This is a genomic window from Nostoc sp. UHCC 0252, assembly GCF_034931145.1.
GTDB lineage: Bacteria > Cyanobacteriota > Cyanobacteriia > Cyanobacteriales > Nostocaceae > Nostoc.
Genome location: NZ_JAYGHE010000051.1, coordinates 1 through 43227, shown reverse-complemented (window position 1 = coordinate 43227; position 43227 = coordinate 1). Strand labels below are relative to the sequence as shown.

31 protein-coding genes are annotated in these 43227 nt (G+C 41.6%); 16 read left to right on the top strand and 15 right to left on the bottom strand.

Annotation, left to right across the window (positions count from 1 at the left end; genetic code table 11):
* Positions 1 to 343 precede the first annotated feature (343 nt).
* Complete coding sequence (locus tag VB732_RS24160) at positions 344 to 607, top strand: hypothetical protein (RefSeq protein WP_323233434.1); 264 nt, start codon at positions 344 to 346, stop codon at positions 605 to 607.
* 53 nt (positions 608 to 660) lie between these two features.
* Here the strand turns inward: VB732_RS24160 and ggt are convergent, their stop codons facing one another.
* From ggt to VB732_RS24135, 5 genes are all read right to left on the bottom strand, one after another.
* Positions 661 to 2493: a gamma-glutamyltransferase gene (ggt, locus tag VB732_RS24155; RefSeq protein WP_323233433.1), complete on the bottom strand. Its 1833-nt coding sequence runs from the start codon at positions 2491 to 2493 to the stop codon at positions 661 to 663.
* Between the two features lie 59 nt (positions 2494 to 2552).
* A complete protein-coding gene (locus VB732_RS24150; RefSeq protein ID WP_323233432.1) occupies positions 2553 to 2921 on the bottom strand; it encodes a pentapeptide repeat-containing protein in 369 nt (122 codons plus the stop codon).
* Positions 2922 to 3116: 195 nt separating this feature from the next.
* On the bottom strand, positions 3117 to 3647 hold the full coding sequence (locus VB732_RS24145; RefSeq protein WP_323233431.1) for a hypothetical protein: 531 nt from the start codon (positions 3645 to 3647) through the stop codon (positions 3117 to 3119).
* Positions 3648 to 3848: 201 nt separating this feature from the next.
* Positions 3849 to 4445 (bottom strand): hypothetical protein, encoded by a 597-nt coding sequence (locus tag VB732_RS24140; protein WP_323233430.1) that lies wholly within the window; start codon positions 4443 to 4445, stop codon positions 3849 to 3851.
* Positions 4446 to 4647: 202 nt separating this feature from the next.
* Complete coding sequence (locus tag VB732_RS24135) at positions 4648 to 6000, bottom strand: OB-fold nucleic acid binding domain-containing protein (protein WP_323233429.1); 1353 nt, start codon at positions 5998 to 6000, stop codon at positions 4648 to 4650.
* Between the two features lie 419 nt (positions 6001 to 6419).
* Between VB732_RS24135 and VB732_RS24130 the strand changes: the two genes are divergently transcribed.
* On the top strand, positions 6420 to 7388 hold the full coding sequence (locus VB732_RS24130; RefSeq protein WP_323233428.1) for an SGNH/GDSL hydrolase family protein: 969 nt from the start codon (positions 6420 to 6422) through the stop codon (positions 7386 to 7388).
* A 143-nt stretch (positions 7389 to 7531) separates the two neighbouring features.
* Here the strand turns inward: VB732_RS24130 and hemJ are convergent, their stop codons facing one another.
* From hemJ to pheS, 3 genes are all read right to left on the bottom strand, one after another.
* The gene (gene hemJ / locus VB732_RS24125) at positions 7532 to 8116 is read right to left on the bottom strand and encodes a protoporphyrinogen oxidase HemJ (protein WP_323233427.1); all 585 of its coding nucleotides are present in this window, start codon (positions 8114 to 8116) and stop codon (positions 7532 to 7534) included.
* A 269-nt stretch (positions 8117 to 8385) separates the two neighbouring features.
* Positions 8386 to 9237 (bottom strand): alpha/beta fold hydrolase, encoded by an 852-nt coding sequence (locus tag VB732_RS24120; RefSeq protein WP_323233426.1) that lies wholly within the window; start codon positions 9235 to 9237, stop codon positions 8386 to 8388.
* A 466-nt stretch (positions 9238 to 9703) separates the two neighbouring features.
* Positions 9704 to 10696 (bottom strand): phenylalanine--tRNA ligase subunit alpha, encoded by a 993-nt coding sequence (gene pheS, locus VB732_RS24115; RefSeq protein WP_323233425.1) that lies wholly within the window; start codon positions 10694 to 10696, stop codon positions 9704 to 9706.
* 198 nt (positions 10697 to 10894) lie between these two features.
* On the opposite strand from pheS, the gene surE reads away from it, so the two are divergent.
* The 12 genes from surE (at position 10895) to VB732_RS24055 (ending at position 26488) form a co-directional block, all read left to right on the top strand.
* Positions 10895 to 11692: a 5'/3'-nucleotidase SurE gene (gene surE / locus VB732_RS24110; protein ID WP_323233446.1), complete on the top strand. Its 798-nt coding sequence runs from the start codon at positions 10895 to 10897 to the stop codon at positions 11690 to 11692.
* Positions 11693 to 11978: 286 nt separating this feature from the next.
* On the top strand, positions 11979 to 12875 hold the full coding sequence (locus VB732_RS24105) for an MBL fold metallo-hydrolase (protein WP_323233424.1): 897 nt from the start codon (positions 11979 to 11981) through the stop codon (positions 12873 to 12875).
* A gap of 317 nt (positions 12876 to 13192) precedes the next feature.
* Entirely contained in the window at positions 13193 to 14266 is a 1074-nt protein-coding gene (locus tag VB732_RS24100; RefSeq protein ID WP_323233423.1) for a bifunctional riboflavin kinase/FAD synthetase, read from the top strand.
* Positions 14267 to 14402: 136 nt separating this feature from the next.
* A complete protein-coding gene (locus tag VB732_RS24095; protein ID WP_323233422.1) occupies positions 14403 to 15311 on the top strand; it encodes a MoxR family ATPase in 909 nt (302 codons plus the stop codon).
* Between the two features lie 309 nt (positions 15312 to 15620).
* Positions 15621 to 15878, top strand: coding sequence for a hypothetical protein (locus tag VB732_RS24090; protein ID WP_229490188.1), 258 nt, complete (start codon positions 15621 to 15623; stop codon positions 15876 to 15878).
* Positions 15868 to 16254 carry a type II toxin-antitoxin system RelE/ParE family toxin gene (locus tag VB732_RS24085; protein ID WP_323233421.1) on the top strand — a complete coding sequence of 129 codons (387 nt, stop codon included), beginning with the start codon at positions 15868 to 15870 and terminating at the stop codon, positions 16252 to 16254. Before VB732_RS24090 ends, VB732_RS24085 begins: the two co-directional genes overlap by 11 nt.
* Positions 16255 to 16566: 312 nt before the next feature.
* Entirely contained in the window at positions 16567 to 17139 is a 573-nt protein-coding gene (locus VB732_RS24080) for a cytochrome C (protein ID WP_323233420.1), read from the top strand.
* Between the two features lie 251 nt (positions 17140 to 17390).
* Positions 17391 to 20183, top strand: coding sequence for a preprotein translocase subunit SecA (secA, locus tag VB732_RS24075; RefSeq protein WP_323233419.1), 2793 nt, complete (start codon positions 17391 to 17393; stop codon positions 20181 to 20183).
* Positions 20184 to 20414: 231 nt separating this feature from the next.
* Positions 20415 to 21410, top strand: a complete 996-nt coding sequence (locus VB732_RS24070; RefSeq protein WP_323233418.1) for an alpha/beta hydrolase — start codon at positions 20415 to 20417, stop codon at positions 21408 to 21410.
* Positions 21411 to 21457: 47 nt separating this feature from the next.
* The gene (locus VB732_RS24065) at positions 21458 to 21583 is read left to right on the top strand and encodes a hypothetical protein (protein WP_323233417.1); all 126 of its coding nucleotides are present in this window, start codon (positions 21458 to 21460) and stop codon (positions 21581 to 21583) included.
* A 320-nt stretch (positions 21584 to 21903) separates the two neighbouring features.
* Positions 21904 to 22323: a hypothetical protein gene (locus VB732_RS24060; protein ID WP_323233416.1), complete on the top strand. Its 420-nt coding sequence runs from the start codon at positions 21904 to 21906 to the stop codon at positions 22321 to 22323.
* A gap of 598 nt (positions 22324 to 22921) precedes the next feature.
* On the top strand, positions 22922 to 26488 hold the full coding sequence (locus VB732_RS24055) for a filamentous hemagglutinin N-terminal domain-containing protein (RefSeq protein ID WP_323233415.1): 3567 nt from the start codon (positions 22922 to 22924) through the stop codon (positions 26486 to 26488).
* A gap of 424 nt (positions 26489 to 26912) precedes the next feature.
* Here VB732_RS24055 and VB732_RS24050 read toward each other — a convergent pair whose 3' ends face one another.
* Both VB732_RS24050 and VB732_RS24045 read right to left on the bottom strand, forming a co-directional pair.
* Positions 26913 to 32903 (bottom strand): AAA family ATPase, encoded by a 5991-nt coding sequence (locus VB732_RS24050; protein ID WP_323233414.1) that lies wholly within the window; start codon positions 32901 to 32903, stop codon positions 26913 to 26915.
* Positions 32904 to 33388: 485 nt separating this feature from the next.
* Complete coding sequence (locus VB732_RS24045) at positions 33389 to 33805, bottom strand: anti-sigma regulatory factor (protein ID WP_323233413.1); 417 nt, start codon at positions 33803 to 33805, stop codon at positions 33389 to 33391.
* 149 nt (positions 33806 to 33954) lie between these two features.
* Here VB732_RS24045 and VB732_RS24040 point away from each other — a divergent pair, with 149 nt between their 5' ends.
* Positions 33955 to 35145, top strand: a complete 1191-nt coding sequence (locus VB732_RS24040) for a SpoIIE family protein phosphatase (protein WP_323233412.1) — start codon at positions 33955 to 33957, stop codon at positions 35143 to 35145.
* 42 nt (positions 35146 to 35187) lie between these two features.
* Here VB732_RS24040 and VB732_RS24035 read toward each other — a convergent pair whose 3' ends face one another.
* The 5 genes from VB732_RS24035 to VB732_RS36030 form a co-directional block, all read right to left on the bottom strand.
* On the bottom strand, positions 35188 to 35514 hold the full coding sequence (locus VB732_RS24035) for an STAS domain-containing protein (RefSeq protein WP_323233411.1): 327 nt from the start codon (positions 35512 to 35514) through the stop codon (positions 35188 to 35190).
* A 107-nt stretch (positions 35515 to 35621) separates the two neighbouring features.
* Positions 35622 to 36329: a PIG-L deacetylase family protein gene (locus VB732_RS24030; protein WP_323233410.1), complete on the bottom strand. Its 708-nt coding sequence runs from the start codon at positions 36327 to 36329 to the stop codon at positions 35622 to 35624.
* A gap of 343 nt (positions 36330 to 36672) precedes the next feature.
* Complete coding sequence (locus tag VB732_RS24025; protein WP_323233409.1) at positions 36673 to 38679, bottom strand: glycosyltransferase; 2007 nt, start codon at positions 38677 to 38679, stop codon at positions 36673 to 36675.
* 571 nt (positions 38680 to 39250) lie between these two features.
* Positions 39251 to 42091 (bottom strand): DUF3131 domain-containing protein, encoded by a 2841-nt coding sequence (locus VB732_RS24020; RefSeq protein ID WP_323233408.1) that lies wholly within the window; start codon positions 42089 to 42091, stop codon positions 39251 to 39253.
* Positions 42088 to 42312, bottom strand: a complete 225-nt coding sequence (locus tag VB732_RS36030; RefSeq protein WP_416235772.1) for a phage integrase N-terminal SAM-like domain-containing protein — start codon at positions 42310 to 42312, stop codon at positions 42088 to 42090. The genes VB732_RS24020 and VB732_RS36030 overlap by 4 nt, the downstream gene beginning before the upstream one ends.
* Before the next feature lie 469 nt (positions 42313 to 42781).
* Between VB732_RS36030 and VB732_RS24015 the strand changes: the two genes are divergently transcribed.
* Positions 42782 to 43105, top strand: a complete 324-nt coding sequence (locus tag VB732_RS24015) for a hypothetical protein (RefSeq protein WP_323233407.1) — start codon at positions 42782 to 42784, stop codon at positions 43103 to 43105.
* The last annotated feature ends 122 nt before the right edge of the window (positions 43106 to 43227 follow it).

The following is a 43227-nucleotide window of genomic DNA, read 5'->3' as shown; positions in this document are numbered from 1 at the left end:
GTTAAGTTGACACTAATGAGCATTGCTGTGTCCTTAAGATCATCTGTACCTCACAAAGTTTCAATCTGCGGTATCACAAGTAATTTGCCGGACATGAGACGAATTCTGTTTGTTAAAAATAAATAGTCCGATCGCAAATTGCAAACCCACGCTGAAAACAGTAGTTATTGTTACACACGATCGCAAAAAACGCGGATAACATTAGAAAAATCTCACCCGAATAGACAAGGTGAGGCAAAGCTGTTTATCTTCATGTCCAAAAATAGGCCACAAGGGTGAGAAATAGCTTGACAAAAGTCTGATATTATGCGTTAGTGGTTAGCTAAAAGCAAAGGAGTCTGCAATGCATCGACAAATGTGCTGGTTATCTAAGTCTGGTGGCGACGGAGAGAAAATTTTGTATTTGCAAACCGAACCCAATCAGCCTTGGCGGCCCTACACGGCTTTTGGACATTTCAAAGTCCCAGATTATCAAATACCAGGTGGTTCTAAAGGTTGGGCAACTTACCAAAAACTTCTCAAAGCAGGTTGGACACTAGTACCTAGCGCTCGCGCAAACGAGTTTGGGACTAGTAGCTACGCAGAGTCAACAATCCAAAATCAATAGTTATTGGTCATTTGTCATTGGTCATTGGTCATTTCATTCAGTCCCTCACTCGCTTACAAACCTCTGGGGGAACCTTCACCGCGAGGATCTGCCGCGCCTTCTAGAGTTCCATCGGATGTAACAGCGATCGCGTTACCATTACCCCAAGGAGTAGTTTCCTTAATTTTATGCCCCCGACGGCGTAATTCTTGCACAGTCAGAGCATCCAAACCCCAGGATTCCACGCGCAACTGATCTGGAAGCCATTGATGATGTATGCGTGGAACAGAAAGAGCTGCGCCAACATCCATGTTATATTCCAGCACATTTAGGATGACTTGCAAAATTTGGGTGATGATGGTGCTACCACCGGGCGTACCGGCTGCCATCCGAAAACGGCCGCTTTCTGTGACAATTGTGGGAGTCATGCTGGATAGGGGAGTTTTGCCGGGCGCAATGCTGTTGGCATCGTTACCAACTAAACCAAAGGCATTAGGCACTCCTGGCGCAGCAGCAAAATCATCCATCTCATTGTTGAGGACAATTCCAGTTCCTGGTGTCACGACACCAGCACCAAAACTCAGGTTAATTGTGAAAGTCAGGCTTACGGCGTTGCGTTCTCCATCCACAACAGTAAGATGGCTGGTTTGGGGAGATTCATACCGCGTCGCGTGCATTTTTTGAGACTGATGAGATAACGGAATAGTACTTTCTCGTAAACTTTGATTGTTAGTTTGGCTAAAACGTTGTAGTGTCTTTCTATCTACTGGCTTGACCTCGGTCGAAGGTCTAGCCATTTGCATATTAATTTCTTGACGGCGTTGTTTGGCGTAAGCTGGACTAAGCAGTTCTTGTACAGGAACTTTGACAAAATCAGGATCGCCTAAATATTCTGAGCGATCGCTATAAGCAATCTTCATTGCCTCTATCATTAAGTGGATAGCGTCTGGATGATGCCATCCCAAAGATTTTAAATCAGTGTCACCGATAATATTTAAAATCTGCAATAGGTGAATCCCTCCCGATGATGGTGGTGGCATTGAGCAGATTTTAGCTTTACGGAAATTCCCACAAACGGGAGTCCGCCAGATTGGTTTATAGCTTTTTAGGTCTTCTAGAGTAATTAAACCACCATTTTTTACCATATCAGAAGCGATCGCGCGAGCAATATTTCCGGTGTAAAAACTTCGGGGATTTTCGACAATTGCTGTTAAGGTGCGTGCCAAATCACTTTGTACCAGCTTTTCCCCTGGTTTATAAAATTCACCGTTGCGAGTGAAAATTTCCCGCAGTGCTGGATTCTTGAGAAGTGCTTGTTTATAGGATTGGTTTGTTTGCAGAGAACGCCAGGTTGCGACATCGCCCAGAATAAAGCCATCTTTAGCAAGTGCGATCGCAGGTTTCATCACCTCTTGCCAAGAAAGCTTACCATAGCGACGATGCACTTCATAAAGTCCTGCCACCGTTCCTGGTGTCCCTACTGCCAAATAACCACTGATACTTGCATTTGAACGCACCTTTCCTTCTGCGTCTAAATACATATTTCTTGTAGCCTTCAGGGGTGCGCGTTCGCGGAAATCTAGCGCTTTGATATCGCCAGTTTTCTCAGAGTGCATCAGCAAAAATCCGCCGCCGCCGATTCCTGCTGAAAAAGGCTCAACTACAGAAATTGCAAAAGTTGTAGCTACGGCTGCATCTACTGCATTACCACCTTTGCGTAACATCAAAACTCCCGCCTCACTTGCTAAAGGATGGGCTGAAACCACCATTCCCTTTTTGCTGCGTAGGGGTAAAGTTATGGCGGCTGATGCTACTTGAGTGTAAAGTAAGAGACTGAAAGAAAAGATTGCGATAGCTACGCCCGCTATGGGCATCGCAACCTGCTTTGATTTAGCAACAGTAAGCATTTTTATGCCATTTTGTTTGATATCTATTAGCCTACCGTTAAGGTGTGCATTTAATACCCTTACACCTTCCGCATATTTCTACTGATGGGGTCAAAACCTCTAGAAAACCGCGTGCTTTCATCGTAATAAGCGCCAGTCAAATTCGCTCCATATAACTTAGCATGGTTGAGTTTGGCTCCCCGGAGATTTGCTTCATTCAGTTTGACACCGCTCAAATTTGCTCTGGTTAAGTTTGCTTTAGCTAAGTTAGTTTTACTCAAATCTGCTCCCCAAAGTTTAGCTTTAGCTAGATTAGCTCCACTCAAGTCAGAACCCCATAGATTGATTCCAGGCAAATGAACTCCAATTAGCCTGTTTCTACTCAAGTTGACGGCTGGAAAATATCTTTCCCCTGCGGCAAACCGCCTTTTTAATTCCTCTGTATTCACAATCGCTACCCAACAATAATCAAACTTCTATCACTAATATCGATTTTATATGAGGGTACATAAAACTGTAGAATTAGCAACAGGAAAAATTATTTTTCAAATAACCTCTGATATTCCAATACCCTGAGATTAAGGCTTGATCCTACCTAACCCTTGTAAAAAAGCAGGGATGAGATCAAGCCTCTCATATCACATTTACTTGACTGGAATAACTTCAAACTCGAAATTACCGATTAAACGGTCATCAATATAGACCTCTATTCTATACTTACCAACCGGATCGCCAGGAGCGATCGTCCAAAAATTTTCAATCACACCATCTAGAGCCGATTGTGTGCGCCGTGTTATGGATGTAGTACCGTCTTTTGATATTGAGAAATCTTCACCGTTATCTGTACCCCAAGTTTCTGGAGGTTTTGGTAAATACAAGACTTCGCGCCATTTCACTTCACCTTGATAGTCTTTAAGTTTAATCCGCCATCCGTAGATGTTTCCTTCTTGAAGCGGCACTCTTGTTGTGCGGAAAATGGTAACGTTACCTTTGGAGTCAACTCTCTTCAGACCGAACTCGGTGTTACTAACAGTAATCTGTTTTGTATTCCTTGGCGCAAAAGTCGATATGTTACTTTCTCTCAAAACAGAAGTAGCGTTGATTGGCTCAGAATATATAACCTCAAATATGAGCCAAGAGGAAGCTAGCACAGCAATAGTAGCCCAAATTCTCATTAGTATGATTTTCCTGTCAGACTTTTGGTACTTATTCAAATAATCTGACACGTTTTCCGGGCCAAGGTTGCCTATGCTCAGGGCAAAGACGAATCAATATAGCCAAATAAATGCTTTTGACTCAGACTTGCGTGAGCGTAGCCCGCATGTCCAAGGTTACGGGCAAGGGACACACCGTAAAAAGTATAATTGAGCTTTGATTCAACCTTTTAGATTAACCTTCCCCTCAAACTTGACCACATCTTGATGTGATAAAAATTTTTCACTAGTGTGATAACTTCTTCGCCATTTTTCGAGATGCTCTATAGATATTGATTTAGATGTGACGTTTACACTACTCCCTCGCCAAGCAACTTCTGCATCTGTCGTGAAAACCCCACACTCTAATTGATCTAGCCTCATATTCCAATATTCGCTAAATCGACCTTTTAAAGTTATAACTTGCTCAAATACCTTGTTCCTGTGTTTATTTCTTCTTTTCCTTTCTGTCGCTCCTGTTGCTTCTGTATCAATAAATTTAGTTTCAATTAAAAATAGGCTACCTTTAAAAGTCTGGTAAACAAAATCACACTTTCCTAAATCTGTATAATCTGAAATTGGAGATTTTTCAAATAGTAGCAATTCAGCGCACGAAGGAAACAAGTCTTTAATATTCAAAAATAAATAAGCTTGCAATAGAAGTTCCTTGTCATAAGGAAATAAGATCACACCTTCAAAGAACTTTTGAATGTCATCATGAGTTTGGGGCTGAATTTTTTTACAGTATGAAACAAATTTATGTAGTTCGTTAACAATCATCAAGTTCTAACTCCTTCCCCCGGTCGCAGCCTTAAGGCTATTAGCATAAAAAGATACCATTTTCTCAATAAAATCATCATCCGCGTAAGTAACTAAAAAAACGTTTCAAATCCTAAACACTTAAGCCATTCTACTGATGACAGTTCCGTAAAACTAATTTTGAAGCTGCTTTTCAGTATTGTCGGATTTTTCACTTTTGATGTCAGTTACCAGTCAGCGATTTGATATGAGCAGGAAAACTGGCATTTTGCAAAGCTTGAACAGTTATTCTTGAATCTTGTACGCAAAATTGCCAACCTAAGCGAACAAGTTTCCGAGAATTTTCAGTTTGGATAATTCCAATTACTGGCATTTTGGCTTTTTCTTTATCTACTGAGTGGTCTTGCAAAATTGTTTTTAAGCGATGTAAGTAATCCATATCACCTGCTTGCTGGGGATTTAACTCCACCATTACCATTTGTACTGTTTCCACTGGTTCTGCATCTTCAACAATAAATTGAGTTTGCTCGTCGCGCCGGTCTACTTTTCCCCAAATAATCAATCTGGTGTCAACTTGAAGTAGGGAACTAATGCGTTCATAAGTTTTGGGGAAAACTACAGCTTCCGATTGTGTAGTTAGGTCTTCTATTTGCAAAATTGCCATCTGATCGCCTTTTTTTGTAACCACTTTTTTGACGTTATTCAACATCACAACTGCACAAAGTCTGGTTTCTTCTCTTTGCTCTCCCAGTTGTGAAAGGTTGATCGGTGTCAAAAGTGGTGCTATTTGCCGTAAGGATTTCAATGGATGATCTGATACATAAAAGCCTAATAATTCTTTCTCCATCTGTAACTTTTTCTGTGGGGGTAAATCTGTCACAGGTTTAGATTTAGGAGCAGTTTCAAAGGCATTATTTGCTCTTTTATTTTGAGTAGAAGAAAATCCATTGCCTAATAAATCAAAGAGATTTCCTTGACCGCTAGCTCTATCTTTAGCGCGAGATTGTGCCCAATCGTATACTAATTCTGAGTCATTAATTAACTGCTGGCGGTTGGATTCAATTTTGTCAAAGGCTCCACAGTAAATCAGTGATTCTAGAGTCCGGCGGTTAACAGCACGTAAATCCACGCGATCGCAAAAATCAGCAAGGGATTTAAACTCTCCTGTTTCATTTCTCGCCTCTAAAATACAGGCGATCGCGTTCTGTCCCACGTTACGTACCGCCGAAAATCCAAACAGAATCTTTCCTGCTGTTGGTGTAAAATCAACTCCAGAACGATTAATATCTGGTGGATCTATGGAAATACCCATGTTTGTACAGTTAGTAATATATCTCTGTACCTTATCGGTATCGCCACTGTTAGCTGTTAACAGTGCCGCCATGTATTCCAATGGGTAATTAGCTTTTAGATAGGCTGTCTGATAAGTTACATAACCATAAGCAGTCGAATGAGATTTGTTGAAACAATTAGAAGCTATTAAGCCATTTTTGATACCAAAATTATGGTCACGCTCAACTCCAATATCATAGACATTTTGCGTGCCTAAATATTTACGTGTGGCTATTTTTATCATCCTACCTTACCCCCAAAAAAATCTTTGTGAAATTAATTAATTGATAAAAATTGTAGCGATAGATAGTAATACCTGTAATATACGATTATATCACTAGAAAACACTGCTATACTCCTATACAAAAGCAGCATAAGCAACCAAAATATATTAAAATTATAGTCAACCATTAAATAAACGGTTAATAGCAATATAATTGCTGTTTTTAAAGCTTAGAAACACATTCCAATACATCTTAATCTGCTTAGTTAGGGTGTTTGGAGAGTCGGGAGCAGAGGGAGAAAAGGGGACAAGGGGACAAGGGGTGAGAACTTGAAACAAGTCTTTCCCCTTGTACCCGATTCCCAATTCTCAATTCCCAATTCCCAATGCGTCAGTTACTATCGTTGAAAAGTAACTCCGTATAATGAGGATTTGGGTAGGTGAAAGAGGCGCTAATCGTAATTTTGGCGGTGGTTATAGGATTGTTTGTGGTAGCCGAGATCGGGCTGCGATCGCTCTTTGGCTTTGGTAATCCTCTAATTTACATGGGCGATGAGCAGATTGGTTATTTATTGGCTCCTAACCAGCGTACCCGCCGTTTTGGTAATCGCATTGAAATTAATGATTATTCTATGCGAGGTAGCCCGATCGATAAGATACTTGCACCTTCTGGGTTGCGAGTTTTGCTGTTAGGGGATTCTATTGCTAATGGAGGCTGGTGGACAGATCAGACTAATACAATATCCGCGCTGATGATGCGTTCTTTGACATCATCAAGTCATAGTAATTATCAGGAAGTAGAAGTATTAAATGCTTCAGCTAACTCTTGGGGGCCACGGAACGAGTTAGCTTATTTAGAGAAGTTTGGTACTTTCAACGCGCAAGCAGTAGTGTTATTAATTAATACCGATGACTTATTTGCTACCTCTCCCACTTCTTTACCAGTAGGACGCGATCGCAACTATCCCGATAGTAAACCTCCTCTAGCCTTAGTGGAAGTGTGGCAACGTTATATCGCCAAGCAGAAGCCAATTCCCGACATGAAAGCAGTGCAGAATGAAGCAGGCGATCGCGTGGGGATTAATTTAGAGGCGATCGGCAAGATTCAAGCCTTGACTCGCCACAACAGTCAATTTTTACTAGTTATGACTCCTTTACTACGAGAAATTGGTGAACCAGGCCCCCGCGATTACGAAATTAAAGCCCGCCAGCGCTTGAATGACTTTACGAAGACTCAGCAAATTGACTATATAGACTTTTTACCGATATTTAATTCAACTACCAACCCCCAAGCTTTGTACCACGATCATATCCACCTCAATTTGCAAGGTAATAAATTTGTCAGTGAAGTTATAGAGCGATCGCTTTTGCAAAGACTAGGGAACATATCACTTACTCAGAGCTACTAAAGTTGTTAATTCTCACCTATAAAAGGTTGAGAAGTCGCTGATAAAAAGTTAAATCCCCAACTTTTCAAATAAGTCGGGGATACTGCAAATCGTAAATCACTAATTTTGCACCCATGCATAGCTTATGTAGACAGCAATTTTGTCTAACTTTGTTCTTGTGGAACTTGCCCTATCTGTGCAGTCAGCTTCTCTTTATCTTGCCTGCGTTTTTTGGCATAAAGTTGAATAGTGACTGCCATCAAAATAATCATGGCAAAAATAGCCCAGGCAGCGATATCTGTAGGTAAATTATTCTTAAATACAGCCAGCAATACGATCGCTACTAACATAACTGTAGGCGCTTCATTTAAAGCACGTAATTGCTGACTATTCCAGCCACATTCATCTACTGCCAACTTCTTCATAAGTCGAGCGCAGTAATGATGATAGCCAATTAAAATGGCAACAAACAGTAGTTTAATATGTAACCAACCCTCTTTTAAAACGTCCGGCTCAGTGGTTAATAAACCGATAGCCATTGCGATCGTCACAAACATGCCTGGGTTAGTGATGATGCTGTAGAGGCGCTTTTCCATAATTTGATACTGATTTTTCAGTATCGTTTTCGCTGGTTCCGGTTCTTCATTAGCTTCAACGTGATAGATGAAAAGGCGTACTAGGTAGAACAAACCAGCGAACCAAACTACAAATCCAATAATATGAAATGCTTTAAACCATGAATAAGCCATGAATCATAATCTCCTTTACTTGTGGTTGCTATCCATTTGTAATGGTAATAAAAAGTAGTCAGGAGCCAGAATTCTGAATCCAGAATATTCCACCCGTTAAAGGATGAGTTTTAACAAGAAAAACATTTTAATTCTGCCACTCAATCTTCCATTTAGTGGACTACAGTGATGATTTTGCACCCTCTACTAATTAATTCTGATTCCTGAATTCTGACTCCTGAATTTTGACATTCATTTTTATAATATCGACTTTTGCCAAAAGTATATTGTCAATGAGTATCTTTACAACGCACAAAGGGTAAAAGGTCTTCTAAAATTGCTTCGTGGTAGTGTTCTTGAGGATAATGTCCGACGTTATTAAGTTTGATTAATTCAGAATTTGGTGTAGAATTAGTAAAATTTTGGGCGATGTCTACAGATAACCAAGGGTCAATCACTCCCCATTGAATCAGAATTGGCTGTTGCCATTCTTTAAAGCCAGATTCGATTTCTGTCATTGCTGAATCAAGCTGTAAATTGCGAATACTTGATAAAAGGCTCCGTCCAGATGACGAAGTTTGCAAAAATGGTTTTCGATAAATATCTAAATCCTTGTCTCCTATGCGATAACGGCTACCAGCTTCCAGCGTCCGGTCAACTAATAGGGGGTCTTGGGTCATTACTTCACCTGCCAAAGGTAAACCCATTTGTTTAATTTTCCAGGGTAATTTGGCAGCAGTTGATATTGGTGTATTTAGGATAGCTAAATTGGCAATCTGTTCTGGATGACGCAAGGCATATTGTAAACCTACAGAACCTAAAAAGCCTTGGACAACTAAAGAAAAATGTTCAATTTCTAGTGCTTTGATAAATCCTTCTAAAGCTGTGATAAAGGCATCAGGTGTGTAAGCAAAATCTCGTTTTTCTGGTTTTGCAGAAAAGCCGTAACCAATCCAATCTGGAGCGATCGCTCTTGTCCCTTGATTTGCTAAAGCAGGTATAATATTACGCCAACTATAACTTTGTGAAACTAAGCCGTGTAGCAACAACACAGGTGCTAAATCAGTTCTGCCGATTGGTAAAGATTCTCGATAAAACCATTCCAGTGAATCTACACTGATTTTATGTTCTGTTATTGACACGCTATATTCCTATGGATTCGGGCATGGGGCATTGGGCATTGGTTATTGAGAGTCAAGACTTATGCAAAAAATAGCCCAAATCTAGATTTTCCGGTAGGGGCAATTCATGAATTGCCCCTACCGCGTATAGTTCTGCGTAAGTCCTAAAAGTAAAACTATTTTCAAACTTTTTTGATCTAGCAAAGATTAAGTTTTAATAATCTTACTGAATTCTGGCTTCTGTTTTGAGCAAATTGATTTTTGCAAGAGATTTGATTAACGAACAGAATAGAGGCGTCAGTCGCCAGAATGGGCTAAACCTTAGCTATCCGCTAACAGAATTGAATTCTGTGCGAGTGGCGGATGAATAAACGGCGTTTTTGCTCCCCCACTAAATCGGAGATTTAGTGGTGCAAGAATCGAGTGGTGGGTCTGAATCCCCCACTCATTCATTCTGACTCCTGAATTCTGACTTCTGAATTCTTCTTCAAAATTGCTGCAAAAACCGCAAATCACTAGCATACAACCGACGAATATCATCGATTTGATGTAACACCATTGCAAAGCGTTCTACACCAAAACCGGCAGCAAACCCAGTATAAATTTCTGGGTCATAACCCACAGACTTAAGTACATTCGGATCGACCATACCGCAGCCCATCACCTCTAGCCAGCGCCCATTCCACTGCAAATCCACCTCAGCCGATGGTTCGGTAAAGGGGAAATAACTGGCGCGGAAGCGAATAGGTAAATCGCCAAATACTGCTTGCAAAAATACTTTAATTGTGCCCTTGAGGTCTGTAAAAGTTAGTCCTTCATCAATGGCTAAAAGTTCTATTTGATGGAAAACAGCCGAGTGAGTGGCATCTACGTTATCTCGCCGATAAACTCGCCCTGGAGAGACAATCCGAATAGGTGGTTCTTCTCTTTCCATGTAACGAATTTGCACTGATGAGGTTTGAGTGCGGAGAAGATTACCATCTGGCAGGTAGAAGGTATCCTGCATATCACGGGCGGGGTGGTCGGGCGGAGTATTGAGAGCTTCAAAATTATAATAATCTGTTTCCATCTCTGGCCCTTGAGCCACGGTATAGCCCATACCAACAAAGATATCCAGCGCCCGGTCAATAATTCCGTTGAGAGGATGAATACGACCTTGGGGGCTATAAATTCCTGGCATAGTTACATCTAGAGTTTCCGCCTCTAGCTGTAGTTGAATTTGCGCGGCTTCCAGGGCGGTGCGTTGCTGGTCTAGACTAGTTTGCAGAGATTCTTTGACTGTATTAGCGATCGCTCCAATTTTCGGCCGTTCCTCTGCACTCATTTGCCCCATACTTCGCAACAGTGCCCCCAGTTCCCCTTTTTTACCCAGATAATTAACTCTGAGTTCTTCCAGACGTTCTAGGGTGTCGGCGGCTGCGATCGCTTTTTCTCCTTCCTGCCGCAGTGCTAAAAGTTGAGCTTCTAAATTGCTAGTCATTAGTTATTAGTCATTGGTCATTAGTCATTAGTTTATAGTCAAAAGCTGTGAACTGCTCGATAAAGCAACTTACAGATAAGGGGCATTCCGCCGCACTGTACTAGTGAGTATAAATGTTTTTTTGCTATTTGTGATTTCAGACATTGACAAATCGCTAATAACAAATAACTAATAACTAATGACCAATGACCAATGACTATGAAATTACTAATTAGTAACGACGACGGCGTTTCTGCCTTGGGGATTCGTACCTTAGCCAACTACTTGGCAGAGGCAGGTCATGATGTTAGTGTAGTTTGCCCAGATCGAGAGCGATCGGCAACTGGACACGGGTTAACCTTACACCAACCCATTCGCGCCGAAATTGTTGAAGGGATTTTTCATCCTGCTATCAAAGCTTGGGCTTGCGATGGTACGCCTTCAGATTGCGTAAAATTAGCGCTGTGGGCTTTATTAGATACTCCTCCTGATTTGGTTCTCTCTGGCATTAATCAAGGTGCAAATTTAGGAACTGAAATTTTGTATTCCGGCACTGTTTCGGCAGCAATGGAAGGTCTAATTGAAGGTATTCCTAGCGTAGCCCTAAGTCTGATGAGTCACACATCTAAAGACTTTCAACCTGCTGCTAAGTTTGCCAAAATTCTCGTAGACCAGTTAGCTCAAAAACCACTGCCAGATTTAATGTTGCTCAACGTCAATATTCCTGCTGTGAAATGGGAAGAAATTGCGGGAGTTACTCTTACCCGTCAAGGTCTACGGCATTACATTGATGTGTTTGATAAACGAGTTGATCCTCGTGGAAAAACGTACTACTGGTTAACCGGAGAGGTAGTTGAGGATGTGGAACCCCCAACCGGATCAAATCTGCCTCAAAATGTACCGTTAGATGTGCATATTGTACGTAAAAACCACATCAGTATTACGCCGTTACAATACAATCTCACTTACGCAACTGGATTAGATAAATTATCTGAGTGGGAATTTAATTTTCAGTGAATCATTTGATTTATCAGGACAAAATTGGGGTTATGCAAATGCATCAGAGAAAAATGTAGGCTATAACGTAGGGGCACTCTTGAAATAACCGATACACATCCAGCCCAAAACCTAGAAAATTCTACCCGATCGTATTTCATTCACAATTACACAATCAGCCAGAAACAGGGTATGCTGTTTTACCAAGAAATCCTTCCTCTACCAATATCGGTGAGACAGCATAAACTTAACCAAAATAAGTAACATTTTTCCAATTATCGCCCGCTCAGTCCAGCAAGCAACACCTATGTCTAGGATAGAGAACCAATTTACCGTACAATTTTGGGGCGTTCGTGGCAGCATCCCCAGTCCAGGGCCACACACTGTTCGTTACGGCGGTAATACCCCTTGCATATCAATGCAAGCGGGCGATAAACGCTTAATTTTCGATGCTGGCACGGGACTGCATGTTTTGGGGCAATCTTTGTTGCGTCAAATGCCGTTGGAAGCTCATATATTTTTTACCCACTCTCACTGGGATCACATGCAGGGTTTTCCCTTCTTTACCCCAGGGTTTGTGAAGGGGAATGACTTTCATATCTACGGCGCGATCGCACCTGATGGTTCTACCATAGAACAGCGCCTCAACGATCAAATGTTGCACCCGAATTTTCCGGTTCCCTTGCAGATTATGCAAGCTAATTTAAATTTCTACGACATTCGACCGGGGCAACCAATCCACATCGATGAAGTGACTGTAGAAACAGCACCTTTAAACCATCCAGGTGAAGCCATAGGATACCGCGTCAACTGGCGTGGTGGCGCTGCTGCTTATATAACCGATACCGAACATTTTCCCGACCGACTTGATGACAACGTGCTGTGGCTAGCTCGTAACGCCGATATCTTAATTTACGATTCTACCTACACAGACGAAGAATATCATTCGCCAAAATCCCCAAGAATTGGCTGGGGACATTCTACATGGCAAGAAGCTGTGAAATTGGCACAAGCCGCTAATGTCAAAACTCTGGTAATTTACCACCACGACCCCGCACATGACGACGACTTTTTGGATCTTGTCGGGAAACAAGCATCTGCAAAATTTCCTGGTGCGATCATGGCACGAGAAGGATTGATACTTCAGATTCCTACCTCAGTAGCCTTATCAGAATCTTTTCCTGTTAGTAAGTTTTCTACCTAAAGATTGCGATCGCAGGAATTGGAGATTTTAGATTAGATTGGTGATCAGAAGCTTTCAGCAGTCATTGGTCATTGGTCATTGGTCACTTGTACTGAGCGAACGCGAGTGCGTCTCCAAGAGTTGCCGTAAAGCCTGCGGCACAGCTACGCTTAGGGCGGAGCCTCTCCAAGAGTTGTATTGGTCATTAGTCATAATCATTGGTTATTTACAAATGACAAAGGACAAATGACAGATGACAAGCTGTCCTCCTTAAGGCGGTTTACCATAAAGTAGCTTCCTGCTGATAGCTAAAATAAACCTAAAATCTCAGAATCCACGTGCTAAATTTGTCTCAAAATGGGTGTTCTGTGTGGGTTGCTTCTTCGAGCAAAGGGCTACTAACGCCGACTGCTGTCGCCCTTGGCAAGTTTGATGGTGTTCATCTTGGTCATCAAAGAGTAATTCAACCAGTCTTGCACCCTGGCGATCGCTTGTCAGTAGCCAGTAGCCCCCAGTCAAAGGAAAGTCAACAACTGACGAATCAAGAATATGCCTATTCAACAGTTGTCACCTTTGACCCCCATCCACAGGAGTTTTTCACGGGGCAACCCCGGACTTTGTTAACGCCACTGGATGAAAAAGTCCAACAATTGCGATCGCTTGGGGTAGAACAATTAGTATTACTACCCTTTGACAAAGAATTATCTGCTTTAACCCCCGAAGAATTCGTTCAAAAAATTCTCGTGCAGCAACTGCAATGCCAGCGAATTAGCATCGGGCAGGATTTTTGTTTTGGCGAAAAGCGCAGTGGCACTGCTAAAGATTTGCAATTAATCGCCGCCAAACATAATATCCCTGTTACCATCGTTCCTTTACAAACTTATACAGGTGACTCGCCCACAGAAAGTAGTTGCGTCAATAATACTTCTGCTCAAGATGCCCGCATTAGCACTTCATTGATCCGCCAAACCCTTGAGCAAGGCGACATCGAAAACGCAAATCTACTGCTAGGTCGCCCTTACACTCTCTTTGGTGTTGTCGTTCAAGGTCAACAATTAGGCAGAACGATTGGCTTTCCCACCGCCAACCTTCAAGTACCAAAAGAAAAGTTTTTACCCCGCCAGGGAGTTTACGCCGTCCGCGTTTTTACCTTCAATGAAACATCAGATGCGGCTTCTAGTGAAAGCTTAGGCGTAATGAACATCGGCAATCGCCCAACTGTAAATGGTACTTATTCATCTGCGGAAGTACATTTATTTGATTGGTCTGGTGATTTGTATGGCAAAAAACTGGCTGTAGAATTAGTTAAATTTTTGCGCCCTGAACAAAAATTCTCTTCTCTAGAAGCCTTAAAAACACAAATTCACCTTGACTGCATTGTTGCTAAAGAAGTTTTGAGTGTTGAGTGCTGAGTGCTGAGTGGGAACAATGTATTTAGGGAAATTGGGCATTGGGCATTGGGCATTGGGAATTGGCTATTTCCCCCTGCTCCCTGCTCCCTGCTCCTCTGCTTCTTCCCCATTCCCCATTCCCCACTCCCCGCGCTGCATGAGAGAAAAAATTGACGCTTTAACACAAAATCTGGCTCTTACCATCGTTGGCAAAGCTGAGGCAATACGCTTAGTGCTAGTAGCCTTACTAGGTGGTGGTCATGCCCTTCTAGAAGATGTCCCTGGTGTTGGTAAAACCCTGCTCGCTAAATCTTTAGCTCGTTCACTGGATGGCAAGTTTCAACGGTTACAATGTACCCCCGATTTACTTCCAACTGACATCACTGGCACTAATATCTGGAATCCAAAAAGCGGCGAATTTACTTTTCTTCCTGGCCCAGTCTTTGCCAATATCCTCCTAGCTGACGAAATTAACCGCGCTACACCCCGCACTCAATCAGCTTTGTTGGAAGTTATGGAAGAACATCAGGTAACAGTTGATGGTGTCTCTCGTCCAGTTCCTCAGCCCTTTTTTGTCATTGCTACTCAAAACCCGATCGAATATCAAGGTACTTTTCCCCTGCCGGAAGCGCAAATGGATCGGTTCATGTTGTCGCTGAGTTTGGGCTATCCTTCGGAGTCAGAAGAACTCCTGATGCTGCAAAATCTCCAAAATGGTGTGAAAGTTGCCGATTTACAGCCTTGTATCACCTTGGCAGAAGTACAGGAATTGCGTTACATCTGCTCTCAAGTAAAAGTGGCAACTTCGTTGCAACAGTACATCCTCGAATTGGTGCGGGTAACACGCCAAGATGAGGAAATCGCCCTTGGTGTCAGTCCGCGTGGCACATTAGCATTACAACGGGCTGCCCAAGCGCTAGCTTTTCTATTAGGGCGTGATTATGTCATTCCCGATGACGTAAAGTTTCTCGTTCCTCACGTTCTTTGCCATCGCCTTATTCCTAGAGGAGGACGCAACGCTAGAACTGTTGTTGAGCGGTTATTGCGATCGGTTTCTATTCCTTAAATTCAAAAAGATAGATAACGGTCGTTTCTATTTTGGTCTAATTGCTTTCTCTAGAAATGCTACTAATATCGTGTTCGACTTAATACTTATGTCATTGCAAGCGTTGCGCGGCAATCCCAAACCTTTGCGATTGCTTCATTCCACTTCGTTGCATTCGCAATGACATACTATAAGTGATTTGCCGAACATGATATAACAAAATCTGAAATCCAATGCAATCCTGTATTAAAGTCAGGGATAAACTTAAATTCCCTGATCTTGCTTGGATTTCAAATGTTAGGATCTCCTACAAAATCAGGTAGACAACAAATGAAAGCGATCGAAGTTACCGGCAGGATTGACTCTCAGGGAAACCTAGTTTTAGATGAGCCGATTCAGGGAACTACTTATCCTCATCAGGTTCGGGTAATTGTGTTGGTTCCAGAACAGGCTGAAGCAGAAGAGGTTGATCCTGATGATACACCCGTTGAGGAGATTAAAGCGAGCTTGAGGAGAGCCTTGCAGCAAGCAAAAGCGGGGCAACGCCTGCCATTATCTGAAATGTGGGAGGGAATCGATGCCGAATGAACAGCCATCGGTATTAATCGATTTAACTCCTGAATATAAACAAAACTTGCGCTACCTATCTAAGAGATTTCGCAATATTCGCTCTGACGTTCAACCGATTATTGAGCAATTACAACAGGGGAACATTGTAGGCGATGCCTACGGCGGGCTACGCCTACGCATTGCGGGTATCGGTGAGGAGTATATTGTTTACAAGGTGAGAGTTCGCAACAGTAGTATCCAAAAAGGTAAGAGTGCTGGATACCGATTGATTTATCAAGTTGAGTCAACTACAAGTATTTTGCTATTAACGATTTATTCCAAGTCTGACCGAGAAGATATTGGTGCAAATGAAATCCGAGATATTGTGGCTGATTTTTCTGATGAGTCAGGTTAAAAATACCAAGAGATTTTTTTTGGCACAGTCAATGATATGCCATTGTTATTAATGCTTAGAGATGCTTAGACACAGAGCGGCTTGCTATTAGAGTGTTCCAAAAAATAAATGATCCAAAACCCGTCATTGCGAGCGAAGCGAAGCAATCCCAGCCCTTGCGATTGCTTTGCTTCGCTCGCAATGACAATTGAGCATTTTTTACTTGGAGTACTCTTACTAAAACTACTTATACAAAATCTGAAACACTGCTAATACTGCGTAAGTCCTATGATTAGCACAAGCGCCACTTCTAAATATCTGGGAATGTGAGGAATGTCAATTTTTGTTAAACGCAAAATTCGTGATAGCGATCGCCAAGTATTAAAGCAAAGTGCCGAACGCGAGTTCAAACGCCAATTTTTTGGTTTACTTCTGGTAATTGTAACGTGGAGCCTAGCTATGGGTTGGCTTCTAGCTTTAGCAACTAATGCTCAAAGTGCTACTCCTTCCAGCGAAATTGGTACTATTGATGCAGTACCTACACAGTATCAACTAGGGCAAGAACTGTACTTAGAAAACTGTTCCACCTGCCACATAGCCTTACCACCAGGCGTTTTACCCACCCAAACTTGGAAAAATCTTCTGCAAGACTCGCAGCACTACGGCGCACAAATAAAGCCTTTAGTCGATCCGCAGCGCATCTTGGTGTGGAGATATCTTTCGACTTTCTCCCGTGTCCAACGAGACGATGAAGAAACACCATATCGCCTCAGTAACTCACGCTATTTCAAAGCTTTGCACCCAGGAGTCAACTTACCACGTCCCGTCCAGCTTGGCAGCTGTGTCAGTTGTCATCCCAGTGCTAGCGATTACAATTTCCGTCGTCTGACACCAGAATGGAAGTGATCCTAACTCATAACTCTATTCCTTCTCTGCCCCCATCTTAGGGCAAAATGATACTATGAAGAAAGAGTAAATATAAGATAAGAGTTAAAACCAATTAGTTTACTAAATAATTGGCTAGTTTTTCTCCTGTTTTTGAGGTAATTCTCATTTGACACCCATCCACAACCAAGACGGTTGGGTTGGGTTAAATGTTTATAATCAATGCCGACCCTTTAATTCCCATCCCCCTTGATTCAGTTCTATAATCTGCCATGCTAAAACTTTTGTTGGGCGACCCCAACGCTCGTAAGCTTAAAAAATACCAGCCTTCTGTTACTGAAATTAACCTTTTAGAGGAAGAAATTAAGGTTCTTTCCGACGAAGAGTTAAAAGCTAAAACTGTCGAATTTAAACAACGGCTTGCCAAAGGCGAAGCCTTGGATGACCTTTTGCCAGAAGCTTACGCGGTTGTTCGGGAAGCAGGACGGCGCGTGTTAGGCTTACGGCACTTTGATGTTCAACTGCTTGGTGGTATCATTTTACACGTAGGGCAAATTGCCGAAATGAAAACCGGTGAGGGTAAAACCCTTGTAGCCACCTTACCGAGTTATTTGAATGCCCTGACTGGTAAAGGTGTACACGTCATCACCGTGAACGATTATCTGGCTCGTCGGGATGCTGAATGGATGGGACAGGTGCATCGGTTCTTGGGGCTGAGTGTGGGGCTAATCCAATCAAGCATGACTCCCAGTGAACGCCAGAAAAACTACGATTGCGATATTACTTATGTCACCAACAGCGAAGTAGGGTTTGACTACCTGCGGGATAACATGGCGACATCAATGGCAGATGTAGTGCAACGCCCGTTCAATTATTGCGTAATTGACGAGGTAGACTCGATTTTAGTTGATGAAGCGCGGACACCACTGATTATTTCCGGGCAGGTGGAAAGACCTACAGAAAAGTATGTACAAGCGGCTGAAATAGCATTCACACTCAAAAAAGACGAGCATTATGATGTGGATGAAAAAGCTCGTAACGTGCTATTGACAGATGAAGGCTTTGCAGAAGCCGAAAATCTTTTAGGAGTCACAGATTTATTTGACCCAGAAGATCCTTGGGCGCACTTCGTTTTCAATGCCATTAAAGCCAAAGAACTTTTCCTTAAAGATGTAAATTACATCGTCCGCAATGGGGAAGTGGTAATTGTAGATGAATTTACCGGTCGGGTGCTACCTGGACGGCGTTGGAGTGATGGACTACACCAAGCTATTGAAGCCAAAGAACACGAAGAGATTCAGCCAGAAACTCAAACTCTAGCGACAATTACCTATCAAAATATGTTCTTGCTGTATCCAAAATTGGGCGGAATGACGGGAACAGCAAAAACGGAAGAACCAGAATTTGAAAAAATTTACAAACTCGAAGTTGCGGTAATTCCTACCAACCGCGATCGCAGACGCGAAGACTTGTCTGATATGGTCTTTAAGACAGAAGCAGGTAAGTGGGGGGCGATCGCTAGAGAATGTGCCGAAATGCACGAACTCGGCAGACCTGTGTTAGTAGGAACCACTAGTGTAGAAAAGTCTGAACTTCTCAGTCGATTGCTGAAGCAGTTAGAGATTCCCCACGAATTACTTAATGCCCGTCCCGAAAACGTCGAGCGGGAAGCGGAAATTGTCGCCCAAGCTGGACGGAAAGGCGCTGTCACCATTGCTACTAACATGGCTGGTAGAGGTACAGACATTATCTTGGGTGGTAACTCCGAATACATGGCACGTCTGAAGCTGCGGGAATACTTCATGCCCCGCATCGTCATGCCAGAAGATGAAGATAGCTTTGGCGTTCAAAGACCAGCCGGATTGCCCACAGGACATGGTGGTGGTCAAGGCTTTGTCCCTGGCAAAAAAGTCAAAACTTGGCGGGCTTCACCAGAAATCTTCCCTACCCAGTTGACAAAAGAGACAGAGAAACTGCTCAAAGATGCAGTAGAAATTGCAGTCCGTGAGTATGGCGATCGCAGCTTACCGGAATTGGAAGCTGAAGACAAGGTGGCTGTGGCTGCCGAAAAAGCTCCCATTGATGACCCTGTGATTCTGAAATTGCGGGAAGCCTACAACCGCGTTAAGCAAGAATACGAACAATTTACGACCCGCGAACATGATGAAGTAGTAGGAATCGGTGGTTTGCACGTAATTGGCACAGAACGCCACGAATCGCGGCGGATTGACAACCAGTTGCGCGGACGTGCAGGAAGACAAGGCGACCCTGGAACCACGAGATTCTTCCTCAGTTTAGAGGATAACTTATTGCGGATTTTTGGTGGCGATCGCGTTGCTGGGTTAATGCAAGCCTTCAATGTAGAAGAAGATATGCCCATCGAATCTGGGATGCTTACCCGCAGTTTGGAAGGCGCACAGAAAAAAGTCGAAACCTACTACTACGACATTCGGAAGCAGGTATTTGAGTATGACGAAGTGATGAACAATCAACGTCGTGCTATTTACGCTGAACGCCGCCGGGTTTTAGAAGGTCAAGACTTGAAAGAACAGGTAATCAAGTACGCTGAAAAAACGATGGATGACATCGTTGATTACTACATCAACATAGACTTACCCTCAGAAGAGTGGGAGTTAGAAAAGTTGGTTGAGAAAGTCAAAGAATTCGTCTATCTGCTAGCAGACTTGCAACCAAATCAATTAGAAGATATGACAGTTGGTGAGATTAAAGCTTTCCTCCATGAACAGGTGCGAATTGCTTACGATCTCAAAGAAGCGCAAATTGACCAAGTTCAACCCGGACTGATGCGCCAAGCTGAACGTTTCTTTATTTTGCAACGCATTGATACCTTGTGGCGGGAACACCTGCAACAAATGGATGCCTTACGCGAATCAGTAGGATTGCGTGGTTACGGTCAAAAAGACCCATTAATTGAGTATAAGAGCGAGGGTTACGAACTCTTCTTGGATATGATGGTGAATATCCGCCGAGATGTGGTCTATTCGTTGTTTATGTTCCAGCCGCAACCACAACAGATGATGCAAGCATCATCAGAGATGGTGTAGAAGTTAGAGAAAATATTTCATCCAAAGGCGCTAAGAGACAAAGCTTTCTTAGCGCTTTCGCTTTTTAATTCATTGTTGGAAAAAACAGTGTGGGGTGACGTATACCCAACTCTGTTTATCAATCAAAATCGCTACAATGATGCCTGGGAAGTTGAGCTACTAACCACAGCAATTCAAAACCGGGATTCCAAATAGAGCAGTTTTTACCATCTACCAACCGAAGGAGAATATATGGTTGCTCCAGTCAATCCGCAAGCCGTGAACGTTTTAGAAGTTGCAGATGATCCGCGTCTTTCTAGAGAAACGAAGGCATTTTTGAACCTACTGAATTCAGGTGGTGTACCGCTAGAAACATTACCTCCCCTCGAAGCACGTCAAGTCCTTGTAGATGCCCAGGCTTCTGTTCAAGTTGATCTTTCAGGCATTGAAGAATCTGAAAAGACGATTACCTCTGACGGATATTCAATCATACTCAACATCGTGCGACCGGAGGGTGTTAAAGGTGTATTGCCTGTTTTCATCTTTATTCACGGTGGCGGTTGGGTGCTGGGCGACTACCCAACCCACCAGCGTATGGTGCGCGATCTCGTCGTGCTTTCCGGTTTTGCGGCGGTCTTTGTCAACTACACCCGCACACCCGATGCTCAGTATCCCCAGGCGATTAATGAGATATATGCCGCGACGAAATGGGTTGCCGAGCATGGCCAGGAGATTGGAGTAGATGGCAAAAACCTGGCGATTGTCGGCAACAGCGTCGGCGGTAATATGACGGCTGTCACTACGTTAAAGGCAAAAGCGAACGGGGGGCCTCACATTAAGTTACAAATTCTGTTGTGGCCGATTGTCGATGCTGATTTTGAAACAAATTCTTATCAGCAATTTGGTGAGAAACGCTTCCTGACCACTTCTTTAATGAAGTGGATGTACGGCATGTACATCCCTGACCCAGAGAAACGCAAAGATATCTATGCCTCCCCCCTCCAGGCTACCGTTGAGCAACTGCAAGGTTTGCCGCCAGCTTTAATTCAAATTGCAGAAAGCGATATTTTGCACGATGAAGGCGCAGCCTACGGACGCAAGCTCGATGAAGCTGGGGTCAGCGTAACCACTGTGCAGTACAACGGTATGATCCATGATTTTGGATTGTTGAATGGTTTAGCCGAGCTTCCATCCGTTCGTTCTCTGTTTGTCCATGCGGCGGCTGAATTGAAGAAATATCTGCAATAAATGGCGATCGCTTCTTTGCTCACTTGTTGTGATCAAGCATCGTTCTTATGAAGGTTTGGCGATCGCGCTTTGCAAACGGTGCTGAGTGGAATGGCACACGCGATCGCTCCTACCAAATTATCAAACATTTCTTTACGCCAAAGTTCACGGTGAATGGCTCAGAATGGTTTTGATTCCGGGAATGGAACTTCTGGCAGATTGATTCAAGATTTATCTTGAGGATAATACTAGAGCCATCTGATTGTCCGTCAACATTGCTGGTACGTTGATGCTCTAAAAAATTCTGTTGATGTGTCAGTTTCATTATTGTCCACTCAGTAAATACAACAAGCTTTGGGCTAAAATTACGTTGTTAGTGGGTACAATTATCACAAATATCCTTATTCCTTATTTTAGATAATATTGCTGTTGTCTAAAATCAGGAATACGAGAATTAGCGATCGCACTGAAATTTGGTTGTTCACCAATCGTAAGATTTTTAGAGGGTACTACTATGCAAAACATGCTAAAACGCGCATTTCTACCTGGCTTGATGGCTGCCACTTTAGCTGGTACCAGCTTAATTCCGGTTCAACCTGCTTCTGCTGATGACCGAGTTCTTAATAATGCAGCCATTGGAGCCGGGGCAGGTGTATTAAGTGGGGTTGTAACAAATTGTGGTTCGGTATTAGACAATGCTTTTAAAGGTGCTGCTGCTGGTGCTGCTGTTAATGCTGCCAATGGTGCAAGACGCACCAGAGCCAGAAGAAGAAACGGACGTTTACCTGTTCAAGATATCGGTGTAGGTGCTGGTGCTGGTGTACTGGCAGGCGCAATTTCTGGCGGTTGTAGAACTACCTGGAAAAATGGTGTCAATGGTGCTGCTGCTGGTGCTGCGGTTAATTTATTAGATAGAAGACCCAGAAGAAGATAATCTGTCATTGATAGTGCCCCTATGATTATCAGAAAAATGGGTTTAAAACCCCGTGTTTCCAGCACGGCTTTAAAGTAATGAGTAATGAGTAATGAGTAATGAGTTATGAGTTATGAATATTTACTTCTTCCTTCTTGCTTCTTACTCATTACTTTTTACTTCTTACTCATTACTTATTAATGAGTGGATGAAAAATGGGTATTTACTTATTACTTATTACTTATTACTCCTTCTTAAGAGTGCGTTCACGGCGGTGAGGATGTCAACTGTACCTCACCAAGTTGCAATCTGCTCTAGTTAGGCGCACCTTTATACAGAATTGGTGTACCTGATGTTGTGTCGTAATGGATACACTTATTTAATTCACATTTCATAATTATTCGTTTGGTATCCGGGAAATATCTTTGTGGGCGATGGCTAGGTTTTTTTTCGATCGCTGAGGACTGGCTGTTGCTATATATTTTTTCAGCTTACTTGCAAACAACACCAATTAGATAGCTAGGGTCTGTGCGGTTGCTCCCAAGAATTAGTAGTAATAAGTTAAAACTACTACCTTGTTGGGAACCCTAGTACTATATGTCAAGAGATTCTTAATCTTATGAGAGCGATCGCCAAACTGGGAGCATTAACAATTGGATTATTCGGTTCTACCCTGATACTGCCTGCAATGGCTCAGGTAACATCGGATGGCACAACCAACACTGTTGTTAACTCAATTAATCATAATTTTACGATTCTCAACGGTATAGAAAAAGGTAATAATTTATTTCATAGCTTCAGTAATTTTTCTGTGCCCACAGGTGGTTCTGCTAGTTTTAATTTAGTAAATACGCCTAATATTACAACTATATTTAGTCGGGTTACGGGGGGGAATGTTTCTCATATTGATGGATTAATTCAAACTCTCAACAGTAATAATCCCGTGAGTTTGTTTTTAATGAATCCCAATGGAATTGTATTTGGGCAAAATGCCAGTTTGAATATTAGTGGTTCCTTTGTGGGGACGACAGCGAATAGTATTAAATTTGCCGACGGAACAGGATTTAGTGCGGTAAATCCCACAGAAGCACCGTTGTTAACCATGAGTGTACCTGTGGGTTTGCAGATGGGAAGTAATGCTGGTGCGATCACAGTCCAAGGTACGCCTGCCAACAATTTCTTCTTTCGGATGCCAACATTGTCTATGGCACCGAATCAAACCCTGGCGCTGATTGGAGGGCAAGTGGATATCAATAGTGCCAACATTTTTGCGCCGGATGGTCATGTAGAGTTGTGGGCAATGCAAAATGGCACAGTAAATATACCGACCTCTGGGAACTGGCAATTGGCGAGTTCATCCCTATCACCCACCTGGGGCAACATTACCCTGAGTCAGTCTTCCAATATCAACACTAGTGGAGCGATTGGGGGCGCAATTAATATTCGGGGTCGTGGTTTAACCTTACAAGATGGCTCAAATATAGAATCCTCTACTGGGGCGAATCAGCAAGGGCAGGGTATCAATGTCCAAACCACAGAATTTGTCGATTTGTTGGGTGTGTCTCATCCCGATAATTATAGTCCTCCAGGCTTGTTGACTAGTGTGACTGGAAGTGGAGCGACTGCCGGAGATATCACGATTGATACTCAACGGCTGCGCGTTGTCAATGGGGCATGGATCAACTCCCTTAACTTTGGCGCTGACTTTTTCACCTTCGCACCGATCAATAATGCCAAAACAGGTAACATCACAATTAATGCTACTGATGTAGATGTTAGCGGTTACAATCCATTTCCCAATCCATTTACAGGGGCTAATGTCGCAAGTGCCATTACAACGCTAGTTGCGGGAGGGCAACAGAATACCAGTGGCACGATTAAGGTGGTAGCTGAACGAGTCCGTCTGCTAGATGGGGCACGCATAAGCTCTGATTTGTTGGGCAATCCCTTCTTGTCTACAAATACAACGGGTAAGGCTGGAGATATCTCCGTTACAGCGACTCAGAGCCTTGAGGTTCGCGGCACAGGTATGGACAATTTTAACAGTGGGATCGTTAGTTCAATTCTCAACATGGTGGATGGTCAGGGGGGCAATATTACAATTCAGGCAGGTCAACTCAACCTTGCTGCTGGCGGGACTATCTCCAGTGCGATCGCAGGAAATGAGAATCCGGCGATCGCAGGTAGAGGTAAAGCGGGCAATATAACTATTCAAGCCACCGATATACAAGTCAGCGATCCCGTGATTGATATTTATACCCAGGCTCCTGGCGGTATCACTGTAGCGATCGGGCAGAATTCTACGGCTCAAGGGGGCAACATTAAATTGACAGCCGATAGTTTGCGCGTCTTCAATGGGGGACAAATTACCTCATCCACAGATGGCAATGGTGCGGCGGGGAATATTAACTTGCAAGTCAAAAATATTACCGTAGAGGGTATTTCTCAACCCTTAGCTGATGGTCGCATTCTCCCAAGTACAATTACTGCGGCTTCTACTACCGCCTCTGATGCAGGTTCAGTCAATATTAAATCAGATACTGTTCGCGTCCAAGATGGGGCCACGATTTCGGTATGGAATGATGGTACGGGGGGAAATGCAGGTAACTTAGAGATTAATGCCAATTCTGTTGTCCTTGATCGCCAAGGTAGCTTAATTGCCATTGCTAGGGATGGTCAAGGAGGCGATACGGTATTGAATGCCCAGACTTTAAGTATCAGCAATGGTGGGCAAATTAACGCTTCTACCCAAACCGGTCAAGGAGGCAACATTCAACTGAAAATTGGCGATACCTTGAAACTGAACAACCAAGGACAAATCCTTGCCAATGCCCAAGCAGCCGGACAGGGAGGAAATATTACCATCGCCGCAGGAACAACGCTTCTGGAGCAAAATAGCACAATTTCGACTAATGCCCAAGGCACAGCTACAGGAGGGGCATTGAATTTAACCAGCGATCGCCTGTCTTTGTTTAGTGCTTCTAATCTATCGGTAATTACAGGAGGTTCGGGTAAAGCCGGCGACTTATTTGTACAAGCAGGAGATATTGAAATTACTGGAGTCGCGTATGCTGAAGTTCCTGGCTTCGGGCTGATTCCCAACCCTAGTTATATTGGCGCAGGTGCTTTTCCTGGTAGTAGCGGGGAAGGTGGTAGTATCACAGTCATGGGCGATCGCATCCGTATTCTTGATGGAGGATTTATTAGTGCAGGGACATCTTCTGGTATAGGTAAAGCAGGTGATGTAACAGTTATTGCCAGTGAATTGCTAGAAGTTAGAGGCATCGGTGACTTTCCTGCTCCCCTCTTTAGTTACTTGACCAATCATCCCAGCCGCATTTCAGCTACGTCTCTCTCTGATGCAGCAGCAGGTTTCGTGAAAATTCAAGCCCCGTCGATTGTGGTTGCTGATGGCGGTGTTATAGAGGTAAATGGAACTGGTGCTGGCGGTGCAGGAAACCTGTCTTTAACGGGCGATCGCATTTCTCTGATTAATGGCGCTAGTCTACAGGCACAGGTTGCAGGGGGCGATCAAGGGAACATTACCATAGATAGTAACTTACTGCTATTGCGTAACGGTAGCACCATCACCACCAATGCCACTGGAACTGCCAGTGGTGGTAACATCTCTATCAATTCCCCCGTCATCATCGGGTTAGAAAACAGCGACATCATCGCCAATGCAGTCCAAGGGAAAGGCGGTAACATCAACATCACCACTCAAGGTCTATTTGGGCTAAAATTCCGCGACCGACTCACCCCCAAAAGTGATATTACGGCTAGTTCCGAATTTGGAGTTAGTGGCACAGTCCAAATTAATCATTTTGGTGTTGACCCCAATTCTGGCTTAGTTGAATTACCCACAAATCTAACAGACTCATCCCAACAAATTACCGCAGGTTGTGCAGACACCAGTAATAGTAGTTTTATTGCCACAGGAAGAGGTGGGATACCGCAAAATCCCAATCAGCAAGTAATGAGCGATCGCACTTGGTCTGATGTGCGTAATATCTCTGCATACCGCAAAACAGAACCAGTACAAGCACAAATTCCTTCAACGCCAAATACTCTTGTTCAGGCTACTTCTTGGCGACGCAATACCCAAGGAAAAATTGAATTGGTTGCAGATCAATCTTCTGCAAATCGGCAACTATTACTAACCTGTGCGGCGGTTCCCAGGAGCTAATTTTAATTTGAATTGTCCCTTATCCTCCACCCTACGGGAAGCCAGCCTTCGGGTGGCTATTGGGGACTAGAAATCGTTGAAGCTAACACAATCCCTCATAAATTGAGTGAAGCAAAGCAAAATCCAGCATTAATGTTATTTGCTACCAACAGATATTTTATAAAAATCGAACTTAATATCATCAGGTTTGGTTAAACACTTATAATATGTCATTGCGAATGCAACGAAGTGGAATGTTCGCGTAGCGTCTCGTAGAGATAGCAATCGCAAAGGTTTGGGATTGCCGCGCAACGCTTGCAATGACATAAGTATTAAGTCGAACTTGATACAACACCTTCTTTTCAAGGGGCGACAAGTGCGTAGACAGTTGTGTTGTGTCCAGAAATTGGGATAATTTATTTTTTGGAATTCCCTAACTTTGAGCCTAAGCCAGAATCGGTAAGGTAATCACAAATTCTGTTCCAACGTCCGGGGTAGAATTCACATCCAAAGTTCCACAATGTTTTTCTACAATAATAGACTGAGCGATCGCTAATCCTAATCCCGTTCCTTTACCAACACCTTTCGTAGTAAACAAGTGGTCAAATACTTTTTGTTTAACTGATTCACTCATGCCTTGACCATTATCAGCAATCTTCACCTCAATCTGTTTATCTGCCAATGAGGTGGTAATCATAATCCGATTAGGATTGGCTTTAATTTCCCCAAAACTCCGGTCTGTATTTGATTCATCGAAGGCATCAATAGCATTCGCCAGGATATTCATAAATACCTGATTCAATTGACCAGGGAAACACTCTACTTGAGGTAAATTACCGTAGTTTGTGATAACTTCAATGGCGGGACGTTGTTGATTTGCCTTCAGACGATGTTTGAGAATGAGAATGGTACTATCAATGCCTTGATGGATATTAAAAGGTACTTTGTAGTCTTGATCTGCACGGGAGAAAGTGCGGAGACTGGTACTGATATTTTTCAACCTATCACAGGCTATCATCATCGAATCAATCATCTTAGGCAAATCTTCTAAGCTATATTCCAAGTCGATTTCTTCGGCGTGTTCAATAATTTCCTCTTTTGGATTTGGTAGACTTTCTTGATATAATTTCAGATGTTTGAAAATATCTGCAAATACCGGTTTACTTTGTTCAAGGCTAGCAGAAATAAAACCGAGAGGATTATTCATTTCATGAGCTACCCCCGCAACAAGATTTCCCAACGCAGACATTTTTTCATTTTGTACTAGTTGAAGTTGAGTTTGTTTGAGATTTTGGAGTGTTTCTTCTAATTGGGTTGCTTGTTGGCGAGTTTCCAGCAGTAGATCGGTTTGTTGGAGCGCAACTCCCATTTGTGCAGCAATTTGTTGGGCAAATTCAATCTCAGAAGGTTGCCAGTGACGCGGGTGATCGCATTGGTGAATGCAGAGTAAGCCCCACAATTCGTCATCTTGCATAATTGCTACAACCAATGATGCTCTAACATGAAACTGTTGCAAAATTACTCGATGACAATCTAAAACTTCTGCGGTTTCAATATCTGATATTGCACAAATTCGTCCCTGTTTGTACAGGGTTGCATAGTTCTCTCCAAAACAATGATCTTGAATTTTTATAGCTAAACCAGAAGGGAATTGGGGTAGGACATCTTCGGCAATCAATTCCCCATATTCGTAATTTACTCCGAGATGAAATTGATAAATTCCGACGCGCGAGACATTAAGGATTGAACGAATATTTTGAGTTACTGCACGAAAAATTGCACTTAAATCTAAAGACTCTCGGATCTGATTCACAACATTAAATAAGGTTTTTTGCTGCTGGAGGTTTTGTTGAATCTGTTGAGCTTTTTCTTGAGATTCTTGATAAAGACGAGCATTTTCTAGAGAAATGGCAGCTTGCACAGATAACATTTGGATAACTTTGATGCGATCGCTAGTAAATACCCCTGCTACTAATTTATTTTCTAAATAGAGGATACCCACTAAATGTCCTTGATTAATAATCGGCATACAAAGTACACTCTGGGGCTGAAACTCGAGCAGATATTCTCCAAGTAACCCAGCTACATCTGTTTGGCAGTTATCTATAACAACTGTCTTTTGAGTATTTTTGACATAATTAATAATTTTTCTAGGAATATCTTCACAAGTATCTAGTGATTGTGATTTAAAAATAGTTTGGATTGGAGTTAAAAAATTGTCTTGGTGATTAATAAAAGTGATTGCCTTGACTTGTAAGTTTCCATCTTCAGAAAGAATTAAGGCAAATTTTTTTGCTCCAGAGTTTTCGAGAATAATTTTCGTCAGGCTAGCAATAATTTCATCGAATTCAATACTACTAGAAATAGCTTGAGCCGCTTTCAGAATAGACATAAAGTCTAAGGTATTGGAAACGTTGGTTCTACTAATAATGGAAGTTTGACTGGATAAAGATATCGAACTGTGAGCAATAGGAGCGATGGTTTCTAGAGAATTAAAGCTGAGTTGTTGTTGATGTAAAATGGGTTGGAGTAATTCAGGATAGCGTTTTTCTAAATCATCGATTTTAGCTTTTGCTCCCCACCGAGCATAGCAGTAGTATGCTTCTTGCATATATCCTTGGGCTGCTTTTTCTTTATCCAGTTCCAGGTAAAATTTGGCAGTGAGTTCGTTGGCGATCGCTTCTTCTTGGAGATAACCATTGGCTTTAGCTTCGGCAATGGCGCGATCGTAAAGTTTCATGGCTTCCAGGTATTTTTCGGCAATCCGCGATCGTTCTGCTTCGACCAGCAAATACTTATGCAAGAAGTTTTCTGAACAGCTTTCTGACCAGATTTTGAGTTGCGCTTGATTGGTTTCAATCTGCTGCAAGACATCGCTACGTTCTGCTTCTGTCAAACTTGAATAGCCGTTGCACAAAATGAGAGAGCTGTAGTAATAGTAACCAGCAGAGGTGGTAAATCCTGCACAACCATTGAGAAATTTACCCGCCTCTGTAACATAGTGAATGTCTGGCTTGAACCCCTGAATTAGGCAAGCTCGATGCATTTGTAAAATGTAATACGTACCAAGTGCTGTGTGAGACTGTAATGCTTCAGAACGCTCAACCCAAGATTGCTCTGCTGTGGCGATTTGTTCTTGCTCATCTAGAGATTGCGAGAGTTGATTGACAAAGAAACGGCAGGCTGAAAGGATACTTAGCAAAAAATCATGCTTTAGTTTCTCTCCAATTAGCCAATATTTATCGATGTCGATCGCAATATCTGCTAGATTTTCACCTTGAAACAGTCGATTACAAATATTACTGTAGAGGTTGTATCCGGCATGGGGGATTTCTCCAGATTCCAGTCCCGCAAGAAACCCTTCATAATTAATCTCAGCTGCCCCCTGTATCGGCTTCGCCCACACCTGAATACAGCAACCTAACATAAAGCTGGCCCCTGATTGCTGAAATTTACTATTAAGCTTATAGCTCAGTTGTAGAGAAACATCAGCGAATTCAAGTCCTTGCTGGTACTGACTATGCATCAGTCCAATTAGAAAACCGTAGGTGGCATAAGCTTTGATTGATTCAGCAGTATTACCCTGCTCAATCGATAAACGGACTGCTCTGAAGGTAGCGAAACTGTATAGGTCGAAATCAGAGACAATATAGGCTGGTGGTTGCAGAATAATCAATAATTCGATCGCGGCTCGAACTTCTGGATTAGTTGCAGTAGGCAAATTCAGTAAAGTGGCGATCGGGCGATTTTTCATGCGTTCTTGAACAACAGCAAACTCTTCTTGAGCTAATTGTTTCAAGCTATATCGATCAACAGTGATACCAAGACTTTGTAAACCTTCCAAACCCGCCTGGATTGATTCAGAAAACTGTCCTTGTAAAGAATATTGAGTAACCTTTAAAACATAAATTTTGGCTCTATCGATATTTGAGTTGGCAAATTCGAGTAAGATTAATATCGTTTCCTCTAACAACTGAAAATCTCCACTCATCAATGCGGCTTCTGCTAAATTGAAATGGAGATCAAATGCCAGACGATACCCAGCAGTCTTAGCATCTTTTGTTAGTAAGTTTATCCCGACTTGTAAATAAGTCTTTGCCGCTTCATAAGCTGTGGAAGCTTTCGCTTTTTGACCCGCACTTAAATTGAGTTCCGCAAGCTGTTTTTTCTCGCTTTCATCTTGAAGTAGAAATTTCCCTATGTTGATTTGGTTAACTACATCAAAAATTCTGTCCTCTAGTTCTGCGGTTGATAGGTTTCCTAGCAGTAGTTTGCCGATCTGGTAGTGAGTTGCTTGCTTTTTGCTTTCAGGAATCAAAGAATAGGCTGCTTGTTGAATGCGATCGTGCAGAAATTTATATACAATAATTTCAGAATTGTGTTGAGTAACAGCTTGATTTTCTGACCCAACAAAAAACTTATAAACCTCACTTCTGGGTAAAATTAAACCATCTTGTAAGGCACTCCATAAACAGGCTGCTGTTTCTATTTTTGATTGTTGAGAAACAATTGCTAAGGTTTCTAAATCAAACTGATTCCCTATACACGCAGCTAATTTTAAAACATCTTGAGTTGATTCTGGCAACTTTTGTAATTGTAATGCCATGAATTCAACGACATCATTGACGAGCGATCGCTGGTTAATTTCTGCTATGTCACATTGCCAATAACCTTGCTCATAATTAAAAGAAATCAAGCCATCTTGATGTAATGCTTTGATAAATTGTATAGTAAAAAATGGATTACCTTGAGTTTTTTGATAAATTAATTTTGACAGTGGCAAAGCTAGATTCTCTGTACAATCTAAACTGTCAGCCACTAACTGATTTAATTTGGATTCATTTAGAGGCTTGAGAGTAATAGTATTAATTTTCGCGCCATTTTTTTGGATGTCATCCAATGTCAACATTAAAGGATGAGTGGCAGAAACTTCATTATCTCGATAGGCACCAATAAGTAGTAAAGAGGCATAATTTACCTCACTCATTAAAGATTGCAAGAGTTTCAATGAGGCAGAATCAATCCATTGTAAATCATCTAAAAATATCACCAGTGGATGTTCTTTATCAGTAAATAATTCAATAAATTTTTCCAATAGTAAATTAAATCGATTTTGTGCTGCAACGCCTGATACTTCTGGCACAGGAGATTGTTTACCAATAACTAGTTCTAACTCTGGAATCACTTCAATAATTACCTGGGCGTTATCACCTAATGCTCCAGTAATTTTATTTTGCCATTGTTTGATTTGTTGATCGCTTTCAGTAAGTAATTGCCCTATTAAATCGCGGAAAGCCTGTACAAACGCCGAAAAGGGAATATTTCGGTTAAATTGGTCAAATTTGCCCTTAATAAAATAACCACGTTGTTTGACAATCGGTTTATGAACTTCATTAACTACCGCAGTTTTACCAATACCAGAGAACCCCGCAACTAAGATCATTTCACTGTTGCCGGTGGCTACTCTCTCAAACGCTGTTAGTAGTTTCTCGACTTCTGTTTCTCGACCATATAATTTTTCTGGAATAATAAATCTGTCACAAATATCTCTTTTGGCAATTTCAAAATATGTAATTGTTCCAGTTTCTTGGATTTGATATAAACATTCTTCTAAATCATGCTTTAATCCTAAAGCACTCTGATATCTATTCTCAGCATTTTTTGCCATTAATTTCATGACGATATCAGAGAATACCTGGGGAATATCTTCTCTGTTACCTAATCTGAGCGGCATTTTCGCAATGTGACAATGCACCAACTCCATTGGATCATCTGATTGAAAAGGTAATTCTCCAGTCAGCAATTCGTAAAAACTCACACCCAAAGAATAGAAATCACTGCGATAATCCACCCCTCGGTTCATCCGCCCAGTTTGTTCGGGAGATAAATAAGCTAAAGTCCCTTCTAATAAATTAGGATTAATTATTGTTTGAGTTTCTTTGGGAAGGAGAGAAGCAATACTAAAGTCGATTAATTTTACTTGTCTTGTTTCGGGATGAATTAGAATATTTGCAAGTTTGATATCTTTATGAATAACATCATGTTGATAGAGATAATTTAAGGTGTCGCACAGAGATATTGCAATTTGTAAAAACTTAATTAGATTTTGTGGTTCTCCCCCTATCTTCCCTTCTCTACCCCTCCACTCAGAAAGGGATATTCCTCCAAAGTCTTCCATTACCAACACATAGCTGTTTTGATAGGGTTCCAAGCTGTAAGTTTGGATAATTCCGGGATAGTCAAGATTTTTGGTAATGGTGTACTGATTACGAAAATGTACGAGTTCGCTAAAGCTAGGATAAGGATTTTTCAGCAGTTTAATCACCACTGGCAAGGAGTCAGTTTCCCGATATCCTCGATAAACTAGAGTTCGAGAACCGTTGTAAAGTTCTTCGCTAACTTCATAACCGAGAATACTGAATTGGGTGCTAAACATACTATGTTTATCCTTTTAGATTTCTTCATACCTTCTCTAATATCAATCATTTGAACTCTGACTGCATGGGTATAATTAATGATATTTGTACCAAGAACTAATAAAGAATATTTTAAAATTTTAGCTAGCAAGAAAAGTCAAAATAGATTACTAAATATCAATTTTAGATATTTCATAAATATGAATTGTCAAGTAAAGATAAATATATATAAAGTAAATAATTTTATCGAACAGAATTCAGAATGACTTCTGTTCGACCGGCGGATGAATAATCGGGTTGAAAACCCCCACCAAATTTTCAATTTGGTGGTGCAACAATTCAGTCGCGGTCTGAATCCTCTTTCTAAAGATTAGAAATCAATACGGTTTAGTTAAGAAGAATCGTAGGTTGGGTTGAATTTTAGTGTTACCCAATAAAGTCTTGATAATGTTGGGTTTCGTTCCTCAACCCAACCTACACCTAACTTTTTGTTCCTGCTATAACTTTAGTAAAATTTACTAATAAATAAACAGTAACGATTATCTTCTGTCGGCTCATAAGTTAATTCGTCCGCTATTGCAGACATAATTTTTAAACCCCGCCCACGATCTCGATCATTATCCTCAAATTCAGATGTTTGTTGCAATTGCTGCTCTAAATTAAAGGGTTTACCTTGAGACAAAATGCGAATTTCTATATATTCATTGAACCGCACAGCTTCTATCTCAATGGGAGTTTCAATAGGTAAATTTTTGTGAGCGTGTTCAACAATGTTAGTGAAGCCTTCTATCAAAAGTGTTTGACATTGCCACCAAATTTGTTTATTGGTAATTGGTGGTTGATTCATCTGCTCAAACCAAGATAGCACTTGAGGCGATGCTGTAAGGTCTGTGTTGACTTTTAGATAAATTTTATTTTTCACTTTTTAACCAATCAAATATTTTAAAATCATCGTATTCGTTAATTTATTTAATTTGAGTATTTTTACTATACATTAAAAACTAAATTGCGTAATATAAGTTAAATGAAAGCAACTATTTACCGATCATTTTACTTAGTAAACTCCAATTTATGTTTAAAATTCTGGTTATTGATGATGACCCTATAGTGCGAACAGTACTGAAAAAAACCCTCCAAAATCAGGGTTATGATACCAGTATCGCCAAAAATGGCGAGGAAGGAATTACACAAGCACAATTACTACGTCCTGCTCTGATTATCTGTGACTGGATGATGTCCCAGGTAGATGGGTTAGAAGTCTGTCGTCAAATTAGAACAAATCCAGAGTTAGCAACTACTTTTTTTATTCTATTGACGGCTAAGGGAGCAGCACGGGGAGAGGAAGATGATAGAGTTAGGGGGCTTGACGCTGGAGCAGATGAGTTTATCTCTAAACCTATAGAGATGAATGAATTGAAAGCACGGGTAAGAGCAGGGCTAAGATTACACCAGCTAAATCAAGATTTACAAAGTCAAAAAGAAGCTTTGGAGACACTAAATCAAGATTTACAAACCCAAAAGCAAATTTTGGAAGCAGAATTAGCTGAGGCTGCTGATTATGTGCGATCGCTTTTACCCTCACCGCTTGTAGGAGCAGTAACTACAGAAAATCTGTTTATTCCCTCAGCCCAGCTAGGCGGTGATTGCTTTGACCATCATTGGATCGACGAGGATAATTTGGCAATTTATTTGTTGGATGTATCAGGTCATGGGGTAGGTTCAGCCCTCCTATCTGTATCCGTGCTGAATGTTTTGCGATCGCAATCTCTCCCAAACACTAACTTTTGTCAACCCAGTGAAGTCCTAAAAGCCCTTAATCACGCTTTTCAAATGACGAAGCACGGTGATAAATACTTCACAATCTGGTATGGAGTTTATCACCGCCCTAAACGTCAACTTATTTATGCCAATGCTGGACACCCGCCAGCTTTATTGTTATCTAATTTCTCTACAGCCAACATCCAAGTTAAACAGTTAAGTTCTTTGGATTTACCGATTGGCTTTTTAGCTGATGTTCAATTTGAGGATGCTGTTTTGGAGATCGAAAAAAACAGCACTTTATACATTTTTAGTGATGGTGTTTATGAAATTAATCAGCCAGATGGTAAAATTTGGGGCATTGATGCTTTTATTGACTTACTAACTAAACATAGCCGGGAAGATACCTATGGCTTAAATCAACTATTAGCGAATATTCTCACATTAAACGCTCAAGATAATCTTGATGATGACTTTTCTTTGGTAAAAGTTAACTTTAGTTAGTATAGCCAAATATGCACATTCAAATTTTGTATCGTCAACAGCTTATTGCATTGCCAATACTTGGCGATTGAATTCATCTTGATCGGCAAATGTTTGAAAAATTCTATCCATTTTAGTCAATTCAAATAACATCCTGACTTGAGCGCTGATGGAACAAACAAAAAGTTTAGCATTAGCATTTCGCGTCATTTGCATTGCTGACACTAAAGCACCTAAACCAGAGCTATCGATAAAGTTTACTTCTTTCATGTCAATCAATAAAATCTCAGTTCCGTTTGCCAGAGTATTGCTTACTTCACGACGTAGTTCATTACCTCTAATACCATCTAGAATTCCAGATAATTCTAGTACTTTTACACTCTTGTTCATGGTTTTGTCCTATGGTTTATTTGTTTTAAAAAGATGTATTTATATTTTGGCATTGACACCAGGTAAACTGCAAGATAGATAGCAATATTTTTGCTATTCTTACGAAATCAACTGTGTTTAATTGCTTGGCGATGATTAGCTATTGCAGTAAAAAAGCTAGCATCTATGCATTGCCTGGAAATTTCAAAAGCTTCAAAATAGCCATCTTTTTGACCCAATTCTCGTGCCCAAAATCGAGATAAAACTAGTATGGCATCAAGTTGCATAAATGCTTTATTCATCTCTGATTCATAACAACCGATAGCTGCAACTTTTTCCTCAATCACAGAAGTAATATCTACAAAAAAGTTAGGTTCAAAACCACGCAAAAAAACAGGTGGGGCTGAATACCATAAAGTTATGTTTTTGCGGGTAGCAACATTAGAAACTGCGATTGCACACACTTCATGATCTCTATGTCCATATTTCTCAGGTTGTGGTGCATGAGTAATAATGATATCCGGTTGCCAACGCCTAATAGCTTCTTCAGTAACTTTAATTACTGCTTGGGTTGAAAAATTATATTCCTCAAGTGCATAAAACTCATAAGTTGCACCAATGATTTTACCTGCTGCATCCGCTTCTTGATGACGTGTACCCTTAATAGGCGAACTGGAAAGACTACCATCAGTCAAAATTAAGCAACGAACATTCCATCCTGCCTTAGACATCAAACTGAGAGTGCCAGCAGCAGGTAGAACTTCATCATCAGCGTGAGCATAAATTGTTAAGACAGTTTGCTGAACAAAGTTTTTTGAATTTGAATCAGTATTCATTGCTGTTTCCTCTTGATATTAGATTTATAAGGAAGTTAAATATTCTTCTTTTTCCTGTATTCATCTTTGAGGATGTTCTAAAAGTTGCTATTGATGTATCAAATACTTTTATCTCCTCTAAATACCACATAAAAAGAAGGAATTTGATTCCCCCTGAACCTCCTTTTTTTAAGAGAAGGAATCAATAATATAGGAGTCCGGTTTGATTTATGAAAAAAATTAGTTAGGATGAAGTCCGTAACGCACCAAACCCTTAATAATGGCGCGTTACGCTGTCGCTAACACACCCTACGTATCTGTTCAAAAATCAAATAGGAATCAATAATAGTTATAAAAAATCCTCTTATACTTCTTTTGGAGGCTGCCAAACAGATGCGCGGATGATAGCCGACAAAAGTAACAAGTTATAGATAGCCCACCCACCATTGAGTAAATGAACCCAAGGATTATTTAAGTTCCCAATTGCAAAGCGGTAAAGGCTCCATAATATCCCCAGGATAGTGAGGATAAAGACAACTAACTGCGGCCAAACTAGTCGGAGATAAATACCAGATTGCCTCTGCTTAGGTGTGACTTGAAAATTGAGTTTTTGCCCTGTAAATACACTCCACACGGCTTGGATTAGCAAGGGAAATAAAGCGATCGCATATTGTTCAGAGCGCCAAACTTCTGTAGCCGGAATGCCCCAGGTAGCTGCTAAGAACGTGAGACGGTTGATAATAAAAGCTGGGAAAAAGTGGATGGCAAAGTCAGGCCCGTAGGTTTTAACTGGAACAATATCCGTGAAAAAATAGATAATTGGACAAGAAATAAAAACCAGGGTTGCAAAACCAGAGAAATAACTGTACATCGTCTTAAAATATTGCAACCTTTGCCAAAAGGTTAACCCTGATTTTGTCAGTGGATTTTCTCTAACTAAGACTTGGATAGTTCCCTGGGCCCAGCGTAGTCGTTGCTTAAGTGTAGAACTTAGGTCATCTGGCGCTAAACCTTCCGCCAAAAGTTCATTATGATAAATCGATTTCCAGCCAGCACTATGCAGACGCATGGCTGTATTCATATCTTCGGTAATGCTATTACTCGATACACCACCAACTAAATCAAATTCATCTAAACGTTTTTCATCTTTGGCAAATTCATCAGCAAAGTTTTGCAGTCCCACATTAACTAATGCCTCACGTCTTAGTATTGCATTTGTGCCTGTATAGAAGGCAGCATTCATACCATCTTTACCTTGTTGAAGTGGGCCATAAAATAAATTTGCTCGATGTCCAAAAGGATCGCCTGGAGGAATATTGTAAAAATCCTGGCGAGTCTGGACAAAAGCAATTTTATTCTGGTCGTATTTTCCGGTTGAAAGATTATATGCGTAGAAATAAGGCAGAACTCGCTTGATAAAATTCGGTTTGGGAATGTGATCGGCATCTAGAGTAACAATAAAATTTCCTGCTGTTTCTCCAGAAAAAATTGCGTAATTGATGTTACCTGCTTTAGCATGATGCGCTATACCAGGTGTCTTGGGACGAGCAATGTAGCGAAACCGCGAAAGTTCCAACAGTTCTAGTTCTTTCTTACGGATAGTTTCTTCTAAGGCTTTCCGTTCAGTAGTGAGGCGATCGCGTAGCGTCTTTGCAGGAGAATCGCTAATACTTTGATGATTAGGAGGTAGCCAAAGAATAAACTGTCGCAGACTTTGCACAAATTCGCTAGCAAACTGGTTAACCACTGGTTCCGATGATGATTGCAACCATTGTTCAGCAGCTTGAGTATTAGGTGTCAAATTTTCCAGTTGCTTCAAGCGTTCTAGCAAAGAAGAGTGTTCTGCATCAATCCGACTTGCTTCTTGTTGTAGTTGTGGTGACTGCAAATCCTCAATACACAATCTTTCTGTCATAACCCGCATATCAGGCGAGTTACCATCATCTAGGATATAAACACGTAACTTCGTTGGTGGGTAATCCATTGCTAGAGCAGCTTTGGCAGTTTCTTCTACAATTGTTGGTGGCTCGTTGTAACAAGTCACAAACACATCCACTGTTGGCCACTCTGATTTGGGTAGAGGTGGGATCATCTGGTCGAGAGACTTAACCTGTCGCACTAAAGGCCGCCATAACCCAATCACAAACATCACGCCGCCGAAATAACTATAAATTTCTGCTATCAGCAAAGGAATCGAGATCCACAGCGCATCAAAATTGATGGAATGGGTAATACGCCATTGCAAATACCAGATCCCAAAAATTAAATTTATTTCTGCTAAGTAACGAAATAACAACGTCCTTTTTTTGAGTGATGAGCGACTGTTACCGGGAAAGTTTGAGGAGTTATCACTAATAGAAACTGAAGTCATGTTAGTACCAGTAATTAAAACAATTAAAACTTGAAGATTAAAAATTTGATTGCTTTAAGTTTTAACTATAGATTTGAAGGAATAATTAGGGATTTTGAATCAAGATGTCTGTGGCTCCTGCAAGCTACTGTCATCATGTACAAGTATTCCCAAATACAACTGGTTAATAACAAACACGGCTTATTAATTACAAAAAGTCGGCAAAAAAGCCTATTTGGGCATTGGTATTCCTTTTCTATGCTTCATTCCCCAAGCCTGCGAAATCCTACCCCTGGGAGGAGTAGGATGAGCTTACAGCTATTTTCACGTAAATAGACCCATGCGGTAGCTCACATCTTGCACCTAGCCCTAGCGATTAGAAATCGCGGCTATACAAACGAAGTCCGCCTGCACGGACTAACACAAAATCAAGGCTTTTCAACCTGCGGAGGCAGGTTTTGTCTCGTGTAGCCGCGACTTCTAGTCGCCTGGTGCAAGATATAAGGTAGGGGCACAGTAATGAATGCTGTACCCTTGCGACAAATGTGGTTCAAATATATGAAAACTGCTGTAAATTCAGTTGCGTTTCAAGTTATTCTGTGGCTTTTGTACCAGTTACTAATGGAGTGTTTTTGCTACCTGAAACCCAGTAACTTGCAGAATTATCAGAAATTAACTTGGTTTGTTGTATGGCAGTACTAGGTAGACCTCGCCCAGAATCTCCTTTGGTAACAGCCTGCCACCAAGGAGATTTCATGTTGCTAGTCGGACGAATTAGGGGTTGTTGATTCATCACCTTGTACAGCAAAGATTGCAAAATCAGACTGTTGGTGCTGCTGGTGAAACCAATTGCCGTTTTACCTGTGGCTTCATAGAAACCCTCATAAAATCCAGCTAATGGATTGTATAAGTCAGTTGTTCCTTGCAGTAACTGTTGACTATACTTGTTTTCTGGAAGCAAGGCATGATAGGCGAAAGCGACTGCTGTACTTACCAATCGCCCCTTTGGTACAGGTTGACCGTCATCTCCTAAAGCCACCCAAGACTCACCCTGCCCAGTAATTGCGCTGTGGACAGTGTAAGGTTTACGATCGATCAAGGTGGTAGCTGAGGCTGTAAGAGTGCCGGTACGACGGTAACGTTCAGCTTGCGCCTGGAAAATTGGGTCAAAGAGCGATCGCATTTTTGGATCTAGTCCAAACTCCAGTGCATAGAGTAAGAAAGGATTGCTAACTGTATATTGGTTAACTTTAGAGTTAGTATCTGTGCGACGACGTTGGAGAGGTACTTTCACTCCTTCTACGGAAGCTGTTTGATACTCACCGCCAACAGCAGAACGTTCAACATTAAACCCCCATAGTTGAAAAGCCCTAGCTGCATATTCCTCATAACCCAAGCGGGTTTCGGGGTTGACGCGGGTAAGCGATCGCCCTTCTTGCTCTTTGGTAACGGTAGCACTGGAAAGAATACCCTCGCGTACCACACGCAAGTATGACCAATCCAGGACAATTTTATCTACCGCAGCCGTATATTCTGGATGACAGGTTTTTAAGTTATAAAGCGCTGCCAGCATTCTCCCTAAATCTAAAGCTGACCAGCCGTTTCCTTCTGGAATCGGATTTCCACCGTAATCTACAGATTGTAGCGATCGCGTATCGTAACCCCGACTTGGTAACTCTCCTGCAAATAATGGTAATTTTGTCAAGGCTGCTAAAAGATGTCGGGTGCGGTGGTCAAATTCTTTGGGAGTAATTATATCGAGCGATCGCGCTGCATGAAGTGCTGCAAGATAATCTCCTAGTCCCCAAAAGGTTGCGCCTTTGAAATCACTGCGATCGTTTATCAGCCCACTTTTGGAGTGATAATTCGCTTGGAAGTATCGCCAAGCTGCCTCTGCATAGCGGCGTTCAATTACTGAGAGCGATCGATTTAGTTTGAGGTTAGATGATTTGGGACTATCCACCGGTGGAATAGGTGCAACAGCCACTTCTGTAGGTTTAGAAGTATCCGCAGGAGCTGGGGTAGGAGTTGTAACAGTAGAATTTGCTTGATTTGCGGTAGGAGTCGTAACAGTAGAACTTGATTGATTTGAGGGGGTTGCAGGAGAAGCATTTTCACTGGGCTTGCCAGTAGACACACTCACAGAACCAGAAGCAATTAAAGGGCGATTTCCCTTAGCTTTGTAGTATAAAATCTCCAAAATCAGCCCATTAGTATTACCTGTCAAAGCTTTGTTGGGTTGTTTTGATTCTTCATAAATACCAGCATAGTAACCACTGTCATCAGGACTGCGGAGATCCTTGACAGCATCAAAAAGTTTTTGGGCATAAGCATTCTCTGGAAAGAGATAGCGCCAACCAAAAGCGGCTTTGGTACTAATGCTGCGAAACTGTGGATAAGGTTGATTGGCATCTGTGATTGTTGCCCAGTTTACACCGTTTGCATAAACGGTGTTGTAGAGAAAATAAGGTGCTTGGTCAATATTATCTTCTGTTACCGCAGTCAACTGACCGGTGGTATCATAGCGCCGTTTTTGTACCTCTAAAACTCTGGCAGCAAAATCAGCTAACTCACCTTGCAAACCAAATTCAATCCCATCAAGGATATAAGATTCACTAACAATGTAATTATTAGCGTTAGTGTTTTGAAAGTCACGCGTGTCAACGGGAATTTGTACGCCATTAATTTCGACTAACTTAAACGGCTCAAAAGCAATAGCTTTTGGTGCAGAAAAACCCCAAAGTTCATAGCCTCTAGCGCCATATTCTTCGTAGCCGAGTCGTCCTTCTTGCACCAGTAACGTTGTGTTGTCGGGAAGAACGGTAGCACCATAAAGTTGCCTATCTTTGAGCGATCGCGCCACCTGCCACTTCGCTACAATTCCTTTGAGCCAATCATTATATTGTGGATGACAAGTACGGATGACATCAAAGGCCGCCAGGATTCGCCCAATATCCAAAGCAGACCAACCAAGACCCCGCTCAAGGGGATTATTGCCATAATCAACCATTTGCCCATTGGCTGCGTTATAGACTTTGTTGGGCAAGGTATCTTCAAATAATTTTAAGCTGCTGAGAGTCGTTAAAAATTTGTTGAGACGAGCATCAAAGTCTGCTTGGTCAGTGAGATTCAACCAGCGTGCAGCATTCAACGCCATTAGGTAATTACCCATATCCCAGAGTGTACCCGAAGGATAACCCCCAGTAGAATTGGTAAATCCTGTTGCTGGCTGATAGTTTTTGACAAAATACTGCCAAGCAGAACGAGCGTAAGTTTGTTCTTCAGGTGTGAGTGGGGCTGTAATATTGCTACAGCTATTGGAATTTTGCGATAAGACTGGTGTTGGGATGTAAAACAATAATTGCAGAAATGTCCCAACTAGGAACAGTGCAATCCATCTCAACAGCTTTTGTTGATGAGGTTTGTATCTCATAATAATGCGAGGCTCTTTAATACTTGATTTTTAGTTGATCCAGCGACGTTTTTTTTAACACCTAAATGTCTTAAAAAGGCTGTTATTTCCTGTTGCTGATTGTGAAAACAGATGTAACGCCTAATCGAGTCAATGTAACTTTTTTCTGTTTGGTAAGAATAATGCTGAAGCCAAATTTTATTCTGTCCCCTTTCTAGTAGCTCTTTTGAAGATTTTTCCATAGAGTAAAATCTAGAAAATTTACGTATAATCTCCTGATTCGGATATTACCTGGAAAAAGCTTGAATATCACCAAGGAATATACTTAAAGTCACACGTTTAAAACCAAAATCAGGTATTTATACGGATATTATTGGTCTAATTTCCAAAAGAGGGTATAGATGGAAAATTCTGGACAACTACGCCAAATCAAATACTTTATTCCACACAAATCATTCGTTTCTAACCTACTGGCGTGGCAAGGCTAAAATAGTCCATTAGATGTAGGTTGGGTTGAGCAACGCGAAACCCAACATGGATCGGAGTGTTGGGTTTCGTTCCTCAACCCAACCTACAATTTTTTTTGCAACAATTTAGCCTTGCCGCGCCACTACGGGGTTGTTGGAAATGGTGCAAAATATCAGATTTTTCCGGTTAAGCCAAAATATAAGTGAATAATTACTTTACATCGAATATCTATAGCTAAAACTCATGGAAATACCCCAGCGCGTATCAATCCGCTACAAAGACGCGTCCTTCAATAGCAACGAAATCCGCTTAAGAACCTTCCGGCTTGGGTTACAAATATGGGAAGAACAAACCAAACCTAGAAAAACAGAGCTTTATCAGTTTATCTCCTCTTGCTTGAAGCAAGTTGACCGCCAGGATCGTTTTATGTTTTCGCTGTTATTCATAGAATTAACAGACCTCATACGCAATTCTTCGCTAGAAAGGGGAACGAAAGAGGTTTTGATTAAAACAGCTTTTAGGGAATTTGCTTGTGCAATAACAGACTTTGAAGACGTTGCCAAATAAAATTTTCACGACTCATTTAGGATTGCTATAGATAACCAAGTCTGTAGCGATCGCATACACGCCACCTTCAAAGAGATGAATAGTCGTTAAGTTCGTATCCATTTCAACACTTCCGGGTTTTT

What these genes read in the sequence shown, in the direction of transcription:
- VB732_RS24135 (WP_323233429.1), bottom strand. Translation starts at nt 6,000, where the DNA reads ATGATAAAAATAGCCACACGTAAATATTTAGGCACGCAAAATGTCTAT.
- pheS (WP_323233425.1), bottom strand. Translation starts at nt 10,696, where the DNA reads ATGACTAGCAATTTAGAAGCTCAACTTTTAGCACTGCGGCAGGAAGGA.
- VB732_RS24080 (WP_323233420.1), top strand. Translation starts at nt 16,567, where the DNA reads ATGTCAATTTTTGTTAAACGCAAAATTCGTGATAGCGATCGCCAAGTA.
- VB732_RS24050 (WP_323233414.1), bottom strand. Translation starts at nt 32,903, where the DNA reads ATGTTTAGCACCCAATTCAGTATTCTCGGTTATGAAGTTAGCGAAGAA.
- VB732_RS24055 (WP_323233415.1), top strand. Translation starts at nt 22,922, where the DNA reads ATGAGAGCGATCGCCAAACTGGGAGCATTAACAATTGGATTATTCGGT.
- VB732_RS24060 (WP_323233416.1), top strand. Translation starts at nt 21,904, where the DNA reads ATGCAAAACATGCTAAAACGCGCATTTCTACCTGGCTTGATGGCTGCC.
- VB732_RS24105 (WP_323233424.1), top strand. Translation starts at nt 11,979, where the DNA reads ATGTCTAGGATAGAGAACCAATTTACCGTACAATTTTGGGGCGTTCGT.
- VB732_RS24015 (WP_323233407.1), top strand. Translation starts at nt 42,782, where the DNA reads ATGGAAATACCCCAGCGCGTATCAATCCGCTACAAAGACGCGTCCTTC.
- VB732_RS24070 (WP_323233418.1), top strand. Translation starts at nt 20,415, where the DNA reads ATGGTTGCTCCAGTCAATCCGCAAGCCGTGAACGTTTTAGAAGTTGCA.
- secA (WP_323233419.1), top strand. Translation starts at nt 17,391, where the DNA reads ATGCTAAAACTTTTGTTGGGCGACCCCAACGCTCGTAAGCTTAAAAAA.
- VB732_RS24030 (WP_323233410.1), bottom strand. Translation starts at nt 36,329, where the DNA reads ATGAATACTGATTCAAATTCAAAAAACTTTGTTCAGCAAACTGTCTTA.
- hemJ (WP_323233427.1), bottom strand. Translation starts at nt 8,116, where the DNA reads ATGGCTTATTCATGGTTTAAAGCATTTCATATTATTGGATTTGTAGTT.
- VB732_RS24095 (WP_323233422.1), top strand. Translation starts at nt 14,403, where the DNA reads ATGAGAGAAAAAATTGACGCTTTAACACAAAATCTGGCTCTTACCATC.
- VB732_RS24020 (WP_323233408.1), bottom strand. Translation starts at nt 42,091, where the DNA reads ATGAGATACAAACCTCATCAACAAAAGCTGTTGAGATGGATTGCACTG.
- VB732_RS24085 (WP_323233421.1), top strand. Translation starts at nt 15,868, where the DNA reads ATGCCGAATGAACAGCCATCGGTATTAATCGATTTAACTCCTGAATAT.
- VB732_RS24160 (WP_323233434.1), top strand. Translation starts at nt 344, where the DNA reads ATGCATCGACAAATGTGCTGGTTATCTAAGTCTGGTGGCGACGGAGAG.
- VB732_RS24065 (WP_323233417.1), top strand. Translation starts at nt 21,458, where the DNA reads ATGAAGGTTTGGCGATCGCGCTTTGCAAACGGTGCTGAGTGGAATGGC.
- VB732_RS24140 (WP_323233430.1), bottom strand. Translation starts at nt 4,445, where the DNA reads ATGATTGTTAACGAACTACATAAATTTGTTTCATACTGTAAAAAAATT.
- surE (WP_323233446.1), top strand. Translation starts at nt 10,895, where the DNA reads ATGAAATTACTAATTAGTAACGACGACGGCGTTTCTGCCTTGGGGATT.
- VB732_RS24145 (WP_323233431.1), bottom strand. Translation starts at nt 3,647, where the DNA reads ATGAGAATTTGGGCTACTATTGCTGTGCTAGCTTCCTCTTGGCTCATA.
- VB732_RS24035 (WP_323233411.1), bottom strand. Translation starts at nt 35,514, where the DNA reads ATGAACAAGAGTGTAAAAGTACTAGAATTATCTGGAATTCTAGATGGT.
- VB732_RS24025 (WP_323233409.1), bottom strand. Translation starts at nt 38,679, where the DNA reads ATGACTTCAGTTTCTATTAGTGATAACTCCTCAAACTTTCCCGGTAAC.
- VB732_RS24090 (WP_229490188.1), top strand. Translation starts at nt 15,621, where the DNA reads ATGAAAGCGATCGAAGTTACCGGCAGGATTGACTCTCAGGGAAACCTA.
- VB732_RS36030 (WP_416235772.1), bottom strand. Translation starts at nt 42,312, where the DNA reads ATGGAAAAATCTTCAAAAGAGCTACTAGAAAGGGGACAGAATAAAATT.
- ggt (WP_323233433.1), bottom strand. Translation starts at nt 2,493, where the DNA reads ATGCTTACTGTTGCTAAATCAAAGCAGGTTGCGATGCCCATAGCGGGC.
- VB732_RS24040 (WP_323233412.1), top strand. Translation starts at nt 33,955, where the DNA reads ATGTTTAAAATTCTGGTTATTGATGATGACCCTATAGTGCGAACAGTA.